We start from the raw sequence: 47,931 nt of genomic DNA on the forward strand, positions 1-47,931 counted from the left end.
CGAGGGGGGTCAAGCAAAGTGGCAGAGCCACATTTGCTTGAGGCTCGACCAGTCCCGCAAGGAGGTTGACCATGTACAAGCGCATCCTCGTTCCGACCGACGGCTCCGACATCACCGCCCACGCGGTGGAAACGGCGCTGACCCTGGCCAAAGCCCTCGGCGCGACGGTGGCGACCGTCAGCGTCAAGGAGCCCTTCCCGTACAGCGCGATATCCGAGATGCAGCCGGTGCCGCCGCAGGAGTTCTACGACGCGCAGGAGCGCATCGCGGCTTCCCGCGTCAAGGCGGTGGTCGATGCGGCCCAGGCGGCCGGACTGGCCTGCGAGGCCTACACTGTCGAAGCGCTGCACCCGTGGGAAGCGATCCTCGACCAGGCCAAGCAGCTCGGCTGCGACCTGATCGTGATGGCCTCGCACGGCCGCCGCGGCGTGGCTGCAATGCTGCTGGGCAGCGAGACAAACCGGGTGCTGACGCACAGCCACCTGCCGGTGCTGGTCGTCAAGTGAGTTGCCCGGCTCAGGCGGCGACGGCTGCCTCGGGGTAGAAGGCCTGCGGGGCCAGCCGCGGGCGTGAGGCCGGCTCCGGCACGCTGCTGGTGATGGCGTACTCGCTGCGCGCGGTATCGCGCAGCGCCGGCGCGGCGACCGCCCGGCCCTGCGATGTCGTCAGCGTCGCCACCCATGGGGCATTCGCGCTGCGGCCGCGGCGCACGACGATGCCGAGCTCGCCCGAGGTCAGCCGCACCAGGCAGCCCGGCGGGTAGATGCCGAATTCCTTGATCAGCAGCGCGGCCAGCGGATCGCCCGGATTCTCGATGAAGAGCTGGCGCGCGGCCAGCTGCGCCGGCAGCGCCGACCGCGTCGCGCGGGCGCTGTGCTTGGCGGTGAACTGATCGGTCAGCCGCAGCAGCTGCGCCATCGTTCCCGGCTCGGCCCGGTTGCGCGGATAACCGCCGCCGCCGCGCCGCTCGTGATGGTCCTCGACAGCGGCCAACCACGGTTCGTCGTCCAGGCCCGCGGCGCGCAGCAGGCGCACGGCCTGCGTCGGATGCTCGTGGATCAGCTCGCGCTGGCGCTTCGTCGGCGGCGATGGCTGCCGCGCCAGCACGCCCTGCAGATCGATCATCGCGAGGTTCATCGTCAGCGCCGCGCCGATCACCCGCTGCTGGTCGTTGCGATCCCAGCCCAGCCGCTGGGCCAGCAGGTTGCAGACGCAGGCGACGTGCAGCGCATGCGTGATGCCGTAGGTCTCGAAGCGGCCGTGGTCCTGGCGCAGGATCAGGTACAGCAGCAGGTCGGTGTTGATCTCGGACAGCGCGTGCACGTGCAGCGCGGCTTCGCGCACGCGCTGCAGGAAGAGCTTTTCGAGCGGGTTTGCGAGCACCGTGGCCAGGTTGCTGCAGAGCTTGTCCCAGCGCTCGAAGGGCGTGCCGGTCGCGATGTCCGAGGGCGCTGCGGCGGCGGGCGCCGCGTCGGGCTGCGCTGCCGCGGCCTCGCCGGCCTCGACGAACACGCCGCGCGCGAGCAGCGCCTCCAGCATCGCCTCGCTGTCGACCAGGTGCCCCTTGCCGAGCAGCAGGTGGCCGCGCTCGTCACGCACGCCCCAGGGCAAGGGTCGACCGGGGGCCAGACGGGCCCGCAGTTCGGCCAACGGCAGCAGCTTCATGCCCTCGTTCTTCGGCCCGCGCGGCCGCAGCCTTGAGGCTTGGGCCTCAGTGACTGTGCAACAAACTGCGTGCGAACCAGACCAGCACCAGGCCGAGGCCGATCAGCCCGAGCTGCGCCGCGGTGCCGCGCAAGGGCAAGCGGCGCTGCAGCTGCGGCAGCAGATCCGCCACGGCGACATAGATGAAGCTCGAGCTGGCGACCACCAGCAGGTAGGGGAACAGCGGTTCCCAGGCGCCGACGACGAAATAGCCGAGCACGCCGCCGACCACCGCCGCCAGCCCCGACAGCGCGTTGTACAGCAGCGCCTTCGCGCGGCTGAAGCCGGCGTTCAGCAGCACGATGTAGTCGCCGACCTCCTGCGGAATCTCGTGCGCGATGATCGCCACCGAGGTCACCAGGCCGAGCTTCGGGTCGGCCAGGAAAGCGGCGGCAATGATGATGCCGTCGCAGAAGTTGTGGATGCTGTCGCCGAGCAGCACGCTCCAGCCGCCGCGGCCGGCCTGTTCGGCGTCGAAGTGATGGTGGTGATGGTGGCCGTCGCCTTCATGGTGGTGGCCATGCCGGTACAGCTCGGCCTTTTCGAGCAGGAAGAAGAACAGCAGGCCGCCGAGCAGCGTGATGAACAGGCGCTGCGGCTCGATCTGGCTCTCGAAAGCCTCGGGCAGCACGTGCAGCAGCGCCGTGCCCAGCAGCACGCCGACTGACAGGCTGACGAGCTGGCGCACCAGCACGCCCAGCAGCACCTGCGTCACCGAGGCCGCGATCAGCACCGACAGCAGGCCGCCGACCGTCGTGGCCAGCACGATGTAGAAAAGGGTCATCAGTGCCTGCCCGGCCGCCCGAAGGACACTGAGCGCTTGGGGGCCGCGAACGGAGTGAGCTGGGGGCTGTTCATTCCACGGATCAGGCCACGCCGTGGGCCTTGAACCAGGCGAGGCAGCGCTTCCAGCCGTCGTCGGCCGTTTCCTTGCGGTAGCTCGGCCGGTAGTCGGCATGGAAGGCATGCGGCGCGTCCGGATAGACGACGAACTCGCTCCGCCTGGCCGCCGCGCTGCCGGCCGCCAGCGCAGTCTTCATCTTGTCGACGGTGTCGAGCGGAATGCCGCTGTCCTGCCCGCCGTACAGACCGAGCACCGGCCCGTTGAGCTTGGCGGCCAGGTCGACCGGATGGGCCGGCGTCAGCGGCGTGGCGTTGCCGACCAGCCGGCCGTACCAGGCGACGCCGGCCTTCACCGCCGGGTTGTGGGCGCTGTAGAGCCAGGTGATGCGCCCACCCCAGCAGAAGCCGGTGACGGCAAGCTTCGAGACGTCGGCGCCCTGCCCGCGTGCCCAGGCCACCGTCGCATCGAGATCGCCCATCACCTGCGCGTCGGGCACCTTGTTGATCACCTCGGCCAGCAGCTTGGCGATCTCGCCGTACGAGCCGGCATCCCCCTGGCGCACGAAGAGCTCCGGCGCGATGGCGCAGTAACCCTGCTTCGCGAAGCGCCGCGCGACATCCGCGATGTGCTCGTGCACGCCGAAGACTTCGCTGATCACCAGCACCACCGGCGCGCCGGTCTTGCCCGCAGGCTGCGCGCGGTAGGCCGGCATCTTGAAGTCGCCGACGGGGATCGTCACCTCGCCAACGGTCAGGCCTTGCGTGTCGGTCTTGATCACCGTCTGCGCCGTCACCGGCAGCACCGCGGCGGCGAAACCGACGCCGACGCCACCGCGCACGAAGTCGCGCCGGCTGAAGTCGCGGGTCGGGGTCAGGCTGTCGAGATCCTGTTGCAGCATCGTCGGGCTCCAGTGGGCATCGTCCGAGCGAACGGCGGACGAAAGGCGAGATTCTAGAGAGCCGAACCGCCAGTAGCCGCTAGCATCCCGCCCCATGCCTTCCCGCCCCCCGCGCGCCAGCGCTCCGCTCGCCGCCATCGACATCGGCTCGAACAGCTTCCGGCTCGAGATCGGCCAGTTGCAGCACGGCCGCTACCGCCGCATCGCCTACCTGAAGGACACCGTGCGCCTGGGCGCCGGGCTCGACGACGACGGCTACCTGACCGAAGAGGCCGCGCAGCGCGGCCTGGCCTGCCTGCGGCGCTTCGCCGAGCGGCTGCAAGGCTTCGAGGCGGCCCAGGTGCGCGCGGTCGCGACGCAGACGCTGCGCGAGGCGCGCAACCGCAATGCGTTCCTGGTGCGCGCGGAGGCTGCGCTCGGTTTCCCGATCGAGGTGGTTTCCGGCCGCGAAGAGGCGCGCCTGATCTACGCCGGCGTCGCGCACCTGCAGCCCTCGGACGATCCGCGGCTGGTGATCGACATCGGCGGGCGCAGCACCGAGATGATCCTCGGCAGCGGCACGACGCCGCGCGTGGCCGAGTCGTTCAAGGTCGGCAGCGTCAGCCTGTCGATGCGCTGGTTCGGCGACGGACGGCTGACCGAAGAAGCCTTCCGGCAGGCACAAGTCGCCGCGGGCGCCGAGCTCGAAGAAGCGCTCGAGCCCTTCGCGCCGCGCCATTGGCGCGAGGCGCTCGGCTCGTCGGGCACATCCGGTGCGGTGTCGCAGATCCTGGCCGCCGCCGGCGTCAGCGACGGCCGCATCACGCCCGAAGGCCTGCGCTGGTGCATCGCGCAATGCCTGGCCGCCGGCCATGTCGAGCGGCTCGATCTGCCATCGCTGGCCGCCGACCGCAAGCCGATCATCGCCGGCGGCCTGTCGCTGCTGTACACGCTGGTCACGCATTTCGGCATCGAAGCGCTGCAGCCGGCCAAGGGCGCGCTGCGCCAGGGAGTCATCGTCGACCTGCACGAGCGCCATGCCGCGCTGCGCAGCCGCGCCGGCGGCGGCGACGTGCGCCACGCCAGCGTCGCCGAGCTGCAGGCGCGCTTCGACGTCGACCGGGCGCAGGCCGCGCGCGTGCGCGCGATCGCCACCACGCTGTTCGCCGCTGCGCGGCCGGAGGCCGACGACGAGGCGCTGCGCGAGCTCGGCTGGGCCTGCGATCTGCACGAGATCGGGCTGATGGTTTCGCACCACGACCACCATCGCCACAGCGCCTACCTGATGTCGCATGTCGACGCCGCGGGCTTCTCGCAGAGCCAGCAGCGCCGCATCGCCGACCTGGTGCTCGGGCAGCGCGGGGGCCTGCGCAAGATCGAGGCGCAGCTGGCCGGCGAGCTGTTCGCCTGGCAGGTGCTGGCGCTGCGGCTGGCGGCGATCAAGTGCCATGCGCGCGGGCCGGTGCGCAGCGACGCGCTGCGCCTGGCGCGCAGCGGCCGCCATGCGGTGCTCGGATTCGACGGCGCCTGGGCGGCAACGCATCCGCGCACGCTGCACCTGCTGCGCGAGGAAGCCGACGGGTGGCAGAAGCTCGAATCGCCGCGGCTGGCGCTGGCGCAGGACGCCTGACTACAGCTTCTCGGGCGTGCGCACCGACACCAGAACGACCTCGGCGCCATCCTCGCGGTCACGGTGCCGCAACCACCACACGGCGCCCTTGCGCACCGCCCAGGCCGGCGCCTGCACCGCGGCGGCGCCGGCCATCAGGTAGGCCGCGACCTGGCCGAGCGTCGGCTGGTGGCCGATCACCAGCACCGGCTCGCGCGCATCCGGCCAGCGCGCCGCTTCGAGCAGCTGGTTGACGCCGGCGCCGGGCGCCAGGCCGTCGACGATGCGCTGCTTGCGGCCGAGCGCATCAGCCGTCTGACGCGTGCGCAGCGCCGGGCTGACGAGTACCCGCGTGCTCTCCGGCAGGAAGCGGTTCAGCCACTCCGACATCCGATGCGCCTGCTTGATGCCGCGCGGGGTCAACGGGCGCTCGAGGTCCGACTCGCCGTCCGCCGCTTCGCGCGCCTCTGCATGGCGCCACAGGATCAGGTCCACCGCTCACTCCTCACGCGATCACCCCATAACGCGCCATCAGCGCGGCCTGTGCTCCCGGCCCGTCGTCGGCAATGCGGTTGTAGCTGCCGTCGGGCGCCTGCTGCCAGGCGTCGCGGCGGTCGTGCAGGTAGGGCACCAGGCACTCGTCGATCACGCGCTGGCGCAGCGCGGGGTCGCGCACGCTCCAGGCCACCTCGATGCGGCGGAACATGTTGCGGCCCATCCAGTCGGCGCTCGACAGGTACAGCACCTCGTCATCGTCGGTCGGGCCCCAGCGGAAGTACAGCACCCGTGTGTGCTCGAGGAAACGGCCGACGATCGAACGCACGCGCACGCGCTCGGTGACGCCGGGGATGCCGGGCGGCAGCATGCAGGCGCCGCGCACGATCAGGTCGACCTCGGCGCCGGCCTGCGCCGCGGCGATCAGCGCGCCGATCAGCGCCGGCTCGGTCAGCGCATTGACCTTGATCACGACCCGCGCCGGCTGCCCGGCCGCCGCCGCCTGCGCCACCGCAGCCAGGTGCTGCATCAGCCGCCGGTGCAGCTGGAAGGGCGCGGTCACCAGGTGGCGCTGCGAACGCACGCGCGTCAGGCTGGTGAGCTGGTGGAAGACCGCATCGGCGTCGGCGGTCAGCTGCGCATCGGCGGTCAGGATGCCGGCGTCGGTGTACAGCCGCGCGGTGGGCGGGTTGTAGTTGCCGGTCGACAGGTGCGCGTAGCGGCGCAGCAATGTCTGCCCGCGCGGGCCGGCCTCGCGGCGCGTGATGAGCAGCAGCTTGGCATGGGTCTTGAAGCCGACGATGCCGTACACCACCTGCGCGCCCACCGCCTCCAGCCGCTCGGCCCAGTTGATGTTCGCTTCCTCGTCGAAGCGTGCCTTCAGCTCGACGACGACGGTCACGTCCTTGCCGCGCCGCGTGGCGTCGATCAGCAGGTCCATCAGCACCGACTGGCTGCCGGTGCGGTAGATCGTCATCTTGATCGCCAGCACGTCCGGATCGGCCACCGACTCGCGCAGGAACTGCACCACCGGGTCGAAACTCTCGTACGGGTGGTGCAGCAGCACGTCGCCCTGGCGCAGCCGCGCCAGGATCGATTGCCCGCGCGGCAGCCGGCGCTCGGGCCAGGCCGGCTCGTACGGTGGGAAGCGCAGCTCGGGCGACTCGACCTGGTCGATCAGCTGGTTCAGCCGCACCAGGTTCACCGGCCCGTTGACGCGGTAGAGCGCCGCTTCCGGCAGGTCGAACTGGCCGAGCAGGAAGCGCCACAGCGCCTCCGGGCAGGTGCTGACGACCTCGAGCCGGATCGCCTCGCCGAAATGGCGCGTCGTCAGGCCGGTGCGCATCGCCTGGCGCAGGTTGGCGACGTCGACCTCGTCGACCTCGAGGTCCGAATCGCGCGTGACGCGGAACTGCGAGAACGATTCGACCGGCCGCCCGGCGAAGAGCGTTTCCAGGTGCGCGCGGATCACGCTGGTCAGCAGCACGAAGCCCTGCTCACCCGCAGCGCACAGCTCGCGCGGCAGTGCGATCACCCGCGGCAGCGCGCGCGGCACCTTGACGATGGCGATCGAGCTCGCGCGGCCGAAGGCGTCGCGGCCGCCCAGGCGGACGATGAAGTTCAGCGACTTGTTGGCAACCTGCGGGAACGGATGCGCCGGATCCAGGCCGACGGGCACCAGCAGCGGCCGCACCTGCTGCTCGAAGTAGCGGTCGACCCAGGCGCGCTGCGCCTCGTTGCGCTGCGCGTGGTTGATGATCACGATGCCCTTGCGCTGCAGCTCGGGCATCAGCTCGTCATTGAAGAGCGCGTACTGCGTGTCGATCAGCGCATGGGCCTCGGCGGCCACCGAGCGCAGCGCATCGCGCTGCGGGCTGGCGCCGGGCACGCTGCGCAGCGCCTCGATCGCATCGGCGAAGCGCACCTCGAAGAACTCGTCCATGTTCGACGAGACGATCGTGATGTAGCGCAGCCGCTCGAGCAGCGGCACGTCCTCGCGCCGGGCCTGGGCCAGCACGCGGCGGTTGAATTCGAGGATCGCTTGTTCGCGGTTCAGCAGCGGCGGCAGGGCCGGCTGCAAGGGGCCGTCAGGAGTCATCGGCGCGAATCTATGACAGTTGTGCGACAGAACGGTGACGGTGTTTGACTGCATGCCGGTCCGCAACAGCCCGACGCGCATGCTGGCGAGCGCCCATGACACGGCCATGAATTCCGCGCTACCCTCCCGGCACATGAAGCCCGATCCGCTGCTCGCCGTTCGCCGCCTGGCCGCCTGGGCCGGCCTGCTCGGCGCCATCGTCGGGATCACGGGGCTCGTCGGCTGCGGCGGCGGCGGGGGTGGCGGCGCCAGCCCGGCACCCCCGCCTGCCGAACCCACGTTCACCGACCGCACGGTCTACTCGAACGCCGCGAACGCCTCGCTGGCCACGCCCAGCGAAGCACGCGCGGTCACGCGCCACACCTGGGCCAGCGGCACCCGCACGCTGGCCTACACCGCGACCGCCGGCCACCTGACGGCCACGCAGGTCGGCACGGGCACAGCGCAGGCTTCGTTCTTCTACGTCGCCTACACGCTCGACGGCGCGGCCCTGCCGACACGCCCGGTGACCTTCTTCTTCAACGGCGGCCCCGGCTCGGCGTCGATGTGGCTGCACCTCGGCTCGTTCGGCCCGAAGCGGCTGGCCGCCAACATGCCGAGCAACCAGCTCGTCGACCGCTTCGCGCTGGTCGACAACGCCGAAACACTGCTCGATGTCAGCGACCTGGTGTTCGTCGACGCGGTCGGCACCGGTCAGTCGCAGGCCATCGCGCCGATGACCAATCGCATGTTCTGGGGCGTCGAGGCCGACGCACGCGTCTTCCGCGACTTCATCGCCCGCTGGCTCGAGGTCAACGGCCGCCGCGAGTCGCCGCGCGTGGTCTTCGGCGAGTCCTACGGCACGCTGCGCGCGGCGCTGCTGGCCGAGGAGCTCGAAGCTGCCGGCGTCGGTGTCGATGGCGTCGTGCTGCTGTCGTCGATCCTCGACTACAACAGCAATTGCGCGGTGTTCGACCCCGGCTTTGTCAACTGCGCCGGCTTCCTGCCGAGTTACGCGGCCACGGCGGCGCATTTCAACGCCGCCACGCCGCCGCCGGCGGATGTCGATGCCTTCGTGCTCGGCTCGATGGACTTCGCCGACCAGCGTTATGGCCCGGCCGTCGCCGCCTTCCTCGCCGGCACCGGCCAGCCGGACACGACGCTGATCAGCCAGCTCGCCGCGATGAGCGGCGCGCCCGTTGGGACCTGGCAGCAGCAGTTCAGCCTGCAGCCCGACCTGTACCGCGAGCGCTTCCGGCCCGGCCAGCTGATCGGTCGCTACGACTCGCGCATCATCGGCGCGGTCGGCAGCGCGCTGGCGCGCGATGGCGACCCTTCGCTGACGGTGATCGAGACCCCGTTCGTCAATGCGATCAACGAGCTGCTGCCGCAGACGCTGAACTACCGCAACCCGTCGCCCTACGTGAGCTTCACGCTGGCGGCGATCAACAACTGGCAATGGCTGCACGACGGCAAGGGGCTGCCCGACGGCGTGCCCGACCTCGCCGCCGCGATGCTGCTGAACCCGCGGCTGCGCGTGCTGTCGCTGAACGGCCGCCACGACCTGGCGACGCCCTTCCACCAGACCGTGCTCGACCTGCGCCGCTTCGGCAACCGGCCGACCATCAGCGTGCAGCACATTCCCGGCGGCCACATGACCTACCTCGACGACAACGGCCGGCGCGCGCAGCGCGAGGTGCTGGGAAACTTCTACCGCAGCCTGAGGACGACGCCATGAAGCGCCGCGTGTTGGCACTGGCCCTGGCCGCGCTGGCCGGCAGCGCGCTCGCCGCCGACGAACCGCGCCTGCGCCGCAGCGATCCGTGGGTCGCGCCCGAAGCGCGTTTCCGCAGCGCCGAGCCGCCGGCCGAAGGCGCCGCGCTCGACGCGCAGGCGCTGGCCAAGCTGAAGCGCCGCTTCGACGCCGCCGATGCGCAGCGCAGCGGCGCGATCAGCCGCGCGCAGGCCGAGCGCGCCGGCCTCGGCTTCGTCGCGCGGCACTTCGAGCAGATCGACCGGCGCGCCAGCGGCAGCATCAGCTTCGAGGACCTGCAGCGTTACCTCGCCGAGCGCGAACGGGTGCGCTGAAGGCTCAGTGGGCTTCGTCCCAGTTCGCGCCGACGCCCACTTCGGCCAATAGCGGCACGCTCAAGTCCGCGACGCCGGCCATCAGCCTCGGCACCTCGGCGCGCACCCATTCCAGCTCGCCCTCGGGCACCTCGAACACCAGCTCGTCGTGCACCTGCATGACCATCGCGGTCTGCTTGGCGCCCGCATCGAGCGCGCCCTGCACGGCGAGCATCGCCAGCTTGATCAGGTCGGCCGCGGTGCCCTGCATCGGCGCGTTGATCGCCTGGCGTTCGGCACCGGCGCGGCGCGGGCCGTTGCCGCCGCGGATCTCCGGCAGCTCGATGCGGCGGCCGAACAGGGTCTCGACATAGCCGAGCTGCGCGGCCGAGCGCTTGGTCTCGTCCATGTACTGCTTGACGCCGGCGAAGCGCGCGAAATAACGCTCGATGTACGCGCGTGCGGCCTTCTGCTCGATGCCCAGCGCTTGCGCCAGGCCGAACGCGCCCATGCCGTAGATCAGCCCGAAGTTGATCGTCTTGGCGTAACGCCGCTGCTCGCCAGTGACGTCTTCCGGCGCGACGTTGAAGACCTCCGACGCGGTCGCGCGGTGCACGTCCATGCCCTCGGAGAAGGCGCGCGTCAGGCCCGGGTCGCCGGAGATGTGGGCCATGATGCGCAGCTCGATCTGCGAGTAGTCGGCCGAGACGATCACGTGCCCCGGCGGCGCGACGAAGGCCTCGCGCACGCGCCGGCCCTCGGGCGTGCGGATGGGGATGTTCTGCAGGTTCGGGTCGTTGCTCGACAGCCGGCCAGTCACCGCGACCGCCTGCGCATAGGTGGTGTGCACGCGGCCGGTGCGCGCATTGACCATCAGCGGCAGCTTGTCGGTGTAGGTGCCCTTGAGCTTCGACAACCCGCGGTGCTCGAGGATCTTGGCCGGCAGCGGGTAGTCGGCGGCCAGCTCCTGCAGCACGTCTTCGTCGGTCGACGGCGCGCCCGAGGCGGTCTTCTTGCGCACCGGCAGGCCGAGGCGGTTGAACAGCACCTCGCCGATCTGCTTGGGCGAGCCGAGGTTGAACGGCCCGCCGGCGACCTCGTAAGCCTGCTGCTCGAGCTGCAGCATGCGCTCGGCGAGCTCGCGGCTCTGGCGCCCCAGCAGCGCACCATCGACCAGCACGCCGTGGCGTTCGATGCGCGCCAGCAGCGCGGACACCGGCAGCTCGATGTCCTCGTAGACGCGCCGGAAGCCGGGGTTGGCCGCGATGCGCGGGTACAGCACCTGGTGCACCTGCAAGGTCATCTCGCTGTCCTCGCCGCTGTACTCGGTGGCGCGCTCGATGTCGACCTGCGAGAACGGGATCTGGTTCGCACCCTTGCCGCAGACATCCTCGTAGCTCAGGCCCTTGCGGCCGAGGTGGCGCTCGGCCAGCTTGTCCAGGCCGTGCAGCAGGTGGGCCTCGAAGACGTAACTCTCGAGCAGCGTGTCGTGGCGCCAGCCGCGCAGCGTGATGCCGTGGTTCGCGAGCACGTGGCTGTCGTACTTGGTGTTCTGGCCGACCTTGCCCGCCGCCGCATCCTCGAGCCAGGGTTTCAGCGCCGCCAGCACCGCGTCGATCGGCAGCTGGTCGGCCGCGCCGGGATGGTTGTGCGCCAGCGGCACGTAGGCCGCTTCGCCCGGCGTGACGGCGAAGGACAGGCCGACGATGCGCGCCGCCATCGGATCGAGCGAATCGGTCTCGGTGTCCAGCGCGGCCAGCTCGGCGCCGCGCAGCACGCTGATCCAGTGCTCGAGCCGCGGCATCGTCAGCACGGTCTCGTAGTGGCGCTTCAGCCCGGCGCCGAGGTCGGGCGGCGCCACTGGCGCCGCCGGCGGCGCGCTGTCGAAGCGCGCGACGGTTGCCTTCGCGGCTTCAGCCGACCCGCGGCCGAGCGCGCTCTCGAGCTCGCGCCGCCAGGCCTTGAAGCCGTAGCGCTCGAAGAAATCGAGCAGCGCCTCGCGGTTCACCTCGCGCAGCGACAGGTTCTCGATCGCCGGCCAGCCGGCGATGTGGTTCGCAAGCTCGCAGTCGGTGACCACGGTGACCAGGCGCTTGCCCTGCGGCAGCCAGTCGAGCGCCTTGCGCAGGTTCTCGCCGGCGACGCCCTTGATGCTGTCGGCCGCGGCCATCACGCCGGCCAGCGAGCCGTGCTCGGCGATCCACTTCGCCGCCGTCTTCGGCCCGACCTTGTCGACGCCCGGAATGTTGTCCACCGCGTCGCCGATCAGCGTCAGGTAGTCGACGATGCGGTCCGGGGGCACGCCGAACTTCGCCTTCACGCCCTCGACATCGAGGCGCTCGTTGCTCATCGTGTTGATCAGCGTGATCCGGTCGGTGACCAGCTGCGCGAGGTCCTTGTCGCCGGTCGAGATCAGCACCTTGTGGCCCTGGCTGGCGCCGACGCAGGCCAACGTGCCGATCGCATCGTCGGCCTCGATGCCGGGCACCTCGAGCACCGGCCAGCCGAGCAGCTTGACCGCCTCGTGGATCGGCGCGATCTGCAGCCGCAGGTCGTCGGGCATCGGCGAGCGGTTGGCCTTGTACTGGTCGTACCAGTCGTCGCGGAAGGTCGGGCCGGGCGCGTCGAACACGCACACGGCATGGCCGGCGCCGACGTCCTCGCGCAGCTTCTTCAGCATCGCGATGAAGCCGTGGATCGCCCCGGTCGGAAAGCCGTCGGGGCTGCGCAGATCGGGCAGCGCGTGGTAGGCGCGGTACAGGTAGCTGGAGCCGTCGACGAGCAGCAGCGTCGGCTCGGTGGCAGTCGGGGAATCACTCATGCGGGCGATTGTGCGTCGGCCCTCGGCGGTCCCCCGGCGGCGCTGCGCGGCACTGCGATGCGCCCGGCGCAGGCCCCTGCGTAGAATCCCGCGGATGTTCCGGCGCCCCCACCCGCGTTCCGTCACGCAACCCTAGAGATTTCCATGGCGGTATTCACGCAGGTCGGCCGCGAAGAAGCGGCCGCGCTGGCCGCGCGCCTCGGCGCCGGCACGCTCCAGTCGATCGAAGGCATCGCCAGCGGCATCGAGAACTCGAACTTCTTCATCGACACCGACCAGGGCCGCTGGGTGCTGACGCTGTTCGAGCGGTTGTCGTTCGAGCAACTGCCCTACTACCTGCGCCTGATGCAGCACCTGGCGCGCCGCGGCCTGCCGGTGCCCGAGCCGCGCGCCGATGCCACGGGCGAGATCCTGCACCGCGTCGCCGGCAAGCCGGCGGCGCTGGTCAATGCGCTGCCGGGCGAGCACCAGCTCGCGCCCGACCAGCACCACTGCGCGCAGCTCGGCCACCTGCTGGCGCGTTTGCACCTGGCCGTCGCCGATTTCCCGCTCGAGCAGCCGAACCTGCGTGGCCTGGCCTGGTGGCAGCAGACCACGCCGCTGCTGCTGCCGCACCTGGCCGAGCCGCAGCGCGCGCTGCTCGAAGAAGAGCTGATCTTCCAGCAGCAGCTGGCCGCGGCGCCGGCCTACCGCAGCCTGCCGCACGGCGCGGTGCATGCCGACCTGTTCCGCGACAACGTGCTGTTCGACGGCCTGCCCGGCCACGAGAAGCTGACCGGCGCCTACGACTTCTATTTCGCCGGCAGCGACAGCTTCGGCTACGACCTCGCGGTGTGCCTGAACGACTGGTGCATCGATGCCGACAGCGGCCGGCTCGACGAGCCGCGCGCGCTGGCGCTGATCGATGCCTACGAATTGGAGCGGCCATTGACGAGCGCCGAGCTGCGCCTGCTGCCCGGCCTGCTGCGCGCCGCCGCGCTGCGCTTCTGGCTCTCGCGGCTGGCCGACTGGCACCTGCCGCGCGAAGCCGCGCTGCTGAATCCGAAGGACCCGCAACACTTCGAGCGGGTCTTGCGCGAGCGCATCGTCGCGCCCTGGCACCCCCCCCGCTGAGCACGCATGGGCCTCCGACTCCGCGTAGTCGCCCCGCCGCGCGGCAGCCACTGGCTGCGCAACGGGCTGACCACCTTCTTCCGCCAGCCGCTCGCCTTTTGCGTGCTGTTCCTCGGCTACCTGGTGGCTGCCAGCGTGATCGGCTGGGTGCCGTGGATCGGCTCGCTGCTGTCGGTGGCGACGGTGCCGCTGCTGTCGCTGGCCTTCATGCTGGCCACGCGCGACGCGCTCGCCGGCCAGCCGGTGCGGCTGCTGCACCTGTTCGCGCTGCGGCGCGAGCCGCCGAAGGCGCGGCGCGCGATGCTGCTGCTGTGCCTGGGCTTCGGCATCGCGGTGATGTTGTTCGTCGAGTTCGCCGTCTGGGCCGGCGGGACGGAGCTGATCGAGGCGATGAAGCCGCTGGCCAAGGCCGACCGCACGGCCCAGGACTTCATGGCCGTGCTGAACAACCCGGTCGTGACGCGCCTCGCGCACACCCTCAGCGCGCTGCTGGCATTGTTGTCGGTGCCGTTCTGGCATGCGCTCGCGCTGGTGCACTGGGGCGGCCAGTCGGCCGGCCAGGCGCTGTTCTCCAGCACGCTGGCGCTGTGGCGCAGCAAGGGCGCCTTCCTGGTCTACGGCCTCGGCTGGCTGGGCTGCGTGGTGGCCGCCAGCCTGTTCGGCGGCGTGCTCGTCGGGCTGCTGACGGCCGCGCTCGGCAACCCGGCGTTCGCGCTGGCCTTCGGCGCGATGGTCTTCGTGGCCCTGAGCGCGGCGTTCTACGTCTCGCTGTGGTTCATGTTCGACGACAGCTTCGAGCTCGACCCGCCGGCAGCGTAGGCGCCGCCTTCAATCGACGGGCGTCAGCTTCGCGATGCCCAGTGCCAGCCACTTCGCGCCATGGCGGCCGAAGTTGACCTGCGCGCGTGCATCGCTGCCGCTGCCTTCGAGCGTCACGATCACGCCTTCGCCGAACTTGTTGTGGAAGACGGTCTGCCCGATGCGCAAGCCATGTTCGGCTTCGCGCGCCTTCTGCAGCATCGGCGGCGGCGGTGGCGCCGCATAGGTCGGCCGGCCCTCGACACGGCCCATGCCGACCACCGAGCCGAGCCCCGAGCCGCGTGACCAGGCGCTCTGGTATTCGCGTGCATAACCCGAGCCGAAGCCCTGGTGCTTCGGCGTCAGCCACTTCAGCGCGCCCTCGGGCAGCTCCTGGATGAAGCGGCTCTTGACGTTGTAGCGCGTCTGCCCGTGCAGCATCCGCGTCTGGCTGAAGCTCAGGTACAGGCGCTGGCGCGCACGCGTGATCGCGACGTACATCAGCCGGCGCTCCTCCTCCAGCCCGTCGCCGTCGGACAGCGAGTTCTCGTGCGGGAACAGGCCTTCTTCGAGCCCGGTGATGAAGACGCAATCGAACTCCAGCCCCTTGGCCGAATGCACGGTCATCAGCTGCAGCGCGTCCTGCCCGGCCTGCGCCTGGTTGTCGCCGGCTTCGAGCGCGGCATGCGTCAGGAACGCGGCCAGCGGCGACTGGATCTCGCCGGTCTCGGCATCCGGCGCCGGAATGTCCGCCGCTGCGCCCACCGGGCTGCCGGCGATCGCACCGGGCGAGGTCTCGTCGACCGGCAGCGCGACCGCATCCTTGCCGAAGCCTTCCTGCGTGACGAAGGACTCCGCGGCATTGACCAGCTCTTCCAGGTTCTCGATGCGCTCGGCGCCTTCCTTCTCGGTGCGGTAGAAGTCGACCAGCCCCGACGCGGCGAGCACCTGGCCGATGATCTCGCGCAGGGTCAGGCCGCGGGTGCGTTCACGCAGGCCGTCGATCAGCGCGTTGAAGGCGGCCAGGTTGTTGCCGCCCTTGCCGGCAACCGCACCGACGCTCTGGTACAGACTTTGCGTGCCGACCTTCGCCGCGTCCTGCAGCAGCTCGATGGTGCGCGCGCCGATGCCGCGCGCCGGGAAGTTGACGACGCGCAGGTACGAGGTGTCGTCGTGCGGGTTCTCGATCAGCCGGAGGTAGGCCAGCGCGTGCTTGACTTCGGCGCGCTCGAAGAAGCGCAGGCCGCCGTACACGCGGTACGGGATGCCGGCATTGAACAGCGCACTCTCAAGCACCCGGCTTTGCGCATTGCTGCGGTAGAGCAACGCAATCTCGCTGCGCGCCACGCCACTGCGGTGCAGGGCCTGCGCTTCATCGAGCAGCCACTGGGCCTCGGCATAGTCGCTCGGATGTTCACCGATGCGCACCAGCTCACCCGGCCCCGCCTCGGTGCGCAGGTTCTTGCCCAGCCGATGCGCGTTGTGCGCGATCAAGGCATTCGCGCTGTCGAGGATGTTGCCGAACGAGCGGTAGTTGCGCTCGAGCTTGATCACCTGCCTGACGTGGTATTCGCGCTCGAAGTCGGCCATGTTGCCGACCTGCGCACCGCGGAAGGCGTAGATGCTCTGGTCATCGTCGCCGACCGCGAACACGCCCTGCGGGCCGGCACCGTCCGGCGCCTGCGGCGGCGCGAACACTTTCAGCCAACGGTACTGCAGCCGGTTGGTGTCCTGGAACTCGTCGACCAGCACGTGGCGGAAGCGCCGCTGGTAGTGCTCGCGCAGGCTGGCGTTGTCGCGCATCAGCTCGTAGGTGCGCAGCATCAGCTCGGCGAAGTCGACCACGCCTTCGCGCTGGCACTGCGCCTCGTAGGCCTCGTAGATCTCGATCATCTTGCGCGTCTGCGGATCCCGCGCCTCCACGTCCTTCGGACGTTGGCCGTCTTCCTTCGAACCTGCGATGAACCAGGTCACCTGCTTCGGCACGAAACGCTGCTCGTCCAGGCCCATCGCCTTGATCACGCGCTTGACCGCCGACAGCTGGTCGCCCGAATCGAGGATCTGGAACGACTGCGGCAGGCCGGCGAGCTTCCAGTGCGCGCGCAGGAAACGGTTGCACAGGCCGTGGAAGGTGCCGATCCACATGCCGCGCACAGCGATCGGCAGCATGGCGGACAGGCGCGTCAGCATCTCCTTCGCCGCCTTGTTGGTGAAGGTCACCGCCAGCAGCCCGCCCGGCGAGACCTGGCCCGTCGACAAGAGCCACGCGATGCGCGTCGTCAGCACCCGCGTCTTGCCGGATCCTGCGCCGGCCAGGATCAGCGACGGCTCCGGACCCAGCGTCACCGCCGCGTACTGCTCGGGGTTCAGGTTGCGCAGCAGCGTCCCGGTGCCGGGAAGGTCGACGAGCGCGCGGTCAGAATGCTGGTCATGCATCCATGGATTTTAGGAGCCGGGCTTTGTCTGCTCGGCGCCACCGCCCAGGCCGCGGCGAGCGACTGCCCACGCGCCGGCGCCCCCGTCACCGAACGTTTCATCTCCGCCGACTGCGCCGATTGCTGGGCCGCGGCCGGCAGCGCCGCCGCGCCGGCCGCCGGCTGGCTGTTCGACTGGATCACGCCGACGCCGGCCGGCAGCGAGGCGGCGCTGGCCACCGCCGCGCCGCCGGAGGCACAGGAGCGCGCCCTGCGCGCCGGTGGCCCCTCGCCGGTGGCCGCGCAGATGCTGACGCTGCGCAGCGCGCTGCCCTCCGCGGTGCCGAAGCTGCGCGTGCTGTCCGGCCCGGCCTGGAACGGCTACTTCGGATTGCAGCTCGAGCTCAGCGGCCGCGTGCCGCCCGGCAGCAGCGGCTGGCTGGCACTGGTCGAGCTGCTGCCCGCCGGCAGCGAAGGCTCCGCGATCGAGCGTCAGCTGGTTCGCCAGGTGGCCGGGCCGCTGCCGCTGGACAGCGCGAAGCGGCCGCTCTCGCACCTGCGCGCGCTGCGCTGGCCGGAGAGCGCGCAGCCCACGCGGCTGCAGGCGCGCGGCTGGATCGAAGCGCCCGACGGCCGGCTGCTGGCGATCGCCAGCGACCGCTGCCCGTCGCGTTGAGCGCGCGCGGGCTGACCACGATGCGCTGGCTGCCCGCCCTGCTGCGACGCCCGCCGAGCCTCGCGCTCGCGCTGCAAGGCGGCGGCGCGCACGGCGCCTTCACCTGGGGCGTGCTCGATGCGCTGCTCGAACGTTTCGACGAGCATCCGATCGAGGCGATCAGCGGCACCAGCGCCGGTGCAATGAACGCGGTGGTGCTGGCGCACGGCCTGCTCGACGGCGGTGCGGAGGGCGCACGCGCCGCGCTGGCGCGCTTCTGGCACGCCGTCGGCACGCAGCTGCCCTTCGAATGGCTGACGCAGGGCGGCGGCAGCGAGACGGCGCTGACGCCCGCCGCGCGCTGGTGGCTGCAATGGTCGCGCCTGCGCTCGCCCTATCAGCGCCTGACGATCGAGCCCGATCCGCTGCGCAGCCTGCTCGATGCGCAGGTCGATTTCGAGCGCCTGCGCCGGTCGCCGGGGCCGCAGTTGCACATCGCCGCGACCCATGCACAGAGCGGCCGGCTGCGGCTCTTCCGCCGCAGCGAGTTGACGATCGACGGCGTGCTGGCCTCGGCCTGCCTGCCGATGCTGCAGCAGGCGGTGATGATCGACGGCGAGCCGTACTGGGACGGCGGCTACAGCGCGAACCCGGCCATCTTTCCGCTGCTCGGCGACGGCGCGGCGAGCGACCTGCTGATCGTGATGCTGAGCCCGTGGCAGCTGGGGCCGCTGCCGACGACGCCGGCCGAGATCCAGCAGCGAGCGATGGACATCGGCTTCAACGCCACCTTCCTGCGCGAGATGCAGGCGATCACGCGGGCGCGTGCCGCGGCGCGCCGGCACTGGTGGCGCAGCCGCACCGAGTCACGGCTGGCACGGCTGCGCTGGCACCTGATCGACGGCCACGAGACGCTGGCCCCGCTGTCGCCCGACAGCCGGCTGATCGCGCACCGGCCCTTCCTCGAGCACCTGCGCGACGCCGGCCGCGCACGGGCGCTGGCCTGGCTGCTGCAGCACGGCCCGTCGGTTGGGCGGCACAGCAGTGCCGACCTGGGCGCCCTCTTCGGCCATCACGCACCCACCCCGCCCAGGGCCATGCCTGCCGCGTAGAATCAGCCACCGGGCCCAAATTCTGGCGCCCGGTTTTCTTTTGTCCGCACCGCCCACGCCTGGCGGCCTTCGCGGACCGAACCGGGACGCCAGGTCAAGCGCTCGCAGCCCAACGCCGGCACTGCACCAACGCCGCGTCAACTGACGAGACCCGCGAATGGAAATCTTCGACTACGACAACATCCTGCTGCTGCCGCGCAAATGCCGCGTCGACAGCCGCGCCGAGTGCGACACCTCGGTCGAATTCGGCGGCCGCCGCTTCAAGCTGCCGGTGGTGCCGGCCAACATGAAGACGGTGGTCGACGAATCGATCACCGAGTCGCTGGCCCGCGGCGGCCACTTCTACGTGATGCACCGCTTCGACCTCGACAACGTGGCCTATGCGAAGCAGATGCGCGACAAGGGCCTGTTCGTGTCGCTGAGCTCGGGCGTCAAGCCGGCGGACATCGCGGTGATCGACCGGCTGGCGGCCGAAGGGGTCGGCGCCGACTACATCACGATCGACATCGCGCACGGCCATGCCGACAGCGTCAAGCGCACGATCGAGCACATCAAGGACAAGCTGCCGCGCACCTTCGTGATCGCCGGCAACGTCGGCACGCCCGAGGGCGTGATCGACCTCGAGAACTGGGGCGCCGACGCGACCAAGGTCGGCATCGGCCCGGGCAAGGTCTGCATCACGCGGCTGAAGACCGGCTTCGGCACCGGCGGATGGCAACTCTCCGCGCTGAAGTGGTGCGCACGTGTCGCGACCAAGCCGATCATTGCCGACGGCGGCATCCGCCACCACGGCGACATCGCCAAGAGCGTGCGCTTCGGCGCCGCGATGGTGATGGTCGGCTCGCTGTTCGCCGGCCACGAGGAATCGCCCGGGCAGACGGTCGAGGTCGACGGCAAGCTGTTCAAGGAGTACTACGGCTCGGCCAGCGACTTCAACAAGGGCGAGTACAAGCACGTCGAAGGCAAGCGCATCCTGGAACCCGTCAAGGGCCGCCTCGACGACACGCTGCGCGAGATGCGAGAGGACCTGCAGAGCTCCATCTCGTACGCCGGCGGCCGCACGCTGGCCGACCTGCGCAAGGTCAACTACGTGGTCCTGGGCGGCGAAAACGCGGGCGAGCACCTGTTCATGTGACGGCGAAGCAACAGGCGCGCGGCATGGTCATCATGCCCCGCGCCTGACATTGCAGAATGAAACGCTCCTGTCACGCGGGGGCGGTATCAGCGGCGTGCGATCGATGGGATCGATCGGCACGCCGCTTGCATTCCCCGGCGACTTCACGCTCACCCGAGGAATGCCCACCATGCCCGTCCCCTCCGCCCGGCGCAGTTTCATCGTCCACCCGCTGGCCCTGGCCGCAGCCCTCGCGCTCGCCGCCCCGGCCTTCGCGCAGCAGCAGCTGCAAGTCGTGACGGTGACCGCCGAGCGCCGCGTCGAGAACATCCGCGACGTGCCGAGCTCGATCTCCACGCTCAGCGGCGAAGCGCTCGATGTGCTCAATTCCAGCGGCCAGGACATCCGCCAGCTCGCCGGCCGCGTGCCGAGCCTGAACATCGAATCCTCGTTCGGCCGCGCCTTCCCGCGCTTCTACATCCGCGGCCTCGGCAACACCGATTTCGACCTGAACGCCTCGCAGCCGGTCTCGCTGGTGTTCGACGAGGTGGTGCAGGAGAACCCGATCCTGAAGGGCTTCCCGATCTTCGACATCGCGCAGATCGAAGTGCTGCGCGGCCCGCAGGGCACCCTCTTCGGCCGCAACACCACCGCCGGCGTGGTCAAGTTCGAGTCGGTCAAGCCGGTGCTGAAGAAGACCGAGGGCTATTTCTCGATCGGCGCGGGCACCTTCAGCAGCGTCAATGCCGAAGGCGCGTTCAACATCCCGCTGTCCGACGTGCTGGCCGCGCGCATCTCGCTGCAATCGCAGCACCGCGACGACTGGGTCAAGAACACCTACGCCGCCGGCCCGACCAAGGAGATGGAGGGTTACGACGACACCGCCGGCCGCGTGCAGTTCCTGTACCAGCCGTCGAAGGATTTCAGCGCCCTGTTCAACGTGCACGGCCGCAAGCTCGACGGCACCGCGCGTGTCTTCCGCGCCAACATCTTCAAGCCCGGCACCAATGACTTCGTCGACGGCTTCGATCCGAAGAAGGTTTCGCACGACGGCAAGAACGAGCAGGACCTGACGAGCGACGGCGCCAGCCTGCGGCTGCGCTGGAACTTGGGCGCAGTGACGCTGCACTCGATCACCGGCTACGAGCATGTCGAGGTCTACAGCCGCGGCGACATCGACGGCGGCTTCGGCGCCTTCTTCCTGCCGTCCTCCGGCCCGGGCTTCATCCCCTTCGATGCCGAGTCGGCCGACGGGCTGCCGAAGCATCGCCAGCTGTCGCAGGAGTTCCGCGTCGAGTCGAACGCCAGCGGCCCGCTGAAGTGGCAGGGCGGCGTCTACCTGTTCGACGAAGAGATCCGCATCGACAGCTTCAACTACTCGTCGATCGGCGGCAATGCGCAGAACGGCTACGCGACGCAGAACCAGGAGAACCGCGCCTGGGCGGTGTTCGGCTCGGTGAACTTCAAGGTAAGCGATGCTCTCGAGCTGCGCGGCGGCCTGCGCTACACGAAGGACAAGAAGGACTTCGTGGCCGAACGCTTTCAGGCACCGCCGTTTACACCGGAGTTCACCGGTCGCCTGACCAAGGAGACCAGCGCCTCCAATGTGAGCGGCGACCTGAGCGCCACCTACGCACTAGACAAGACGACCAATCTATACGGTCGGGTCGCCACGGGCTTCCGCGCGCCCTCGATCCAGGGCAGGCTTCTGTTCCCACCAGGAAACGCCCCGGCCGAGAAGTGGGTTTCGGTGGCCGACTCCGAGAAGGTCACGTCGTATGAATTCGGCGTCAAGAGCGATTTCCTTGGCGGCCGTGCGCGCATCTCGGCCGGCCTGTTCCACTACACGATCAAGGACCAGCAAGTGACCGCGGTCGGTGGCGCCGCCAACTTCAACCAGCTGGTCAATGTCGAGAAGACGATCGGCAAGGGCGTCGAGCTCGATTTCAAGCTGCTAGCCACGGACAACCTACTGCTGGGCTTGAGCGCCAGCTACAACGACACGAGGATCCGCGACAAGAATCTGTTCGTCGATGCCTGCGGCTCCGGTTGCACAATCCGAGACCCGATCATTGCCCTTGCAAAGCCCGACGAGGGCAAGTTTTCTCCGACGGTAGCGATCGACGGCAACCCGCTGCCGCAGGCGCCGAAGACGGTGGTCAACCTGAACGCCCGCTTCGCGATGCCGACGGGCAACGGCGAGTGGTACGTCTACACCGACTGGTCGTACCGCTCGAAGATCAACTTCTTCCTCTACGAAGCGGTCGAGTTCACCGGCAAGCCGCTGACCGAGGGCGGGCTGCGCATCGGCTACATCTGGGGCAATGGCAAGTACGAGGCCGCGGTGTTCGGCCGCAACATCACCGACCAGGTGCGTGCGGTCGGCGGCATCGACTTCAACAACCTGACCGGCTTCATCAACGATCCGCGCACCTGGGGTGCGCAGTTCAAGATGTCGTTCTGATCGGGCGTTAGCCCGTAGCCCGCCCTGCGGCCCGGCCGCAGGGCCCTAGCGGCGGCAACTGGGCTGCAGCGGTGGCTGCAGCACCCCTTTCAGGCAGGCCCAGCCGACGCCGCCGGTGCCCGGGGCGATGGTGTCGCGGTGCACGATCGTGCCGCCGTTCGGCACCACGGTTTCCTCGCCGGTGTCGGGCGTGCAGACAACGCCGGCGACGGCCCAGGACTTCGGCGCGTCGCAGTCGGCGCGGTTGATCAGGGTCGAGCCGCTGGCATCGGTGGTGACGACGATGCGGTCGAGCACGCGGTCGTGGCCGGAGCCGTTGGCGCGGAACGGCGTCGCCAGCGGATCGAAGCTCGCCGGGTCGAGGCCGGCGTCGATCAGCGCCTGCCGGATCACCGCGTTGTTGCGGATCGCGCTGACCGCCGCGGCCACCGCGTTCGGATGGGCCTCGATCAGCGCCGGCGTCAGGCCGGCCGCGCCGGGAAAGCCCGCGGCGTTGGCCACTTCGGAGGCGATGCGGTCGGTCAGCCCGGTGACGGCGATGAAGATGTAGCCGTTGGGCTTGAGCGGTTGGATGCTGATCGAATGGCGCACGATGCCGTCGGGTCGCGTCACCCGCACCAGGAGCGGCGGCACGAAGCCGGTCAACTTGACGCGGAAGTAACCCTGGCCATCGGTGGTCGCGCTGGTGCGCCTGCCGTTGCGATCGGCCACCTGCACCAGCGCGCCGACGATCGGCGCGCCGTCGCCGGCGGTGCCGTCGCCGGAGGCGCCGCCATCGGCCGCGCCGCCGTCACCGCCGAAGCTGTCGACCAGGTGCGTCACCGGCTCGCAGACCGCGCCGTTGTTGCGCACCAGCGTGCCGGCGCTGCAGGTGAAAGTGGCGCTGCCGGTCGCCGTGCCGGTCGCATCGCTGAAGGTGAAGCTGCCGCCGTCTCCGATCTGCGCCGGCACGCTGTCGGCGGCACAGACGCTGCCGCCGGCCGTCCAGGTGACGTTCTCGGGCCGGCAGACCACCGGCGGCGGCGGCACGCAACTCGCCGTGCCGAGCAGCGCCAGCACGCCATTGGCGCAGCCGTAGCGCGCGCTGCCGACCGCTTGCGCCGAGGCCTTGAAGACATGGGCCGCAGCGCTGGGCACCTGCGCCGGCTCACCGGCATTGACCACGCAGTTGGTGCCGGCGACGGTCCAGCTCAGGCCCGCGGTGTTGCAGGCCAGCGCCTCCGCCGGCTCGCACACCGGGTTGCCCTTCGGCGCCAGCGTGCCGTCGTTGCAGGTGTAGCTCGCGCTGCCGCGGGTCGGGCCGGTCGCGTCGCTGTAGGCCACCGAGGCGCCCGAGGCGACATCGCCGATCTGCTGCGCGTTCGGCGTGCAGGTGTTGGCGCCGACGGTCCACGACGCCACTGCGGCGCACGAGCGCGCCGCCGGCGTGCAACCGTTCGGATTCACCAGACAGGCGAAGGAATCGATCTCGCCGACGTACAGCAGGCCGCCGCCGCTCACCGTGCCCTGCACGAAGACCTGCGTGCCGGCCACCGCGACATGGTTCTGCTGCCCCGGGTAATAACGGTAGGTGTACGCGCCCAGCACCCGATCGGCCTCGTGCGTCGGAAACAGCTCGGGATAGGTCAGCTCGGCCCAGTCGAACAGCGCGGTCGGCGTCGGCGCCGGCGACGCGGCCGCCGCGGCGGGCTGCGTGGCCTGGCGCGTGCGCACCGCCGCTCGTTGCTCCCCATCGCGGCCTCCGCCGCAGGCCGCCACGAGAACACAGGCGACGGAAAGCACAAAGCGCGAGCAGCGAATCTGCATGGCGTCTTCAGGCCGGCGGACCATCTGAAGTCGATTGCGCGATCATGCGCTGGACAGCATCTCGCAAGCCGGGAAGGTCGTTCTCGATGATCGACCAGACGATGCTCAGATCGAGGCTCAGATAGGCGTGGACAACGATGTTCCGGAAGCCCGAGAGCTCACGCCAAGGCTGGCCGGGCTCTGTGCTCTTGACGGCGTCGGACAGCCGTTGGCTCGACTCCGTCAGCATCTGCAGGTTGCGAACAACCGCGTCCTGCACCAGAGACGAAGCGTCGAACCGTTGTCGAATGCCACCGGTGTAGTCGCTTATGCGCGCAAGGCAATCGGCCATGTGGGCAAGCAGCACCGCATCGCTCTCGGTACTCGGCGTCATAGCGGCACCGCTTCCGACAGAACACGATCGCGCAGCGCCGGATAGAGACCCTGTTCGGTGACGATGTCGACGCGGCGTCCCAACAACTCCTGCGCGTCCAGCAGCAGGCCACCCAGCGCCAGTCCACTCGTGCCCGGCATCAAGGTCACCAGCAGATCGACATCGCTGTCGTCCCGGGCGTCGCCACGGGCCATCGAACCGAACACCTTCACGTCCACCATGCCTCGCCTTCGGGCGAGCGCACGAAGGGCTTCGCGGTTGGTCTCGATGAGCGGATGCATTGCCGACGGGGAAAGGAGCGCAGCCTACAGCTTCACCGGCCCGTCCGTCGACGGCGACGGCAAGGTCGCCGCCGCCTCGCGCGCCTGCTGCTGGCGCGTGCGGTCGGCGTAGTTGTCGGCGCGCGCCAGCTGCTCGCGGATCATCGTGTTGTTCTGCCCCATCACCTCGATCGCCTTGGTGCGGAAGTTGTCCATCGCATCCATCGCCTGGAAGGTCTGGTCGAACATCTCCTTCATCTTCTCGATGCCGAGCATCGGGTTCTGCGCGAACTGCGTGGTCTGGTCGACGTGCTGGTTCAGCGCGCGGCCGGTCTCGCTGATCAGGTTGCCGATCGTCGCGTTGACGCCCTGCAGCATCTCCATCACGCGGATCTGGTTGCCGGTGGCGCGGGCCACCGTCTGCGCCACCGCCAGCGCGCTCATGCCGGTGGTGGCGACGCGGGTGCAGCCGTTGATCATCTCGCGGCCGGTCTTCTTCAGCACGTCCAGCGCCAGGTAGCCGTTGATGCACACCGCCTGCTGCGTCTGGAGGTCCTGCAGGTTCTGCCGCGCGTAGAACAGCACCTCCTGGCGCAGCGCCTGCGCGCGCTGCGGGTCGCTGGATTCGAGCGACTTGACCTTCTCTTCCAGCCGCGTGTCGAGCACGGTCGCGAAGCGCGATGCGGCGGCGAGCTTCTGCATCGCCTCCCACAGCGTCGTGCGCGTCGCCTCGATGTCGATGACGTCCTTCTGCATGTCGTCGCGCGCCGCATAGAGCTGGGACATCGAGCCCTTCAACTGCTCGGCCGCGCTCTGGTACTTGCGGAAGTAGGCCTCGAGCTTGTTGCCGAACGGGATGATGCCGAGCAGCTTGCGCGGCTGCATCAGGTCGCCGTCGTTGCCGGGGTTCAGCTCGTCGAGCTGCGAGCGGATGTCGGCGATCGCTTTGAAGGCCGCCGTGTCCTCGACGCCGACGAAGTTGCGCTGCATGAAGCGGCCCTGCATCAGCGACGAGGCGTTCGACACCTCTTCCTTGCCGAGCGCGAAGGCGCTGTCCAGCCGCGAACGGAAGGCCTCGGAATTGAGGTCCTCGCTGGCCAGCGCGTCGATGAAGCGCAGCACCTGGTCGTCGACCTGCTTCTGCAGCTCGGGCTTCAGCGGCACGGCCTCGCGCGCGGCTTCCGCCGGCACGGCGTGGATCACTTCAGGGGCCTCGAGCGTGAACGCGGGCGCGGCGGTCTTCGTGGTGGTCGGGGGGGTGCTGCTCATCGGGTTTTCTCCTTGGTGGAATCGCCCAGGGAAGCGGTCATCGACGGGGCTTCGGCGCCGGGCAGGCCGCCGGGGCTGAACTTCTCGCTCAGGAACTTCGAATGCACGAGGAAGGCATGCGCGTCCTGCGACGCGAGGTCGTCGCCGAGCTGGCGCACCTTGCCCTCGAGCTCGACGATGGTGTCCTTGAAGGTGTCCTGCGCGGTCTTGCCGTTGGACAGCAGCTTCGTCGTCGCGTAGGACGCGGGGATCGACAAATAGGTGTTCAGCGCGTCCGGCAGGTAGCTGATCGCGATGTGGCGGGCATGGAAGCTGTCCTGCAGCGACAGGCTGCCGCGTGAACGTTCCCATTGCTGCAGCAGGCCTTCGAGCGCCTTGCACAGCTCGAGCACGCGCGCCTGCAGGCTGGCCGGGATGCGGTTGTCCGGGTTGTGCTCGGTCAGCCGGCGCACGCCCGACAGCGCCCGCTCCATCGCCTGGCGCGCATCACCCTCGTCGCTGAACTGCAGCGCCTCCCACTCCGGCTCCTTGTTCCACGGAAAGCCCAGCCACAGGCCGCCGACCGCGAAACCGGCGGCGTAACCGATCACCGCGACGCCCAGCCCCAACGTGCCGAGCAGGCCGAGCGCCTTCAGCACCAGCACGACGCTGGCCAGGCCGAGGCCGACCCAGTTGGCGGGGGAGAGGAACCAGCGGACGATCATGGCTGATCACTCATGACGACAGGTTCGACCGCCAAGATTATTCGCCCTCAAAGTAGTCAGTATCAATTCTCTTGAGCTCATACGTGCCGATCTTGGTCACTGCGACGTTGTGATCGACCATCAAGGTCGCGAGCGATTCTCCATCCACGAGAATGATCTTCGTCGCGATGAAGTTCGCGTAGTCGATGGCTTCTCGCGTATAGCCTGATGTGGTGATGAACACCCCCTTGCTGGCGCGCTGCCCTTGAAGCGCTCCCGCGAACTTCTGGATCTCCGGCCTACCGACGGCACCTTCCCATCGCTTCGCCTGGATGTAGATCACATCGAGTCCCAAGCGATCTTCCTTGATCATTCCGTCGATTCCGCCGTCGCCACTCTTCCCAATGGCACGACCTGCGTCCTGTCGCGAGCCACCGTACCCCATCGCGACGAGCAAATCGACGACCAGCCTCTCGAAGAACGCAGGCGAAGCGCCTTTCACCTGCTCGAGCAATTCCGCCTCCAATTCCTTTCGCACTCGGTGGTAGGCGAGTGCCATCGCGTCCTCGGGGGTCTGCTCCGCAATGGGCGCAGCCGCCACGGTGTCGGCACCTTCGTCTTCCTTTCCTCGAGCACGAAATGCGCGGAAGCTCTCATACTGGTTCAAGACGGTGTTGTCGATCCTCGCGGGACTCCTCGCCAACAGTGCCTTGCCCTCGGCAGAGATCCGGAGCACCCCCCGCTTCGGGGCCTCAAGTAGGCCGGCTTGCTTCAAGTACGTCCGCGCCCACCCGACTCGATTCCCAAATACATGTGCCGTTCCACTTGGGAGAAGTTCCGATCGCTCGGCATCGGAAAGAGCAAACTCGTCAGCGAGCTTCTCGACGACCTCTCGAAATGGGTGCTCTCGCCCGTCTGCTGCGAGGCGGAGCAGTGGAAGCATGGCGGTCTGATAGTCAGGAATCGGCATCGTGGCTCGATCTAGGCTGCCCCAATCTTGCGCAACGACTTCGGAAGCAAGTGATTCAGGATTCTCAACATCTCCGGGACCAGCGGTTCGATGTCCGCCATGCGGTTACTGCGAGCAACCAGGACGAGGATCGCGATCGGCAGCTCGGACAAGTTCTGCTGAAACTCGATGTTCTGATCAGCGGTCACGAACACTTCGAACTGCGTCGCGGCAAGCGCCAGCAGCTTGCCATTCTTCACGCCGGCCCAGCCCTCTCTTGGCACCGTCGAAACCTCATGCCCCGTCAGCAACGACCCGAAGCGGCGCGGAACTGCTTCGTCAAGCAGGATGCGCATCGACCGTCAGCGCCGCACGCGCTTCTTCGAGCACATCCACCGCCAGTTCGCGGCTGACCGAAGGAAAGTCGGACAGGAACACCTCAAGCGGATCACCGGCTTCGAGGTGATCGAAGAGCGTCTTGATCGGGACGCGGGTTCCGGCAAACACCGGTGCGCCGCTGTGGATGTCAGGGTCGACCGTTATCAAGTGCTTGTTCATGATCCTGCCTCGCGAAATGCGCGTTACTGATACGCACGAATGTCCTTGAACACACCGTACAGCGGCGTCTTGCGCGCATCGAAAACCCGGCCGCCGGTGGTCGCGACCAGGTCCTTCAGCGCGGTCTCGTTGGCCTCGCCGAACAGCACCAGGAACACCGGGATGCCCTTGACGTCCTCGGGCAGCGCGGCGTAGTCGCGCTTGAACTGCTCGAGCGAGCGGCCCTTGTTGTTCTCGCCGTCGGTGAAGGCCACCACCGAGTACTGGTAGCGCGGGTTCTTCTGCTTCTCGGCCAGCATGTGCTTGAGCGATTCGTAGACCGCGTCATACAGCGCGGTGCCGCCGGTCATCGCCAGCTTGTCGGCGAAGTCGCGCACCTGCGCCAGCACCTGCTGCTTGGCCTCGCTGTCCTCGCGCAGCTGCACGCCACGCGCGCCGGTGGCCGGCGCTGGCACCTCGAACGAGGTCAGGCCGTAGACCGACTCGGAGAACGGCTGCAGCCAGAGCTTCTCGCGGTCGGTCAGCCGCGCGATGCGGCCGGTCAGCGAGGCGTCGGCGCCGGCGATGTAGTGGATCGCCTGCACCAGCTGCGCGCGGCGGCCGCCGCCTTGCATGCTGCCGCTGGTGTCGAGCACGAAGGTCGAGGCGATCGGCGTGCGGAATTCGTTCAGGTAGGCGGCGATCAGCCCGTCGGCGAGCGCCCGGTCGGGCGAGAACGGCAGCTCGACCTGCAGGCCCTGCTTGGGCAGCAGCTCCTCGACGCGCGCCGCGAATTCCGGCTTGATCGGGCGCCTGAGCGTCTGGCGCGCCAGCCACAGCTGGGCCGCCTCGCCCTTCAGGTAATCGACGACCTTCTGGTAGTCGGCGCGCCGCGCATCGTTGAGCAGCATCAGCGGGTAGTCGGCGGTGGCAACGCCTTCGTAGGGATAGATCAGCTGCAGCTTCTCGCGCAGCTTGCCCGAGCCGTTCAAGCTCAACAGCCAGCTCTCGTAATTGATGAACGCATTGACCCGCGTGCCCTGCTGCAGGATGAACTGCTCGGACAGGTAGGTCGAGTTGTCACCCGGCAGCTTGTAGCCCTTCAAGAAATCGGCGATCGCGCTGCGGTCGACGTCGGCGGCGCTCAAGGCCTCGGTCTTGCCGCTGGCCGACGCGACGACACCCATCAGCGCCATGAAGCCCTGGTTCGAGGTGGCCGGGTTCGACAGCGCGTAGTTCAGCTTGCCGGCCTTGGCGGCGGTGGCGATCTGCTTCCAGGTCAGCTTCGAGGCCACCGCCGGGTCGTTCCAGCCGATGCGCTTGGCGTCCGACTCGCTGATGCCGATGGCGATCGGCGACAGCATGATCTTTTCCTGCAGCTTGACACGCGACTGGCCCTGCGCATCGGACAGCAGGTACTTGGCGTTGGCGAACCACGCGGCGTCGGCCTTGGTCGCGCCGGTCAGCACGGCCTCGGTGCTTTCCATCGTGCCGCCGAACTGGAACTTCAACTTCACGCCGGTGGCCTTGGCGACCATCTCCTCCAGCGGCTGCACGTCGCGCAGGTCGCTGGTGGCGAGGATCTTGAACTCGCCGCCGTCGGCGATCGCCGGTGCCGACGGCTTCGGCGCCGGCGGCGTCTCCTCCTTGCCGCAGCCGGTGACGATCGCCAGCGCAGCGAGCGCCGAGAACAGGAAACCGCGCCGCATCCACCTCATTGGGTCATCTCCTTGGCCACCGTATCGATCATCTCGGCCATCAGCTCGAACGACGGCGGGTCGACCACCTGCGTCACGCGCGGCTCGACCGCCAGCCCGGTCGGCTGCACCGCCTGCACGAAGCGCTGCGTGTCGGCGACGCGGAAGCCGTATTCGACGGCGATGCTCTGCAGCTCGGCGTTGTTCGCCAGCAGCTCGGACAAGGCCTTCGCACGATCGTTCATGCCGATGAAGACGACCTTGTTGATGATCGTCGGCTGCGGGTACAGCAGCACCATGTCGGCGGCCACGCCCTTCTTCTGCAGCGCGTAGTGCACCAGCTGGTTCTCGTAGATGAAGGCCAGCGGCGTCTTGCCGATGCCGATCGCCACGTAGTCGTCGAAATTGCCGTTGACGTAGTTCTCCTGGTAGCCCTGGCGCTTGAACAGCTCGGCGAGCTTCAGCGCGCTGGCCTGCGCGGTGGCGCGGTCGGTCACCACGTCGCCGTTCAGCGCATGGCTGGTCAGCGCCAGGTACATCGCCGCGGAGTTGCTGCGCCGCACGTCGGTGGTCGACACCAGCACGCTGCGGCTGACGTCGTAGGCGCCGGCGTCCTTGAACTCGCGCCACTTCTTCTTCGCCAGCATCGCCTGCGTCAGCTTGGTCATGTCCAGGCCGTAGACCTTCGGGCTCAGCGGCTTGGCGATGCCGTTGGCGACCAGGATCTTGGCGATCGGCTCCCACGAGGCGATGACCATCGGCGTGAAGAACGGCGCTGATTGCGCGGCGGGCAGATTGGCCTTGCGCGCCGCGTCGACGATCTGGTTCGCGGCGACGACACCGGAGGGGAACAGGAAATCCGGCGCCGCGCCGGCGACCACCTTGGCCGCCATGTCGCGGCTGCCGACGCGCGTGACGGCCACCGGCAGCTTGTTCGCCGCCAGCACCTTGATCACCCGCGGGTCCTTGAAGAAGGGCTCGACGTCGAGCGCGATGACGCCCTTCAACTCGACCGCCGTGGCGATCGCCTGCTGCTCGATGCGCTGGACGTCGTCACGCTGCTGCCCGCGCAGCGCGAAGAACAAGGCCGCGCCGAAACCGGCCAGCAGCGCCAGCGTGATGACCGTGCGCCCCGTCTTGGAGAGTGCCGCCATGTACCTGCCTTGCAAGGCCACCTCCTTGGTGGCGGGGGCATGATAAGGCGGCGACCGACCCCTGCGAACGCTATGCGATGGATGGCATCAGCGCGGCGCCAGATGCACCCCGGCCAGCATGCAGCGCACCGGGCCACCCACCCACTCTCGATAATGCGAAACCCATGGACGACACCCAGCTGCTGCGCTACTCGCGCCACCTGCTGCTCGACGAGATCGGCATCGAGGGCCAGCAGCGCCTGCTGCAATCGCACGCGCTGGTGATCGGCGCCGGCGGGCTCGGTTCGCCAGTGGCGCTGTACCTCGGCACGGCCGGCGTCGGCCGGCTGACGCTGGTCGACCACGACACGGTCGACCTGACCAATCTGCAGCGCCAGATCGCGCACAACAGCGCGCGCATCGGCCACCCGAAAGCCGAATCGGCGCGCGACAGCATTGCGGCAATCAACCCTGACGTGCAGGTGCATGCGGTGATCCAGCGTGCCGATGCCGCCTGGCTGGATGCCGCGGTCGCCGCGGCCGACGTCGTGATCGACTGCAGCGACAACTTCAAGACCCGCCAGGCGGTCAACGCGGCCTGCGTCACGCACGCCAAGCCGCTGGTATCCGGTGCCGCGGTCGGCTTCGACGGCCAGGTCTCGGTCTACGACGTGCGCCGCGCCGGCGCCCCGTGTTACGCCTGCCTGTTCCCGCCCGACGCGACGACCGAAGAAGCGCGCTGCGCGACGATGGGAGTGTTCGCGCCGCTGGTCGGCATCATCGGCACGATCCAGGCGGCCGAGGCGCTGAAGCTGCTGGCCGGCGTCGGTTCGTCACTCGCCGGCCGGCTGCAGATGCTGGATGCGCGGACGATGGAGTGGACCGAGATCAAGCTCGCCCGGCAGGCGGATTGCCCCGTCTGCGCTGCGGTCCGGGAGGCTCAGGCGCCGAGCTGATCGGCGAGCGTCAACAGGTCGGCGATGCGATGGTGCGGCGTGCCGCGCGGTGCGGCCGGCGGCGGCAGGTCGGGCCGTTCGATCCACGCGGCGCGCAGGCCGGCGCCCAATGCGCCGTCGACATCGAGCACGCCGTCGTCGCCGATGTGCAGCACCGCGCCGTGCGCCGCACCGGCGAGCGAACACGCATGGTGAAAGATCGCCGCCTCCGGCTTGCCGCGGCCGAATTCACGCGCGCTGACCGAGGCGCGGAAGTAGCGCCCGAGGCCGACCCGTCCGACGTCGGCATTGCCGTTCGACACCGCGACGATCGGCCAGCGCGCCGCCAGCCGGTCGAGCGCCGGCAGCACGTCGGCGAACAGGTCGACGCGCTGGCGCTCCTCGAAGAAGGCCTCGAAGGCCGCTTCGGCGAGCGCCGGGTCCTCGTCGTGTTGTTGCAGTGCACGACGGATCGATTCGAGCCGGATGCGCGACAGGTCGTGCGCCCAGCCCGGCTGCTCGGCCGCCACCGCGTCGCGCAGCAGGCGCAGCGTCTTGCGGTCGTGCGCCGCGGCGGTCGCCGGCGCGTGTTCGGCGAGCCAGGCGATCAGCCGTGCCTCCGCCCGTTCGATGGCCGGCCAGACCGGCCAGAGGGTGTCGTCGAGGTCCAGCGTCAGGGCAGCGAGCGTGATCATTGGAGCAAATGGTAGTGCCGAGGCTGTCGTAAGCTCGCGCGAATGGACAGCACCCCCCCGCCGGATCTCACCGCCCGCAACTTTCCGACCGCCGAGGAAGATGCCCACCTCGTCCAGGAGAAGAGCCGCTACGGCGGCCCGGAGAGTGCCTACAAACTGGCCTTCACCGACACCGAGTTCCTGCTGCGCGAGGAACTGCGGCCGGTGCGCATGCAGCTCGAGCTGCTGAAGCCCGAGCTGGTGCAGCACGAGCACGGCATCGAGTCGACGATCGTCATCTTCGGCTCGGCGCGCATCCTGCCGCCGGAGGTCGCGCAGCAGCGCCTCGACCAAGCACGCGCCAGCGGCATCGAGGAGAACGAGCGCCGCGCCGAAGCCGCCGTCGCGATGAGCCTGTTCTACGACGAGGCGCGGCGCTTCGCGGCGCTGGTGACCGAGCGCTCGCGCACGCTGGACACGCCGATCTACGTCGTCACCGGCGGCGGGCCGGGGATCATGGAGGCGGGCAACCGCGGTGCCTTCGATGTCGATGGCAAGAGCATCGGGCTGAACATCGTGCTGCCGCACGAGCAGGAGCCGAACCAGTACATCACGCCGGAGCTGTGCTTCCAGTTCCACTACTTCGCGCTGCGCAAGATGCACTTCGTGATGCGCAGCATCGCGCTGGTGTGCTTCCCCGGCGGCTTCGGCACGCTGGACGAGCTGTTCGAGGTGATGACGCTGATCCAGACGGGCAAGAGCCGGCGCCGGCCGATCCTGATGTTCGGCCGCGCGTTCTGGGAGAAGCTGATCAACTGGCAGCACCTGGTCGACACCGGGATGATCAGCCCGGGCGACCTGCAGCTGTTCCACTTCGTCGAGTCGGCCGAGGACGCCTGGTCGCGCCTGGCCGAACACTACGGCTTCGACGCGACGCCGACGATCACCGGGCGCTACGCCGAGGACATCTGACGCGGCAAGACCAGCCGCGCCTCCAGCCCGCCGCCGCCGGGGCGATTGCGCAAGCTCAGCTCGGCGCCTAGCGCCTCGGCCAGTCGCTGCGCGATCGCCAAGCCCAGCCCGCTGCCGCCGCTGGCGCGGTTGCGCGAGCCTTCGAGCCGCACGAAGGGCTGCATCACCGCGGCGAGCTGCGCGTCGGCGATGCCGGGGCCGCGGTCGCGCACGGCGATGACCACCGCGGTCGGTGAGGTTTCCAGCGCCAGCTCGGCGGCGCCGGCGAACTTCAGCGCGTTGTCGACCAGGTTGTCGACGATGCGCTTCAGCGCCCGCGGCCGTGTCGGCAGCACCAGCGGCGCCACCGGCTGCCAGTCGAGCGCCTGGCCGGCATCGGCGCGCTCGCAGGCCAGCGCGTCGAGCAGCGCGGCGATGTCGACCGGCTGCTCGGCTTCGGTGGCCGCGTGCGCGCTGCGGGCGTAGGCGAGACCCGCTTCGACGAGCTGCTGCATCTCGGCGAGATCCGCCTGCAGCTTGTCGCGCAAGCCTTCGTCTGCCAGCTGTTCGCAGCGCAGCCGCATGCGCGTGATCGGCGTCTGCAGGTCGTGCGACACGGCGGCCAGGATCTGCACCCGCTCGGCGATGCGCTCGGTGGTCTGTTCGGCCAGGCGCCGCTGCATCGTGTTGAAGGCGATCGCGGCTTCGCGCAGCTCGCTCGGGCCGGACTCCGGCAGCGGCGGCGCGGCCGGGTCTTCGCCCAGGCGCGTCGCCGCGGCCGCCAGCGTCGCCAGCGGCCGCGTGACGAGGCGCGCGGCCACCACCACCGCGATGCCGATCACCAGCGCCTGCAGCCCCCAGCGCCAGCGTGCATCGTCGCCCAGGCGAACGGCGCCCTCGCGCATCACCAGCCAGCCGGACAGCCAGTAGGCGGCGAGCAGCCCGGCGACGAGGATCGCAGCGATCCTGCCCTGCAAAGAACGCGGCCACAGGTTTATCACGTGTCCTCCGCCGGGCGCACGTCGGCGCTGAACACATATCCCTCGTTGCGCACGGTCTTGATCAGCCGGGGCTCGCGTGAATCGTCGCGCAGGCGGCGGCGCAGCCGGCTGACCAGCAGGTCGATCGAGCGGTCGAAGGGGTCGGCATCGCGGCCCTGCGTCAGGTTCAGCAGCTGGTCGCGCGTCAGCACGCGCTGGGCATGGTCCATCAGCACGCGCAGCAGGCGGTACTCGCCGCCGGTCAGGGTCACCAGCGCGCCGTCGGCATCGAGCAGGTGGCGCGCGGTGGTGTCGAGGATCCAGCCCTCGAAGGCCAGGCGGCGCGCCTCCTGCAGCCGCTGCAGGTTCGGCGGCAGCGCGCGCGTGCGGCGCAGCACCGAGCGGATGCGCGCCAGCAGCTCGCGCGTGGCGAAGGGCTTCGCCAGGTAGTCGTCGGCGCCCATCTCGAGGCCGAGCACGCGGTCGGCCTCGTCGCCGCGGGCGCTGAGCATGAGCACCGGGATCTGCGGCACGTCGCGGCTGCGCAGCTCACGGCACAGCGCCAGGCCGTCCTCGCCGGGCAGCATCAGGTCGAGCACGATCAGGTCGACCGCCTGCTGCGCCAGCACGCGGCGCATCTCGTGCGCCTGCGTCGCCTGGCTGACGCGGTAGCCGGCGGCCTGCAGGTAGTCGCTCAGCAGCCCGAGGAGGGGCCGGTCGTCGTCGACGAGCAGCAGGTGATCGGGGCGTTGCATCGAGCTGGACCTTAGTGGACGCGACGTCCGGCGGACGCGGCGTTTGTATCGCAGTTTGTCTGCGGCGGCGCGGGATACGCGGCGCGACCGATCAGGGCGGCGGCGAACACATCGGCGATACGCGCGCCCGCTGCAATGGGCTTGTCGATTCACTGCCCTGGAGGCCCCCGATGTCCCCCGCTTCAACCTTCGCTGCACGCGCTGCCGCACTGGCCCTGTTCCTCGCCCTGTCCGCAAGCACCCACGCCGCCGATCCGCGCGGCCGCTTCATCACCGCCAGCGGCAACCTCGAGGTCGACGTCGCGCCCTGCGGCGAGGCGCTCTGCGGCACCGTGAGCCGCGTGCTCGCCAACCAGTCGATGAGCAGTCCCGGCGCGGCGATGCAGGCGGCAGACGGCCGCGATCCGCTCGGCCTGCCGATCCTGCGCGGCTTCGTGCCGGCGGAATTCGATGCGCCGGCGGCCGACGGCACGCGCGAGCCGCGGCAATGGCGCGGCGAGGTCTACAACCGCGAGAACGGCAAGCACTACGCTGCCCTGCTATCGGTGGATGAGCGTGGCGACCTGGTGCTGCGCGCCTACGTGCTGCTGCCGCTGTTCGGCAAGACGCAGGTCTGGACCCGCGTTGCCGCCGCAGCGGCTGCGCGCTGAAAGGCCACTGTGATGGAAGGCCTCCCCACCTGGAACCTGGCGCTCGCCGCCGCCGCCGGCATCGCGACGATCGCCAGCCCCTGCGTGCTGCCGGTGCTGCCCTTGCTGCTCGGCGCCGGCAGCAGCGGCAGTGCCGCGGCCGCCGGCGAGCGCTGGCGGCCGCTGGCGCTGGTCGGCGGCTTCGTGCTCGGCTTCGTCGCGCTGGCGCTGCTGTTCGGCGCCTCGGCCCAGGTGCTCGGCATCCCGGCCGAACGCGTGCGGCAGGCCGGCGCACTGCTGCTGCTTCTGGCCGGTGTCGCGATGGCCTGGCCGGCCTTGGGCGAACGGCTCTTCGCACCCGCCGCGCGTTGGGCCGAAGCGCTGCAGCAGCGTCTTCCCGCGCGGCCCGACGGTCTGCTCGGCACGGCGCTGCTCGGCCTGGCGCTCGGCGTCGTCTGGGCGCCCTGCGCGGGGCCGGTGCTGGCCGCCATCCTTGGGCTGCTCGCCGGCGCCGAGCGCAGCGAAGCGGCGCCGCTGCTGACGGCTTACGCGCTCGGCGCCGGCCTGCCGATGCTGGCGATCGTCGGCGGCGCGCGCTGGGCGCTCGAGCGCCTGCGGCCGGTGGCCCGGCATGCCGTGCGCATCCGGCGGGGCCTCGGTGCGCTGGTCATCGCCACCGCCGCGGCGATGCTGGCGCAGGTCGACACGCAAGCGGCCGCCTGGCTTGCACAGCAGGCATCGTCGGTGGCGGCCGGACTGCGATCGCCGTTCGTGCCGCCGAGCGTGGAGATCGAGGCCCGCGATGCGCCCCAATTCGGCGCGCCCGCGCCCGAACTGGCCGGCCTCGACGCCTGGCTCAACACGCCCGGCGGCGCGCCGCTGACGATCGACAGCCTGCGCGGCCGCGTGGTGCTGCTCGACTTCTGGACCTTCGGCTGCATCAACTGCGTGCGCACGCTGCCGCACCTGCGGCAATGGCACCAGCGCTACGCCGAGCGCGGCCTGGTGGTGCTGGGCGTGCACACGCCGGAGTTCGCGCACGAGCGGCCGCTGGCGGCGCTCGAAGCCGCCGTGCGCCGCCACGCGCTGCGTTATCCGATCGCCCAGGACAACGGCTTCAAGACCTGGAAGGCCTATGGCGTGCAGGCCTGGCCGACGCAGGTGCTGATCGACCGTCAGGGCCGCATCGCGCTGCGCCACATCGGCGAAGGCGACGAGGCGGCGATCGAGCGCCGCATCGAACAATTGTTGGACAGCCCGCCGTGATTCCTTCGGCGGCGGCCCTCGGGCACCGGGGGTCGCTGCACATTCTGCGGCCGGGGTTACCCGCTACGGTTGGAAGTTCGGCGGCGCTGCGGCAAGAATCCGCGTCATGAACAAGCGAGTCTCCCTGATCGGCGCGCCGACCGACATCGGCGCGGGCAGCCGCGGTGCCAGCATGGGCCCCGAAGCGCTGCGCGTCGCGAACATCGGCCCGATCCTCCAGAGCCACGGCCTCGAAGTGATCGACCGCGGCAACCTGAGCGGCCCGGCCAACCCGTGGCAGACGCCGGTCGAGGGCTACCGCCACCTGGCCGAGGTGGTCGAGTGGAACCGCCTCGTGCACGAGGCGGTGCATGCCGAGCTGAAAGGCGGGCGGCTGCCGATCCTGCTCGGCGGCGACCACTGCCTGGGGCTGGGCTCGATCAGCGCCGTCGCGCGCCACTGCCGCGAAGCCGGCAAGAAGCTCCGCGTGCTGTGGCTCGATGCGCATGCCGACTTCAACACCAGCGACCTGACGCCCAGCGGCAACATCCACGGCATGCCGGTGGCCTGCCTGTGCGGCTACGGGCCGAAGGAACTGGTCGAGATCGGGGGCCACGTGCCGGCGGTGAGCCCGAAGTGGATCCGCCAGATCGGCATCCGCTCGGTCGATGCCGGCGAGAAACGCCTGGTGCACGAGGCCGGGCTCGAAGTCTTCGACATGCGCTACATCGACGAGATGGGCATGCGCCACACGATGGAGCTGGCGCTGGCCACGCTGGATGCGAACACGCACCTGCATGTCAGCTTCGACGTCGATTTCCTCGATCCCGATGTCGCGCCGGGCGTCGCCACCACCGTCAAGGGCGGGCCGACCTACCGCGAGGCGCAGCTGTGCATGGAGATGATCGCCGACTGCGGCGCGATGGCCTCGCTGGACGTGATGGAGCTCAATCCGGCGCTGGACGTGCGCAACGCCACCGCGCACGTGGCCGTGGACCTGATCGAGTCGCTCTTCGGCAAGAGCACGCTGATGCGCGCGTAGATCCGGGTCGGACCGCGCCCTACTCCCGCTCGACCCGCAGCACCGGCATCGTCGTCACGTCGGCCACGCCGTCGAGCCGCGCCACCGCGTCGCGGTGGTCGTTCAGCTCACGCATCGTCGTCACCGCCACTTCGACCACCAGGTCGATGTCGCCGCTGACCGAATAACAGCGCCGCGTGCCGGCCAGCGCATTGATGCGCCGGATGGTGTCCGGCAGCGGCGTGCGCTGCAGGCGCAGCAGCAGGAAGGCGCGCACTGCTGCCGGCTCGAGCGCTTCGCCCAGCTCGGCGCGGTAACCGCGGATCACGCCGGCGCCCTCGAGCTTGGCGATGCGCTCGCGCACCGAGCTGCGCGCGAGACCCACCTCGGCGGCCAGCGTCTTCAGCGGCGTGCGGGCGTCCTGCAGCAGCAGCTGCAGCAGCTGTCGGTCCTTGTCGTCCATCGGTCGAAGTGTGGCGGTGCGGTGGCCAAAGTGGCGGTGGACGGCCCGCAAGTGGCGGCCGCGCCGCGCGCATCGCCGTGCCACGATGCGCCGATGCATCGTAGAGCAGCCACCATGGGATTGATCGCCGCCCCCGCCGCCGCAGCGAACACCGTGCCCGCCGCGCGCGCGAGACACCGGGCACTGAATCCGACCGACGTGTCGTACTGCCAGGCGCATGAAGTGAGCGGCCATTCCCGGCTGCTCTACGTCAGCGGCCAGGTGCCGGCCGACGCCGCGGGCCACGTGCCGCCGGACTTTCGCAGCCAGTGCCGGCTCGCGTGGGCCAACGTCGAGGCGCAGTTGAAGGCCGCCGGCATGGGCTTCGACGACCTGGTGAAGGTCACCGTGTTCCTGGCGGACCGTAAGTGGCGCCAGCAGAACTACGAGGTCCGCCACGAGGTGCTCGGTGCGCGCTCGCCGGCGCTGACGATCGTCATCACCGGCATCTACGACGAGGCCTGGCTGCTGGAGATCGAAGCGGTGGCCGCGGCATGAAGGTCGCCATTGCCGCCATAGGCGCCACGCTGTTCGCGGCCACGAGCCTGGCGCTGGCCGAGGCCACGCCGCGGCGCTGGACACCGGCCGCCATCGCCAGCGACCAGTACGAATCGTCGCCGACCTTCTCGCCGGACGGCCGCGAGCTGGTCTTCATGCGCGCCGACCCGGCGTTCCGCCGCTACCACCTGCTGGTGTCGCGCTGCGAGCACGGCCGCTGGACCGCGCCCGAGCCGCCGCCCTTCGCCGCGACAGCGCGCGTCGACGAAGCCGACCCGTTCATCTCGCACGACGGCCGGCGGCTGTACTACATCTCGACGCGCGACAAGCCCCGCACCGGCGGCGAAGCCGACTTCGACATCTGGCTCGTCGAACGCCAGGCCGACGGCCGCTGGGGCACGCCGCAGCGGCTGCCGGAGCCGGTCAACTCGCCAGCTTCGGAGCTGCTGCCGCGCGAGGATGCGCAGGGCCGGCTGCTGTTCGGCTCCAGCCGCCCGGGCGGGCTCGGCCTGGGCGACATCTACCGCGCGACAGCGCAGGCCGACGGCCGCTGGCAGGTGGCGAACTTCGGCGCGCCGGTCAGCAGCCCGGCCAACGAATACGAGGCCGAGCTGTCGCGCGACGGCCGCACGCTGGTCACCGTCGCCGACCGCGGCGACCGCTCGCACCTCTACCGCTACACGCTCGATGTGCAGGGCCGCTGGATCGAGCAGGGCCGCGTGCCGGCGCGCGCCGACGTGTTCCAGGTCGGCCCGCTGCTGTCGCCGCGCGGCGAGCGGCTGCTGTTCGCGCAGGCCGACGGCGCGCGCTCCGGCGAGCTGTTCCTGATCGACCTGGTACCGCAGCCGACCGAGGACTGGCCGCCGCGCTGCGGCCCGTGAAGCCCGCCCGCATCGGCGACCGCTGATCCGCATGCCGGGAGGCCAGAATCCCGGCATGCCGATGCCGCGCCTGGCCGCCCTCGTCCCGTTGCTCGCGGCCTGCGCCGCTGCCCACGCCGATCCGGGTTATTACGTGCTGAGCAGCTACGGGCTGGCCCCCGGCACCAGCAGCGCGGAGCTGCGCTACTGGACCGTCAAGCCACGCGGCGAGCCGGAAAGGATCTGGCCCGAGCTCGGCATCGGCCACGCCGTCTCGAGCCGCTGGTCGACGCTGCTGCTGGCCAGCTTCATCGGCAGCTCGAACCTGCATGTGCGCTCCAGCCTGTGGAGCTGGCAGAACAACCTGCAGCTGACGCAGGGCGAGTGGCCGGTCGACCTGGCACTGCACGCGAACCTGATCCGCCCCGCCGAGCGGGCCAACGGCCACACGCTGGAATTCGGCCCGCTGCTGCAGACCGACGTCGGCCGCGTCCAGCTCAACGCCAACCTGCTGTTCGAGCGCCGCTTCGGCGCCGACGCGCCGCGGCCGACGCAGCTGAAATACCAGTGGCAGTTCCGGCACCGTTGGCGAGCGCAGCTGCACTGGGGCCTGCAAGGCTTCGGCGAGCTGGGCGAGTGGGATCATTGGGCCCCGCGCGATCGGCAATCGCACCGCGGCGGCCCGGCCCTCTTCGCCAGCCTGCCGCTGTCGCCGGGGGTGACGCTGAAAACCCATGCCGCGCTGCTGATCGGCAGCACCTACCGCGACCATGGGCGCATGCTGTCGCTGCGCATGGCCTGCGAGTTCTGAAGGAAACACCATGGACCCAACTCACCGCACCGAAACCGACACCTTCGGGCCGATCGACGTTCCGGCCGATCGGCTGTGGGGCGCGCAGACGCAGCGCTCGCTGCACCACTTCGCGATCTCCGAAGAGCGCATGCCGCGCGAGCTGCTGAAGGCGCTGGCGCAGGTCAAGCGCGCCGCCGCGGTGGTCAACCGCGGCCTCGGCCAGCTCGATGCCGGCAAGGCCGAGGCGATCAGCGCCGCCGCCGACGAGGTGATCGCCGGCCGCCATGCCGGCGAGTTCCCGCTGTCGGTCTGGCAGACCGGCTCGGGCACGCAGAGCAACATGAACATGAACGAGGTGCTGGCCAACCGCGCCTCGCAGCTGCTCGGCGGGCCGGTGGGCGAAGGCCGCCTCGTGCATCCGAACGACGAGGTCAACCGCGGCCAGTCGTCCAACGACGTGTTCCCGACGGCGATGAACGTGGCCGCGCTGCAGGCCATCATCGAGCGCGTGCTGCCGGCGCTGGGCGCTTTGCGCGAGACGCTGGCCGCCAAGGCCACGGCCTTCGTGGACATCGTGAAGATCGGCCGCACGCACCTGCAGGATGCGACGCCGCTGACGCTGGGCCAGGAGATCTCCGGCTGGGTCGCGCAGCTCGACCACGCCGAACGCCACCTGCGCGCCGCACTGCCGCACCTGGCCGAGCTGGCGCTCGGCGGCACCGCGGTCGGCACCGGGCTCAACGCGCATCCCGAGTTCGCCACGCGCGTCGCCGCCGAGATCGCCGCGCTGACCGGCCACCCCTTCGTCACCGCGCCGAACAAGTTCGAGGCGCTGGCGGCGCACGACGCGCAGGTCTTCGCGCACGGGGCGCTGAAAACGCTGGCCGCCGCACTGAACAAGATCGCCAACGACGTGCGCTGGCTCGCCTCCGGCCCGCGCTCGGGCCTGGGCGAGATCCGCATTCCGGAGAACGAGCCCGGCAGCTCGATCATGCCGGGCAAGGTCAACCCGACGCAGTGCGAGGCGCTGACGATGCTGTGCTGCCAGGTCATCGGCAACGACATGGCGGTGGCGATGGCCGGCGCGTCGGGCAACTTCGAGCTCAACGTCTACAAGCCGGTGATCATCCACAACCTGCTGCAGAGCGCACGGCTGCTGGCCGACGGCATGCACAGCTTCGACGCGCATTGCGCGCAAGGCATCGAGCCCGATCGCCAACGCATCGCCGAGCTGGTGCAGCGCTCGCTGATGCTGGTGACCGCCCTGAACCCGCACATCGGCTACGACAAGGCCGCCGCGATCGCGAAGAAGGCGCACCGCGAAGGCAGCACGCTGCGCGAAGCGGCGCTGGCCTCGGGCCATGTCACGGCCGCACAATTCGACGCCTGGGTCGATGCCGCGAAGATGGTGGGCCCCTCCCGTTGACGTCACGTTTGCCGCCGATGAACTTCCTGCCCGCCGTCCAGCCGCAACAACCCGCCACCGCTCACGCGTGGTGTTATGTCTTCGTCGAAGGCCGGCTGCTGCTGCCGCTGCCCGAGGACGCCGGCTTCGCGCCGCAGCCGAGCGCGCAGCTCGAAGCGATCGCCCCGGTCACCCGCCACTACCTCGGCCAGCTCGACGGCCTGGACTGCTGGGTCGCGCGCGCCGAAGCGGTGCCCGAGGGCTGGCGCAGCGTGCCGCTGCGCGCGGCGATGATGGCGCTGAACGAGCCGCTGATGATGGTGGCCAGCCGCGCCGCGCAGGTGCTGGAGTGGGAACGCACGCACCGCTACTGCGGCGTCTGCGGCACGCCGACCGAGCTGCACGCCAGCGAGCGCGCGCGCCGCTGCCCGGCCTGCGGCCACAGCGCCTACCCGCGCTTGTCGCCGGCGATGATGTGCCTGGTCACGCGCGGCCGCGAGCTGCTGCTGGCGCGGGCGGTCAATTCGGTCACCGGCTTCTACAGCGCACTGGCCGGCTTCGTCGAGGCCGGCGAGTCGCTGGAGGACTGCGTGCACCGCGAGGTCGCCGAGGAGGTCGGCCTGCAGGTGAAGAACCTGCGCTACTTCGGCAGCCAGAGCTGGCCCTTCCCGCACAGCCTGATGGTCGCCTACACGGCAGAGTGGGCCGGCGGCGACATCGTGCCGCAGGCCGACGAGATCGGCGACGCACGCTGGTTCACGCCGGAGAACCTGCCGCCGATCCCGCCGCGCTTCTCGATCGCCGGGCACCTGATCCGCGACACGGTCGAGGCGCTCGTTCAGGCCGGCGCGGGCGGGCGCTGAATCCGCAGGCTGACGGTATCGAACTCCGGATTCGCCGCCGAACTCGGCAGCTCGCCCATGCGGGCGCGGAACAGCAGCTCGTCGGTCACGCGCAGCCGGCGGCTCATCTCGCGCGCGATGTTCATCTGGATCAGCGCGAACTGCTCGAGGTCCTTCTCGTAGAGCCGCATCATGTGCGCCGGCGTCAGCTCGATCGCCGTGCAGTCGAGCACCGCGCGCACCGTCGCGCTGCGCGGGAACAGGTCGAGCAAGGCCATCTCGCCGATGCAGTCGCCCGGCCCGAGCTCGCGCAACAGCAGCTCGCGCCCGCCCCAGTTCTTGATGATCGAGACGCGGCCCGACTCGAGCACGTACATCGATTGCGCCGGCTCGCCCTCACGAAAGAAGTAGCTGCCGGCCGACACGCGCACCGAAGGCGCCGGCTCCAGCAGGTAGGCCAGCGCGTCCTCGCGGATCGCGCCGAAGATCGGCATCTGCTGCAGCAGCTCGATGCGCACGGTGTGCATGGGACGGGTCTCCTTCAGCGTTTTGCAGCGAGGGGGTAGGTGCAGTAGCGCAGGGCCACCAGACACGCGTAATCGGCCTTCGTGCCGAAGGCCTGGATCACCTGGCCGGTGAACGGTCCCAGCCCGTAGATGCGGCCGTCGCTGGTGATGCCGATGTAGTTGCCGGTGGCAGCGTAGTAGCGCAAGGTGTAGTCGACGCCCTCGTGGCGGTACGGGATGCTCTGCGCCGGAGGGTTGAACAGCCCCGGGTAGCGGGTCTCGGCCCAGTTGAGCAGCTCGTCGGCGGTGATCGCAATCGGTTCGACCGGCTGACCGTAGTCGAGCGGCTGCGCCAGTTCCTGATCGCCGCCTCCGCCGCACGCGGCCAGCAGCACGGCGGCCGCGATCGGACAGCCGAAGCGTCGTACGCTGAAGCTCGTCATTGCGGATCCTCGAAGTCGCGGCACCAGCATAGCGCTATCCGCGCCGGCACGGATGGCGCTAGAGTCGGCCGGGCGGTAACCGAGGAGACACAACATGACGACGACAAATGCGGCCGCGCGCAAGGACGATCTGCTGGCCCCGGTCAAGACGCTGGTGCAGGCCAAGCTGCCGGCCGAGCAGCGCGAGACGCTCGCCGCCTTCGTCGATCACTACTTCGGCCAGGTCGATCCCGAGGACCTGGCCGAGCGCGACAGCGGCGACCTGTACGGCGCGGCACTGTCGCACTGGCACTTCGCGCGCAAGCGCGAGCCCGGCCGCGCCCGCGTGCGGGCCTTCAACCCGACGATCTCCGAGCACGGCTGGCAGTCGACGCACACGATCATCGAGATCGTCACCGACGACATGCCCTTCCTCGTCGACACGGTGACGATGGAGGTCAACCGCAACGGCCTGACGCTGCACCTGTTCGTGCACCCGATCGTCGACGTGCAGCGCGATGCCGGCGGCATGCTGCTGGGCCTGAACGGCGGCAAGCGCGAGTCGTTCATGCATGTCGAGGTCGACCGCGTGCCCGAGCCGCAGCGCCTCGAAGCGCTGATCGCCGACATCGAGCGCGTGCTGGGCGACCTGCGCCTGGCCGTCACCGACTGGCAGGTCATGCGCGACCGCGCGCTGGCGCTGGTGCAGCAGATCGAGGCCACGCCGCCGCCGCTGCCGCGCGAGGAGATCGCCGAAGGCCAGGCCTTCCTGCGCTGGCTGGTCGACAACCACTTCACCTTCCTCGGCTACCGCAGCCACACGCTGGGCCGCAGCGACGGCCAGGACCAGATCGGCGTCGTCGCGGGCTCCGGCCTGGGCATCCTGCGCGACGAGGCCGCGCTCGACGTGGTGCCGACCTACGCCGCGCTGCCGCCCGAAGTGCGCGCCTATGCACGCCGGCCCGAGCTGCTGGTGGTCACCAAGTCGACCGCCCGCTCCACCGTGCACCGGCCGGGGTACCTCGACTACGTGGCGGTCAAGCGCTTCGACGCCGAGGGCGAAGTCTGCGGCGAAGACCGCTTCCTCGGCGTCTTCACCTCCACCGCCTACAGCGCGAACCCGACCGACATTCCGCTGCTGCGCCGCAAGGTGGCCGAGGTCGTCGAAGGCGCGGGCCTGGCCGTCGGCAGCCATGCCGGCAAGGCGCTGCTGAACATCCTCGACACCTATCCGCGCGACGAGCTGTTCCAGACCCCGGCCGACGAGCTGCTGCGCTTCGCGATGGGCATCCTGCACCTGGGCGAGCGGCAGCGCTTTCGCGTCTTCGTGCGGCGCGATCCGTTCGAGCGCTTCCTGTCCTGCCTGATCTACGCGCCGCGCGAGAACTACACCACCGAGCTGCGCCAGCGCTGGCAGGCGATCCTGATGCAGGCCTTCAACGGCTTGAGCTCGGAGTTCAACGTCGCGTTGAGCGAATCGGTGCTGGCGCGCATCCAGATCACCGTGCGCACGCAGCCGGGGCACATCCCGCCCTTCGACGTGCGCGAGATCGAGGCGCGGCTGATCGCCGCCGCGCGGCGCTGGGAAGACGACCTGAAGGCCGCCCTGCTCGAGTCCGCCGGCGAGGCGCGCGGCGTCGCGCTGCTGCGCCAGTACGGGCAGGCCTTCCCAGCCGGTTATCGCGAGGAATTTGCGGCCCGCGCCGCGGTGCCGGACATCGAAATGATGTCGAAGCTGACGGATGGCGAACCCGTCGCGATGAGCCTCTATCGCCCATTGGAAGCGGCCCCCGGCACGCTGCGCTTCAAGCTGCTGCGCCGCGGCGAGCCGCTGACCTTGTCGGCCAGCCTGCCGATGCTCGAGCACATGGGCATGAAGGTGCTCGACGAACATCCGTACCGCCTGACGCCGGACGGCTCGGCCCCGGTCTGGATCCACGACTTCGGCCTGCAGTGCGCCGACGCCGGCGGCGCCGAAGTCGAGGTCGACGAGCTGCACGCGGTGTTCGAGGAAGCCTTCGCCGCGGTGCTGCGCGGCGAGGTCGAGAACGACGACTTCAACCGCCTCGTCGTCGCGGCGCGGCTGCCGGCGTCCGACATCGTCGTGCTGCGCGCCTATGCGCGCTACATGCGGCAGATCGGCTTCGCGCTGTCGCAGACCTTCGTCGAGAGCACGCTGGTCGCGCATGCCGGCATCGCGCGGCAGCTGATCGAGCTGTTCAAGGCGCGCTTCGACCCCGCTGCGGGCAGCGATGCCGATGCGCGCGCCACGGCCGCCATCGCCGCGATCGAGCATGCGCTGGAGAAGGTCGCGAACCTGTCGGAAGACCGCGTGCTGCGCCAGCTGCTCGGCCTGATCCAGGCCACCACGCGCACCAACTTCTGGCGCCGCAATGCCGCCAGCCTGCGGCGCTCGTTCCTGTCGTTCAAGTTCGATTCGGCCAAGGTGCCCGGCCTGCCGGCGCCGAAGCCGATGTTCGAGATCTTCGTCTACTCGACGCGCTTCGAAGGCGTGCACCTGCGCGGCGGCAAGGTCGCCCGCGGCGGGCTGCGCTGGTCGGACCGGCCGGAAGACTTCCGCACCGAGGTGCTGGGCCTGGTCAAGGCGCAGATGGTCAAGAACACCGTGATCGTGCCGGTCGGCTCCAAGGGCGGCTTCGTGCTGAAGAAGGCGCCGCCGGCCAGCGACCGCGACGCCTATATGAAGGAAGGCATCGCCTGCTACCAGGACTACCTGCGCGGGCTGCTCGACGTGACCGACAACCTGGTCGGCGGCAAGATCGTGCCGCCGCCGGACGTGCGCCGCCACGATGCCGACGACCCCTACCTGGTCGTCGCCGCCGACAAGGGCACCGCCACCTTCAGCGACTACGCCAACGCGATCAGCAAGGAGTACGGCCACTGGCTCGGCGACGCCTTCGCCTCCGGCGGCTCGATCGGCTACGACCACAAGGTGATGGGCATCACCGCGCGCGGCGCCTGGGAATCGGTCAAGCGCCACTTCCGCGAGATGGGCATCGACACGCAGTCGCAGGACTTCACGGTCGTCGGCATCGGCGACATGTCCGGCGACGTGTTCGGCAACGGCATGCTGCTGTCGCCGCACATCCGGCTGCTCGCCGCGTTCGACCACCGCCACATCTTCCTCGACCCGAATCCCAACGCCGCCGCCAGCTTCGCCGAGCGCCAGCGTTTGTTCACGCTGCCGCGCTCGTCGTGGGCCGACTACGAGACCAAGCTGATCTCGCCCGGCGGCGGCGTGCATCCGCGCAGCGCGAAGTCGATCGCGCTGACGCCCGAAGTGCGCGCCGCGTTGGGGCTGGATGCGTCGGTCGACGCGATGACGCCGACCGAGCTGGCCAATGCGATCCTGAAGGCGCCGGTCGACCTGCTCTACAACGGCGGCATCGGCACCTACGTCAAGGCCGCGGGCGAGACGCATGCGCAGGTCGGCGACCGCGCCAACGACGCACTGCGCGTCAACGGCAGCGAGCTGCGCTGCAAGGTGGTCGCCGAAGGCGGCAACCTCGGCTGCACGCAGCTCGGCCGCGTCGAATACGCGTTGGCGGGCGGACGCATCAACACCGATGCGATCGACAACTCCGCCGGCGTCGACACCTCCGACCACGAGGTCAACATCAAGATCCTGCTCGGTCTGGCGGTCGGCGAAGGCGAGCTCACCGAGAAGCAGCGCAATGCGGTGCTGCCCGAGATGACCGACGAGGTCGCGGCGCTGGTGCTGCGCGACAACGTCTTCCAGACCCAGGTGCTGTCGGTCACCGGGCACATCGCCCCGCAGCTGCTCGACGCGCAGTCGCGCTTCATGCAGTTCCTCGAGAAGGCCGGCCGGCTGAACCGGGCCATCGAATACCTGCCCGACGACGACGCGATCGCCGAGCGCCGCGCTGCGGCCCAGGGCCTGAGCAGCCCCGAGCGCGCGGTGCTGCTGGCCTACAGCAAGATGTACCTGTACGACGAGCTGCTGGCCTCGCCGCTGCCCGACGATCCGTGGGTGGCCACGGCCTTGGAACGTTATTTCCCG

General features: G+C 69.8%; 44 protein-coding genes. 21 read left to right on the forward strand and 23 right to left on the reverse strand.

What is annotated here, in order from left to right; genetic code table 11:
* The first annotated feature begins 71 nt into the window (after positions 1–71).
* Entirely contained in the window at positions 72–506 is a 435-nt protein-coding gene (locus tag HLB44_RS28280; protein ID WP_173130955.1) for a universal stress protein, read from the forward strand.
* 10 nt (positions 507–516) lie between these two features.
* Here HLB44_RS28280 and HLB44_RS28285 read toward each other — a convergent pair whose 3' ends face one another.
* The 3 genes from HLB44_RS28285 to HLB44_RS28295 form a co-directional block, all read right to left on the reverse strand.
* Positions 517–1,665, reverse strand: coding sequence for an HD-GYP domain-containing protein (locus tag HLB44_RS28285; protein ID WP_173130958.1), 1,149 nt, complete (start codon positions 1,663–1,665; stop codon positions 517–519).
* Positions 1,666–1,711: 46 nt separating this feature from the next.
* A complete protein-coding gene (locus HLB44_RS28290; protein ID WP_173130960.1) occupies positions 1,712–2,488 on the reverse strand; it encodes a ZIP family metal transporter in 777 nt (258 codons plus the stop codon).
* 82 nt (positions 2,489–2,570) lie between these two features.
* Positions 2,571–3,446, reverse strand: a complete 876-nt coding sequence (locus tag HLB44_RS28295; protein ID WP_173130963.1) for a dienelactone hydrolase family protein — start codon at positions 3,444–3,446, stop codon at positions 2,571–2,573.
* Between the two features lie 94 nt (positions 3,447–3,540).
* On the opposite strand from HLB44_RS28295, the gene ppx reads away from it, so the two are divergent.
* Complete coding sequence (ppx, locus tag HLB44_RS28300; protein ID WP_173130966.1) at positions 3,541–5,055, forward strand: exopolyphosphatase; 1,515 nt, start codon at positions 3,541–3,543, stop codon at positions 5,053–5,055.
* On the opposite strand, the gene sixA is transcribed toward ppx, so the two are convergent.
* Complete coding sequence (gene sixA / locus HLB44_RS28305) at positions 5,056–5,529, reverse strand: phosphohistidine phosphatase SixA (protein ID WP_173130969.1); 474 nt, start codon at positions 5,527–5,529, stop codon at positions 5,056–5,058.
* 10 nt (positions 5,530–5,539) lie between these two features.
* On the reverse strand, positions 5,540–7,627 hold the full coding sequence (gene ppk1, locus HLB44_RS28310; protein ID WP_246312507.1) for a polyphosphate kinase 1: 2,088 nt from the start codon (positions 7,625–7,627) through the stop codon (positions 5,540–5,542).
* A 133-nt stretch (positions 7,628–7,760) separates the two neighbouring features.
* Between ppk1 and HLB44_RS28315 the strand changes: the two genes are divergently transcribed.
* Positions 7,761–9,344, forward strand: a complete 1,584-nt coding sequence (locus HLB44_RS28315; protein ID WP_173130973.1) for a S10 family serine carboxypeptidase-like protein — start codon at positions 7,761–7,763, stop codon at positions 9,342–9,344.
* Positions 9,341–9,694 carry an EF-hand domain-containing protein gene (locus HLB44_RS28320; protein WP_173130976.1) on the forward strand — a complete coding sequence of 118 codons (354 nt, stop codon included), beginning with the start codon at positions 9,341–9,343 and terminating at the stop codon, positions 9,692–9,694. The genes HLB44_RS28315 and HLB44_RS28320 overlap by 4 nt, the downstream gene beginning before the upstream one ends.
* A gap of 4 nt (positions 9,695–9,698) precedes the next feature.
* Here the strand turns inward: HLB44_RS28320 and polA are convergent, their stop codons facing one another.
* Entirely contained in the window at positions 9,699–12,494 is a 2,796-nt protein-coding gene (gene polA / locus HLB44_RS28325) for a DNA polymerase I (RefSeq protein WP_173130978.1), read from the reverse strand.
* Positions 12,495–12,638: 144 nt separating this feature from the next.
* Between polA and HLB44_RS28330 the strand changes: the two genes are divergently transcribed.
* Together HLB44_RS28330 and HLB44_RS28335 are read left to right on the forward strand one after the other, a co-directional pair.
* Positions 12,639–13,607, forward strand: a complete 969-nt coding sequence (locus HLB44_RS28330; RefSeq protein WP_173130981.1) for a homoserine kinase — start codon at positions 12,639–12,641, stop codon at positions 13,605–13,607.
* Between the two features lie 6 nt (positions 13,608–13,613).
* On the forward strand, positions 13,614–14,426 hold the full coding sequence (locus HLB44_RS28335; RefSeq protein WP_173130984.1) for a BPSS1780 family membrane protein: 813 nt from the start codon (positions 13,614–13,616) through the stop codon (positions 14,424–14,426).
* A gap of 9 nt (positions 14,427–14,435) precedes the next feature.
* Here the strand turns inward: HLB44_RS28335 and HLB44_RS28340 are convergent, their stop codons facing one another.
* Positions 14,436–16,841 carry a UvrD-helicase domain-containing protein gene (locus tag HLB44_RS28340; RefSeq protein ID WP_173130987.1) on the reverse strand — a complete coding sequence of 802 codons (2,406 nt, stop codon included), beginning with the start codon at positions 16,839–16,841 and terminating at the stop codon, positions 14,436–14,438.
* On the opposite strand from HLB44_RS28340, the gene HLB44_RS28345 reads away from it, so the two are divergent.
* The 4 genes from HLB44_RS28345 to HLB44_RS28360 all read left to right on the forward strand — a co-directional run bounded on the left by HLB44_RS28345 (position 16,836) and on the right by HLB44_RS28360 (position 22,164).
* Positions 16,836–17,495, forward strand: coding sequence for a hypothetical protein (locus HLB44_RS28345; protein WP_173130990.1), 660 nt, complete (start codon positions 16,836–16,838; stop codon positions 17,493–17,495). The genes HLB44_RS28340 and HLB44_RS28345 overlap by 6 nt on opposite strands.
* Positions 17,496–17,515: 20 nt before the next feature.
* Entirely contained in the window at positions 17,516–18,586 is a 1,071-nt protein-coding gene (locus HLB44_RS28350; RefSeq protein WP_173130993.1) for a patatin-like phospholipase family protein, read from the forward strand.
* Positions 18,587–18,743: 157 nt separating this feature from the next.
* Entirely contained in the window at positions 18,744–19,721 is a 978-nt protein-coding gene (locus tag HLB44_RS28355; protein WP_173130996.1) for a GMP reductase, read from the forward strand.
* Between the two features lie 169 nt (positions 19,722–19,890).
* The gene (locus tag HLB44_RS28360) at positions 19,891–22,164 is read left to right on the forward strand and encodes a TonB-dependent receptor (protein WP_246312508.1); all 2,274 of its coding nucleotides are present in this window, start codon (positions 19,891–19,893) and stop codon (positions 22,162–22,164) included.
* Between the two features lie 45 nt (positions 22,165–22,209).
* Here the strand turns inward: HLB44_RS28360 and HLB44_RS28365 are convergent, their stop codons facing one another.
* The 10 genes from HLB44_RS28365 to HLB44_RS28410 all read right to left on the reverse strand — a co-directional run bounded on the left by HLB44_RS28365 (position 22,210) and on the right by HLB44_RS28410 (position 30,907).
* Positions 22,210–23,877: a hypothetical protein gene (locus tag HLB44_RS28365; RefSeq protein ID WP_173131002.1), complete on the reverse strand. Its 1,668-nt coding sequence runs from the start codon at positions 23,875–23,877 to the stop codon at positions 22,210–22,212.
* Between the two features lie 100 nt (positions 23,878–23,977).
* Complete coding sequence (locus tag HLB44_RS28370; RefSeq protein WP_173131005.1) at positions 23,978–24,343, reverse strand: HepT-like ribonuclease domain-containing protein; 366 nt, start codon at positions 24,341–24,343, stop codon at positions 23,978–23,980.
* On the reverse strand, positions 24,340–24,624 hold the full coding sequence (locus tag HLB44_RS28375; protein ID WP_173131008.1) for a nucleotidyltransferase family protein: 285 nt from the start codon (positions 24,622–24,624) through the stop codon (positions 24,340–24,342). Before HLB44_RS28375 ends, HLB44_RS28370 begins: the two co-directional genes overlap by 4 nt.
* Positions 24,625–24,648: 24 nt before the next feature.
* Complete coding sequence (locus HLB44_RS28380; RefSeq protein ID WP_173131011.1) at positions 24,649–25,872, reverse strand: toxic anion resistance protein; 1,224 nt, start codon at positions 25,870–25,872, stop codon at positions 24,649–24,651.
* Positions 25,869–26,576 carry a hypothetical protein gene (locus HLB44_RS28385; RefSeq protein WP_173131014.1) on the reverse strand — a complete coding sequence of 236 codons (708 nt, stop codon included), beginning with the start codon at positions 26,574–26,576 and terminating at the stop codon, positions 25,869–25,871. The genes HLB44_RS28380 and HLB44_RS28385 overlap by 4 nt, the downstream gene beginning before the upstream one ends.
* A 37-nt stretch (positions 26,577–26,613) precedes the next feature.
* Positions 26,614–27,498: a restriction endonuclease gene (locus HLB44_RS28390; RefSeq protein ID WP_246312509.1), complete on the reverse strand. Its 885-nt coding sequence runs from the start codon at positions 27,496–27,498 to the stop codon at positions 26,614–26,616.
* 38 nt (positions 27,499–27,536) lie between these two features.
* Positions 27,537–27,860, reverse strand: a complete 324-nt coding sequence (locus HLB44_RS28395; protein WP_173131020.1) for a DUF5615 family PIN-like protein — start codon at positions 27,858–27,860, stop codon at positions 27,537–27,539.
* Positions 27,844–28,062 carry a DUF433 domain-containing protein gene (locus HLB44_RS28400; RefSeq protein WP_173131023.1) on the reverse strand — a complete coding sequence of 73 codons (219 nt, stop codon included), beginning with the start codon at positions 28,060–28,062 and terminating at the stop codon, positions 27,844–27,846. Before HLB44_RS28400 ends, HLB44_RS28395 begins: the two co-directional genes overlap by 17 nt.
* A gap of 23 nt (positions 28,063–28,085) precedes the next feature.
* A complete protein-coding gene (locus HLB44_RS28405) occupies positions 28,086–29,759 on the reverse strand; it encodes a vWA domain-containing protein (RefSeq protein ID WP_173131026.1) in 1,674 nt (557 codons plus the stop codon).
* A complete protein-coding gene (locus HLB44_RS28410) occupies positions 29,756–30,907 on the reverse strand; it encodes a hypothetical protein (RefSeq protein WP_173131029.1) in 1,152 nt (383 codons plus the stop codon). Before HLB44_RS28410 ends, HLB44_RS28405 begins: the two co-directional genes overlap by 4 nt.
* A gap of 149 nt (positions 30,908–31,056) precedes the next feature.
* Here HLB44_RS28410 and HLB44_RS28415 point away from each other — a divergent pair, with 149 nt between their 5' ends.
* Complete coding sequence (locus HLB44_RS28415) at positions 31,057–31,827, forward strand: HesA/MoeB/ThiF family protein (protein ID WP_173131032.1); 771 nt, start codon at positions 31,057–31,059, stop codon at positions 31,825–31,827.
* Here the strand turns inward: HLB44_RS28415 and HLB44_RS28420 are convergent.
* Positions 31,812–32,501 (reverse strand): HAD family hydrolase, encoded by a 690-nt coding sequence (locus HLB44_RS28420; RefSeq protein ID WP_173131035.1) that lies wholly within the window; start codon positions 32,499–32,501, stop codon positions 31,812–31,814. The genes HLB44_RS28415 and HLB44_RS28420 overlap by 16 nt on opposite strands.
* Positions 32,502–32,543: 42 nt before the next feature.
* On the opposite strand from HLB44_RS28420, the gene HLB44_RS28425 reads away from it, so the two are divergent.
* A complete protein-coding gene (locus HLB44_RS28425; RefSeq protein ID WP_173131038.1) occupies positions 32,544–33,452 on the forward strand; it encodes an LOG family protein in 909 nt (302 codons plus the stop codon).
* Here the strand turns inward: HLB44_RS28425 and HLB44_RS28430 are convergent.
* Positions 33,434–34,432: an ATP-binding protein gene (locus HLB44_RS28430; protein ID WP_173131041.1), complete on the reverse strand. Its 999-nt coding sequence runs from the start codon at positions 34,430–34,432 to the stop codon at positions 33,434–33,436. The genes HLB44_RS28425 and HLB44_RS28430 overlap by 19 nt on opposite strands.
* The gene (locus tag HLB44_RS28435; RefSeq protein WP_173131044.1) at positions 34,429–35,166 is read right to left on the reverse strand and encodes a response regulator; all 738 of its coding nucleotides are present in this window, start codon (positions 35,164–35,166) and stop codon (positions 34,429–34,431) included. The genes HLB44_RS28430 and HLB44_RS28435 overlap by 4 nt, the downstream gene beginning before the upstream one ends.
* A 170-nt stretch (positions 35,167–35,336) precedes the next feature.
* On the opposite strand from HLB44_RS28435, the gene HLB44_RS28440 reads away from it, so the two are divergent.
* From HLB44_RS28440 to rocF, 3 genes are all read left to right on the forward strand, one after another.
* Positions 35,337–35,816 (forward strand): DUF2147 domain-containing protein, encoded by a 480-nt coding sequence (locus HLB44_RS28440; RefSeq protein ID WP_173131047.1) that lies wholly within the window; start codon positions 35,337–35,339, stop codon positions 35,814–35,816.
* Positions 35,817–35,828: 12 nt separating this feature from the next.
* Entirely contained in the window at positions 35,829–37,061 is a 1,233-nt protein-coding gene (locus tag HLB44_RS28445) for a cytochrome c biogenesis protein/redoxin (protein WP_173131050.1), read from the forward strand.
* Between the two features lie 106 nt (positions 37,062–37,167).
* The gene (rocF, locus tag HLB44_RS28450) at positions 37,168–38,082 is read left to right on the forward strand and encodes an arginase (protein WP_173131053.1); all 915 of its coding nucleotides are present in this window, start codon (positions 37,168–37,170) and stop codon (positions 38,080–38,082) included.
* Between the two features lie 19 nt (positions 38,083–38,101).
* On the opposite strand, the gene HLB44_RS28455 is transcribed toward rocF, so the two are convergent.
* On the reverse strand, positions 38,102–38,524 hold the full coding sequence (locus HLB44_RS28455) for an Lrp/AsnC family transcriptional regulator (protein WP_173131056.1): 423 nt from the start codon (positions 38,522–38,524) through the stop codon (positions 38,102–38,104).
* Positions 38,525–38,638: 114 nt separating this feature from the next.
* Between HLB44_RS28455 and HLB44_RS28460 the strand changes: the two genes are divergently transcribed.
* The 5 genes from HLB44_RS28460 to nudC are packed head-to-tail and all read left to right on the forward strand — an operon-like array spanning position 38,639 to position 42,982.
* Positions 38,639–39,061, forward strand: a complete 423-nt coding sequence (locus tag HLB44_RS28460) for a RidA family protein (RefSeq protein WP_173131058.1) — start codon at positions 38,639–38,641, stop codon at positions 39,059–39,061.
* The gene (locus HLB44_RS28465; RefSeq protein WP_173131060.1) at positions 39,058–39,942 is read left to right on the forward strand and encodes a TolB-like translocation protein; all 885 of its coding nucleotides are present in this window, start codon (positions 39,058–39,060) and stop codon (positions 39,940–39,942) included. Before HLB44_RS28460 ends, HLB44_RS28465 begins: the two co-directional genes overlap by 4 nt.
* A 55-nt stretch (positions 39,943–39,997) precedes the next feature.
* Complete coding sequence (locus HLB44_RS28470; RefSeq protein WP_173131062.1) at positions 39,998–40,732, forward strand: hypothetical protein; 735 nt, start codon at positions 39,998–40,000, stop codon at positions 40,730–40,732.
* A gap of 10 nt (positions 40,733–40,742) precedes the next feature.
* Positions 40,743–42,140 carry a class II fumarate hydratase gene (gene fumC / locus HLB44_RS28475; RefSeq protein WP_173131064.1) on the forward strand — a complete coding sequence of 466 codons (1,398 nt, stop codon included), beginning with the start codon at positions 40,743–40,745 and terminating at the stop codon, positions 42,138–42,140.
* 17 nt (positions 42,141–42,157) lie between these two features.
* Positions 42,158–42,982: an NAD(+) diphosphatase gene (gene nudC / locus HLB44_RS28480; protein WP_173131067.1), complete on the forward strand. Its 825-nt coding sequence runs from the start codon at positions 42,158–42,160 to the stop codon at positions 42,980–42,982.
* Here the strand turns inward: nudC and HLB44_RS28485 are convergent.
* The gene (locus HLB44_RS28485; protein WP_173131069.1) at positions 42,958–43,488 is read right to left on the reverse strand and encodes a Crp/Fnr family transcriptional regulator; all 531 of its coding nucleotides are present in this window, start codon (positions 43,486–43,488) and stop codon (positions 42,958–42,960) included. The two genes, nudC and HLB44_RS28485, sit on opposite strands and share 25 nt — an antisense overlap.
* Before the next feature lie 14 nt (positions 43,489–43,502).
* Positions 43,503–43,910 carry a hypothetical protein gene (locus HLB44_RS28490; protein ID WP_173131071.1) on the reverse strand — a complete coding sequence of 136 codons (408 nt, stop codon included), beginning with the start codon at positions 43,908–43,910 and terminating at the stop codon, positions 43,503–43,505.
* Between the two features lie 94 nt (positions 43,911–44,004).
* On the opposite strand from HLB44_RS28490, the gene HLB44_RS28495 reads away from it, so the two are divergent.
* Positions 44,005–47,931: NAD-glutamate dehydrogenase (locus HLB44_RS28495; protein ID WP_173131074.1), on the forward strand; the 3,927-nt coding region annotated here is incomplete at its 3' end.

The organism is Pseudaquabacterium terrae, assembly GCF_013266755.1.
Taxonomy (GTDB): domain Bacteria; phylum Pseudomonadota; class Gammaproteobacteria; order Burkholderiales; family Burkholderiaceae_C; genus Pseudaquabacterium; species Pseudaquabacterium terrae.

What these genes read in the sequence shown, in the direction of transcription:
- HLB44_RS28280 (WP_173130955.1), top strand. Translation starts at nt 72, where the DNA reads ATGTACAAGCGCATCCTCGTTCCGACCGACGGCTCCGACATCACCGCC.
- HLB44_RS28285 (WP_173130958.1), bottom strand. Translation starts at nt 1,665, where the DNA reads ATGAAGCTGCTGCCGTTGGCCGAACTGCGGGCCCGTCTGGCCCCCGGT.
- HLB44_RS28290 (WP_173130960.1), bottom strand. Translation starts at nt 2,488, where the DNA reads ATGACCCTTTTCTACATCGTGCTGGCCACGACGGTCGGCGGCCTGCTG.
- HLB44_RS28295 (WP_173130963.1), bottom strand. Translation starts at nt 3,446, where the DNA reads ATGCTGCAACAGGATCTCGACAGCCTGACCCCGACCCGCGACTTCAGC.
- ppx (WP_173130966.1), top strand. Translation starts at nt 3,541, where the DNA reads ATGCCTTCCCGCCCCCCGCGCGCCAGCGCTCCGCTCGCCGCCATCGAC.
- ppk1 (WP_246312507.1), bottom strand. Translation starts at nt 7,627, where the DNA reads ATGACTCCTGACGGCCCCTTGCAGCCGGCCCTGCCGCCGCTGCTGAAC.
- HLB44_RS28315 (WP_173130973.1), top strand. Translation starts at nt 7,761, where the DNA reads ATGAAGCCCGATCCGCTGCTCGCCGTTCGCCGCCTGGCCGCCTGGGCC.
- HLB44_RS28320 (WP_173130976.1), top strand. Translation starts at nt 9,341, where the DNA reads ATGAAGCGCCGCGTGTTGGCACTGGCCCTGGCCGCGCTGGCCGGCAGC.
- polA (WP_173130978.1), bottom strand. Translation starts at nt 12,494, where the DNA reads ATGAGTGATTCCCCGACTGCCACCGAGCCGACGCTGCTGCTCGTCGAC.
- HLB44_RS28330 (WP_173130981.1), top strand. Translation starts at nt 12,639, where the DNA reads ATGGCGGTATTCACGCAGGTCGGCCGCGAAGAAGCGGCCGCGCTGGCC.
- HLB44_RS28335 (WP_173130984.1), top strand. Translation starts at nt 13,614, where the DNA reads ATGGGCCTCCGACTCCGCGTAGTCGCCCCGCCGCGCGGCAGCCACTGG.
- HLB44_RS28345 (WP_173130990.1), top strand. Translation starts at nt 16,836, where the DNA reads ATGCATCCATGGATTTTAGGAGCCGGGCTTTGTCTGCTCGGCGCCACC.
- HLB44_RS28340 (WP_173130987.1), bottom strand. Translation starts at nt 16,841, where the DNA reads ATGCATGACCAGCATTCTGACCGCGCGCTCGTCGACCTTCCCGGCACC.
- HLB44_RS28350 (WP_173130993.1), top strand. Translation starts at nt 17,516, where the DNA reads ATGCGCTGGCTGCCCGCCCTGCTGCGACGCCCGCCGAGCCTCGCGCTC.
- HLB44_RS28355 (WP_173130996.1), top strand. Translation starts at nt 18,744, where the DNA reads ATGGAAATCTTCGACTACGACAACATCCTGCTGCTGCCGCGCAAATGC.
- HLB44_RS28360 (WP_246312508.1), top strand. Translation starts at nt 19,891, where the DNA reads ATGCCCGTCCCCTCCGCCCGGCGCAGTTTCATCGTCCACCCGCTGGCC.
- HLB44_RS28370 (WP_173131005.1), bottom strand. Translation starts at nt 24,343, where the DNA reads ATGACGCCGAGTACCGAGAGCGATGCGGTGCTGCTTGCCCACATGGCC.
- HLB44_RS28375 (WP_173131008.1), bottom strand. Translation starts at nt 24,624, where the DNA reads ATGCATCCGCTCATCGAGACCAACCGCGAAGCCCTTCGTGCGCTCGCC.
- HLB44_RS28380 (WP_173131011.1), bottom strand. Translation starts at nt 25,872, where the DNA reads ATGAGCAGCACCCCCCCGACCACCACGAAGACCGCCGCGCCCGCGTTC.
- HLB44_RS28385 (WP_173131014.1), bottom strand. Translation starts at nt 26,576, where the DNA reads ATGATCGTCCGCTGGTTCCTCTCCCCCGCCAACTGGGTCGGCCTCGGC.
- HLB44_RS28390 (WP_246312509.1), bottom strand. Translation starts at nt 27,498, where the DNA reads ATGCTTCCACTGCTCCGCCTCGCAGCAGACGGGCGAGAGCACCCATTT.
- HLB44_RS28395 (WP_173131020.1), bottom strand. Translation starts at nt 27,860, where the DNA reads ATGCGCATCCTGCTTGACGAAGCAGTTCCGCGCCGCTTCGGGTCGTTG.
- HLB44_RS28400 (WP_173131023.1), bottom strand. Translation starts at nt 28,062, where the DNA reads ATGAACAAGCACTTGATAACGGTCGACCCTGACATCCACAGCGGCGCA.
- HLB44_RS28405 (WP_173131026.1), bottom strand. Translation starts at nt 29,759, where the DNA reads ATGAGGTGGATGCGGCGCGGTTTCCTGTTCTCGGCGCTCGCTGCGCTG.
- HLB44_RS28415 (WP_173131032.1), top strand. Translation starts at nt 31,057, where the DNA reads ATGGACGACACCCAGCTGCTGCGCTACTCGCGCCACCTGCTGCTCGAC.
- HLB44_RS28420 (WP_173131035.1), bottom strand. Translation starts at nt 32,501, where the DNA reads ATGATCACGCTCGCTGCCCTGACGCTGGACCTCGACGACACCCTCTGG.
- HLB44_RS28425 (WP_173131038.1), top strand. Translation starts at nt 32,544, where the DNA reads ATGGACAGCACCCCCCCGCCGGATCTCACCGCCCGCAACTTTCCGACC.
- HLB44_RS28435 (WP_173131044.1), bottom strand. Translation starts at nt 35,166, where the DNA reads ATGCAACGCCCCGATCACCTGCTGCTCGTCGACGACGACCGGCCCCTC.
- HLB44_RS28440 (WP_173131047.1), top strand. Translation starts at nt 35,337, where the DNA reads ATGTCCCCCGCTTCAACCTTCGCTGCACGCGCTGCCGCACTGGCCCTG.
- HLB44_RS28445 (WP_173131050.1), top strand. Translation starts at nt 35,829, where the DNA reads ATGGAAGGCCTCCCCACCTGGAACCTGGCGCTCGCCGCCGCCGCCGGC.
- rocF (WP_173131053.1), top strand. Translation starts at nt 37,168, where the DNA reads ATGAACAAGCGAGTCTCCCTGATCGGCGCGCCGACCGACATCGGCGCG.
- HLB44_RS28455 (WP_173131056.1), bottom strand. Translation starts at nt 38,524, where the DNA reads ATGGACGACAAGGACCGACAGCTGCTGCAGCTGCTGCTGCAGGACGCC.
- HLB44_RS28460 (WP_173131058.1), top strand. Translation starts at nt 38,639, where the DNA reads ATGGGATTGATCGCCGCCCCCGCCGCCGCAGCGAACACCGTGCCCGCC.
- HLB44_RS28465 (WP_173131060.1), top strand. Translation starts at nt 39,058, where the DNA reads ATGAAGGTCGCCATTGCCGCCATAGGCGCCACGCTGTTCGCGGCCACG.
- HLB44_RS28470 (WP_173131062.1), top strand. Translation starts at nt 39,998, where the DNA reads ATGCCGATGCCGCGCCTGGCCGCCCTCGTCCCGTTGCTCGCGGCCTGC.
- fumC (WP_173131064.1), top strand. Translation starts at nt 40,743, where the DNA reads ATGGACCCAACTCACCGCACCGAAACCGACACCTTCGGGCCGATCGAC.
- nudC (WP_173131067.1), top strand. Translation starts at nt 42,158, where the DNA reads ATGAACTTCCTGCCCGCCGTCCAGCCGCAACAACCCGCCACCGCTCAC.
- HLB44_RS28485 (WP_173131069.1), bottom strand. Translation starts at nt 43,488, where the DNA reads ATGCACACCGTGCGCATCGAGCTGCTGCAGCAGATGCCGATCTTCGGC.
- HLB44_RS28490 (WP_173131071.1), bottom strand. Translation starts at nt 43,910, where the DNA reads ATGACGAGCTTCAGCGTACGACGCTTCGGCTGTCCGATCGCGGCCGCC.